The 57,671-nt window shown below is 41.2% G+C and carries 54 protein-coding genes and 1 pseudogene (1 of these 55 running past the window's edge); 22 read left to right on the top strand and 33 right to left on the bottom strand.

The window, feature by feature from the left end:
• The 8 genes from KJK34_RS14750 to KJK34_RS14715 all read left to right on the top strand — a co-directional run.
• Positions 1 to 678, top strand: the 3' portion of a protein-coding gene (locus tag KJK34_RS14750) for an HNH endonuclease family protein (protein ID WP_223054662.1). 135 nt of this gene lie to the left of the window's left edge; the window shows 678 of its 813 coding nt (coding positions 136–813); its start codon lies beyond the left edge, outside the window; it ends in the stop codon at positions 676 to 678.
• Between the two features lie 4 nt (positions 679 to 682).
• Positions 683 to 2,143 (top strand): class I SAM-dependent DNA methyltransferase, encoded by a 1,461-nt coding sequence (locus KJK34_RS14745; RefSeq protein WP_223054661.1) that lies wholly within the window; start codon positions 683 to 685, stop codon positions 2,141 to 2,143.
• Complete coding sequence (locus tag KJK34_RS14740; RefSeq protein ID WP_223054660.1) at positions 2,136 to 3,482, top strand: toll/interleukin-1 receptor domain-containing protein; 1,347 nt, start codon at positions 2,136 to 2,138, stop codon at positions 3,480 to 3,482. The genes KJK34_RS14745 and KJK34_RS14740 overlap by 8 nt, the downstream gene beginning before the upstream one ends.
• Positions 3,482 to 5,095 (top strand): RecQ family ATP-dependent DNA helicase, encoded by a 1,614-nt coding sequence (locus KJK34_RS14735; RefSeq protein WP_223054659.1) that lies wholly within the window; start codon positions 3,482 to 3,484, stop codon positions 5,093 to 5,095. The genes KJK34_RS14740 and KJK34_RS14735 overlap by 1 nt, the downstream gene beginning before the upstream one ends.
• A complete protein-coding gene (locus KJK34_RS14730) occupies positions 5,095 to 5,427 on the top strand; it encodes a hypothetical protein (protein ID WP_223054658.1) in 333 nt (110 codons plus the stop codon). Before KJK34_RS14735 ends, KJK34_RS14730 begins: the two co-directional genes overlap by 1 nt.
• A gap of 180 nt (positions 5,428 to 5,607) precedes the next feature.
• A complete protein-coding gene (locus KJK34_RS14725) occupies positions 5,608 to 6,984 on the top strand; it encodes a hypothetical protein (protein WP_223054657.1) in 1,377 nt (458 codons plus the stop codon).
• A 257-nt stretch (positions 6,985 to 7,241) separates the two neighbouring features.
• Positions 7,242 to 8,225 (top strand): acyl-CoA thioester hydrolase/BAAT C-terminal domain-containing protein, encoded by a 984-nt coding sequence (locus tag KJK34_RS14720; protein ID WP_223054656.1) that lies wholly within the window; start codon positions 7,242 to 7,244, stop codon positions 8,223 to 8,225.
• The gene (locus KJK34_RS14715) at positions 8,218 to 8,691 is read left to right on the top strand and encodes a hypothetical protein (RefSeq protein ID WP_223054655.1); all 474 of its coding nucleotides are present in this window, start codon (positions 8,218 to 8,220) and stop codon (positions 8,689 to 8,691) included. Before KJK34_RS14720 ends, KJK34_RS14715 begins: the two co-directional genes overlap by 8 nt.
• A 189-nt stretch (positions 8,692 to 8,880) precedes the next feature.
• On the opposite strand, the gene KJK34_RS14710 is transcribed toward KJK34_RS14715, so the two are convergent.
• On the bottom strand, positions 8,881 to 9,921 hold the full coding sequence (locus tag KJK34_RS14710) for a glycosyltransferase family 9 protein (RefSeq protein ID WP_236937666.1): 1,041 nt from the start codon (positions 9,919 to 9,921) through the stop codon (positions 8,881 to 8,883).
• 108 nt (positions 9,922 to 10,029) lie between these two features.
• Complete coding sequence (locus KJK34_RS14705) at positions 10,030 to 11,622, bottom strand: hypothetical protein (RefSeq protein WP_223054654.1); 1,593 nt, start codon at positions 11,620 to 11,622, stop codon at positions 10,030 to 10,032.
• Positions 11,623 to 11,688: 66 nt separating this feature from the next.
• Between KJK34_RS14705 and KJK34_RS14700 the strand changes: the two genes are divergently transcribed.
• Positions 11,689 to 11,904: a hypothetical protein gene (locus KJK34_RS14700; RefSeq protein ID WP_223054653.1), complete on the top strand. Its 216-nt coding sequence runs from the start codon at positions 11,689 to 11,691 to the stop codon at positions 11,902 to 11,904.
• Between the two features lie 225 nt (positions 11,905 to 12,129).
• On the opposite strand, the gene KJK34_RS14695 is transcribed toward KJK34_RS14700, so the two are convergent.
• From KJK34_RS14695 to KJK34_RS14680, 4 genes are all read right to left on the bottom strand, one after another.
• Positions 12,130 to 13,125, bottom strand: a complete 996-nt coding sequence (locus KJK34_RS14695) for an acyl-ACP desaturase (protein WP_223054652.1) — start codon at positions 13,123 to 13,125, stop codon at positions 12,130 to 12,132.
• A 2-nt stretch (positions 13,126 to 13,127) separates the two neighbouring features.
• Positions 13,128 to 13,865 (bottom strand): lysophospholipid acyltransferase family protein, encoded by a 738-nt coding sequence (locus KJK34_RS14690; RefSeq protein ID WP_223054651.1) that lies wholly within the window; start codon positions 13,863 to 13,865, stop codon positions 13,128 to 13,130.
• A 127-nt stretch (positions 13,866 to 13,992) separates the two neighbouring features.
• Complete coding sequence (locus KJK34_RS14685; RefSeq protein ID WP_223054650.1) at positions 13,993 to 14,403, bottom strand: BrxA/BrxB family bacilliredoxin; 411 nt, start codon at positions 14,401 to 14,403, stop codon at positions 13,993 to 13,995.
• A gap of 66 nt (positions 14,404 to 14,469) precedes the next feature.
• Complete coding sequence (locus KJK34_RS14680; RefSeq protein WP_223054649.1) at positions 14,470 to 15,609, bottom strand: lycopene cyclase family protein; 1,140 nt, start codon at positions 15,607 to 15,609, stop codon at positions 14,470 to 14,472.
• Positions 15,610 to 15,718: 109 nt separating this feature from the next.
• Here KJK34_RS14680 and KJK34_RS14675 point away from each other — a divergent pair.
• Both KJK34_RS14675 and KJK34_RS14670 read left to right on the top strand, forming a co-directional pair.
• A pseudogene (locus tag KJK34_RS14675) lies at positions 15,719 to 16,353 on the top strand (metal-dependent transcriptional regulator).
• 1 nt (position 16,354) lies between these two features.
• Complete coding sequence (locus KJK34_RS14670; protein ID WP_223054648.1) at positions 16,355 to 17,179, top strand: ZIP family metal transporter; 825 nt, start codon at positions 16,355 to 16,357, stop codon at positions 17,177 to 17,179.
• A 2-nt stretch (positions 17,180 to 17,181) separates the two neighbouring features.
• Here the strand turns inward: KJK34_RS14670 and KJK34_RS14665 are convergent, their stop codons facing one another.
• Genes KJK34_RS14665 through KJK34_RS14650 form a run of 4 tightly spaced genes read right to left on the bottom strand, consistent with a single transcriptional unit; the run spans position 17,182 to position 20,402 of the window.
• Complete coding sequence (locus KJK34_RS14665) at positions 17,182 to 17,307, bottom strand: FeoB-associated Cys-rich membrane protein (protein WP_223054647.1); 126 nt, start codon at positions 17,305 to 17,307, stop codon at positions 17,182 to 17,184.
• A gap of 8 nt (positions 17,308 to 17,315) precedes the next feature.
• Complete coding sequence (gene feoB, locus KJK34_RS14660; protein WP_223054646.1) at positions 17,316 to 19,415, bottom strand: ferrous iron transport protein B; 2,100 nt, start codon at positions 19,413 to 19,415, stop codon at positions 17,316 to 17,318.
• Positions 19,416 to 19,421: 6 nt separating this feature from the next.
• Entirely contained in the window at positions 19,422 to 19,655 is a 234-nt protein-coding gene (locus KJK34_RS14655; RefSeq protein ID WP_223054645.1) for a FeoA family protein, read from the bottom strand.
• Between the two features lie 54 nt (positions 19,656 to 19,709).
• On the bottom strand, positions 19,710 to 20,402 hold the full coding sequence (locus KJK34_RS14650) for an SCO family protein (RefSeq protein ID WP_223054689.1): 693 nt from the start codon (positions 20,400 to 20,402) through the stop codon (positions 19,710 to 19,712).
• Between the two features lie 164 nt (positions 20,403 to 20,566).
• On the opposite strand from KJK34_RS14650, the gene KJK34_RS14645 reads away from it, so the two are divergent.
• Both KJK34_RS14645 and KJK34_RS14640 read left to right on the top strand, forming a co-directional pair.
• The gene (locus tag KJK34_RS14645; protein WP_223054644.1) at positions 20,567 to 22,630 is read left to right on the top strand and encodes a M13 family metallopeptidase; all 2,064 of its coding nucleotides are present in this window, start codon (positions 20,567 to 20,569) and stop codon (positions 22,628 to 22,630) included.
• A 225-nt stretch (positions 22,631 to 22,855) separates the two neighbouring features.
• The gene (locus KJK34_RS14640) at positions 22,856 to 23,839 is read left to right on the top strand and encodes a fasciclin domain-containing protein (protein WP_223054643.1); all 984 of its coding nucleotides are present in this window, start codon (positions 22,856 to 22,858) and stop codon (positions 23,837 to 23,839) included.
• A gap of 58 nt (positions 23,840 to 23,897) precedes the next feature.
• On the opposite strand, the gene KJK34_RS14635 is transcribed toward KJK34_RS14640, so the two are convergent.
• On the bottom strand, positions 23,898 to 24,497 hold the full coding sequence (locus KJK34_RS14635) for a hypothetical protein (RefSeq protein WP_223054642.1): 600 nt from the start codon (positions 24,495 to 24,497) through the stop codon (positions 23,898 to 23,900).
• Positions 24,498 to 24,795: 298 nt separating this feature from the next.
• Here KJK34_RS14635 and KJK34_RS14630 point away from each other — a divergent pair, with 298 nt between their 5' ends.
• The gene (locus KJK34_RS14630) at positions 24,796 to 25,458 is read left to right on the top strand and encodes a response regulator (RefSeq protein WP_223054641.1); all 663 of its coding nucleotides are present in this window, start codon (positions 24,796 to 24,798) and stop codon (positions 25,456 to 25,458) included.
• Positions 25,459 to 25,752: 294 nt separating this feature from the next.
• Here KJK34_RS14630 and KJK34_RS14625 read toward each other — a convergent pair whose 3' ends face one another.
• The 6 genes from KJK34_RS14625 to KJK34_RS14600 all read right to left on the bottom strand — a co-directional run bounded on the left by KJK34_RS14625 (position 25,753) and on the right by KJK34_RS14600 (position 34,318).
• Entirely contained in the window at positions 25,753 to 26,265 is a 513-nt protein-coding gene (locus tag KJK34_RS14625) for a DinB family protein (RefSeq protein WP_223054640.1), read from the bottom strand.
• Between the two features lie 114 nt (positions 26,266 to 26,379).
• Entirely contained in the window at positions 26,380 to 27,774 is a 1,395-nt protein-coding gene (locus KJK34_RS14620; RefSeq protein WP_223054639.1) for a dicarboxylate/amino acid:cation symporter, read from the bottom strand.
• Between the two features lie 224 nt (positions 27,775 to 27,998).
• Positions 27,999 to 28,643 (bottom strand): ligase-associated DNA damage response endonuclease PdeM, encoded by a 645-nt coding sequence (pdeM, locus tag KJK34_RS14615; RefSeq protein WP_223054638.1) that lies wholly within the window; start codon positions 28,641 to 28,643, stop codon positions 27,999 to 28,001.
• Between the two features lie 220 nt (positions 28,644 to 28,863).
• Positions 28,864 to 31,323 carry a ligase-associated DNA damage response DEXH box helicase gene (locus KJK34_RS14610; RefSeq protein ID WP_223054637.1) on the bottom strand — a complete coding sequence of 820 codons (2,460 nt, stop codon included), beginning with the start codon at positions 31,321 to 31,323 and terminating at the stop codon, positions 28,864 to 28,866.
• Between the two features lie 359 nt (positions 31,324 to 31,682).
• Positions 31,683 to 33,287, bottom strand: a complete 1,605-nt coding sequence (locus KJK34_RS14605; protein WP_223054636.1) for an ATP-dependent DNA ligase — start codon at positions 33,285 to 33,287, stop codon at positions 31,683 to 31,685.
• The gene (locus KJK34_RS14600) at positions 33,284 to 34,318 is read right to left on the bottom strand and encodes a ligase-associated DNA damage response exonuclease (protein WP_223054635.1); all 1,035 of its coding nucleotides are present in this window, start codon (positions 34,316 to 34,318) and stop codon (positions 33,284 to 33,286) included. The genes KJK34_RS14605 and KJK34_RS14600 overlap by 4 nt, the downstream gene beginning before the upstream one ends.
• 174 nt (positions 34,319 to 34,492) lie before the next feature.
• Here KJK34_RS14600 and KJK34_RS14595 point away from each other — a divergent pair, with 174 nt between their 5' ends.
• The 3 genes from KJK34_RS14595 (at position 34,493) to KJK34_RS14585 (ending at position 36,655) form a co-directional block, all read left to right on the top strand.
• On the top strand, positions 34,493 to 34,687 hold the full coding sequence (locus KJK34_RS14595; RefSeq protein WP_223054634.1) for a hypothetical protein: 195 nt from the start codon (positions 34,493 to 34,495) through the stop codon (positions 34,685 to 34,687).
• A complete protein-coding gene (locus tag KJK34_RS14590) occupies positions 34,684 to 35,190 on the top strand; it encodes a hypothetical protein (RefSeq protein WP_223054633.1) in 507 nt (168 codons plus the stop codon). The genes KJK34_RS14595 and KJK34_RS14590 overlap by 4 nt, the downstream gene beginning before the upstream one ends.
• Positions 35,191 to 35,308: 118 nt before the next feature.
• Positions 35,309 to 36,655 (top strand): ammonium transporter, encoded by a 1,347-nt coding sequence (locus tag KJK34_RS14585; protein WP_223054632.1) that lies wholly within the window; start codon positions 35,309 to 35,311, stop codon positions 36,653 to 36,655.
• A 47-nt stretch (positions 36,656 to 36,702) separates the two neighbouring features.
• Here the strand turns inward: KJK34_RS14585 and KJK34_RS14580 are convergent, their stop codons facing one another.
• Both KJK34_RS14580 and KJK34_RS14575 read right to left on the bottom strand, forming a co-directional pair.
• Positions 36,703 to 37,947, bottom strand: coding sequence for a 3-coathanger stack domain-containing protein (locus KJK34_RS14580; protein WP_223054631.1), 1,245 nt, complete (start codon positions 37,945 to 37,947; stop codon positions 36,703 to 36,705).
• Positions 37,948 to 37,976: 29 nt separating this feature from the next.
• Positions 37,977 to 39,677 (bottom strand): hypothetical protein, encoded by a 1,701-nt coding sequence (locus tag KJK34_RS14575; protein WP_223054630.1) that lies wholly within the window; start codon positions 39,675 to 39,677, stop codon positions 37,977 to 37,979.
• Positions 39,678 to 39,807: 130 nt separating this feature from the next.
• Here KJK34_RS14575 and KJK34_RS14570 point away from each other — a divergent pair, with 130 nt between their 5' ends.
• A complete protein-coding gene (locus KJK34_RS14570; RefSeq protein WP_223054629.1) occupies positions 39,808 to 40,308 on the top strand; it encodes a nuclear transport factor 2 family protein in 501 nt (166 codons plus the stop codon).
• 324 nt (positions 40,309 to 40,632) lie between these two features.
• Here the strand turns inward: KJK34_RS14570 and KJK34_RS14565 are convergent, their stop codons facing one another.
• From KJK34_RS14565 to KJK34_RS14535, 7 genes are all read right to left on the bottom strand, one after another.
• Positions 40,633 to 42,531, bottom strand: a complete 1,899-nt coding sequence (locus tag KJK34_RS14565; RefSeq protein ID WP_223054628.1) for an amidophosphoribosyltransferase — start codon at positions 42,529 to 42,531, stop codon at positions 40,633 to 40,635.
• Between the two features lie 62 nt (positions 42,532 to 42,593).
• On the bottom strand, positions 42,594 to 43,526 hold the full coding sequence (locus KJK34_RS14560) for a PfkB family carbohydrate kinase (protein WP_223054627.1): 933 nt from the start codon (positions 43,524 to 43,526) through the stop codon (positions 42,594 to 42,596).
• Between the two features lie 443 nt (positions 43,527 to 43,969).
• The gene (gene pyk / locus KJK34_RS14555; RefSeq protein WP_223054626.1) at positions 43,970 to 45,403 is read right to left on the bottom strand and encodes a pyruvate kinase; all 1,434 of its coding nucleotides are present in this window, start codon (positions 45,401 to 45,403) and stop codon (positions 43,970 to 43,972) included.
• A gap of 4 nt (positions 45,404 to 45,407) precedes the next feature.
• The gene (locus KJK34_RS14550; RefSeq protein ID WP_223054625.1) at positions 45,408 to 45,893 is read right to left on the bottom strand and encodes an IPExxxVDY family protein; all 486 of its coding nucleotides are present in this window, start codon (positions 45,891 to 45,893) and stop codon (positions 45,408 to 45,410) included.
• A 112-nt stretch (positions 45,894 to 46,005) separates the two neighbouring features.
• A complete protein-coding gene (gene rnc, locus KJK34_RS14545; RefSeq protein WP_223054624.1) occupies positions 46,006 to 46,749 on the bottom strand; it encodes a ribonuclease III in 744 nt (247 codons plus the stop codon).
• A 14-nt stretch (positions 46,750 to 46,763) separates the two neighbouring features.
• Complete coding sequence (gene fabF / locus KJK34_RS14540; protein WP_223054623.1) at positions 46,764 to 48,017, bottom strand: beta-ketoacyl-ACP synthase II; 1,254 nt, start codon at positions 48,015 to 48,017, stop codon at positions 46,764 to 46,766.
• A 202-nt stretch (positions 48,018 to 48,219) separates the two neighbouring features.
• Positions 48,220 to 48,456 (bottom strand): acyl carrier protein, encoded by a 237-nt coding sequence (locus KJK34_RS14535; RefSeq protein ID WP_188621718.1) that lies wholly within the window; start codon positions 48,454 to 48,456, stop codon positions 48,220 to 48,222.
• 178 nt (positions 48,457 to 48,634) lie between these two features.
• Between KJK34_RS14535 and purN the strand changes: the two genes are divergently transcribed.
• The 3 genes from purN to thiL all read left to right on the top strand — a co-directional run bounded on the left by purN (position 48,635) and on the right by thiL (position 50,869).
• Positions 48,635 to 49,207, top strand: coding sequence for a phosphoribosylglycinamide formyltransferase (gene purN / locus KJK34_RS14530; protein ID WP_223054622.1), 573 nt, complete (start codon positions 48,635 to 48,637; stop codon positions 49,205 to 49,207).
• 63 nt (positions 49,208 to 49,270) lie between these two features.
• The gene (rnhA, locus tag KJK34_RS14525) at positions 49,271 to 49,750 is read left to right on the top strand and encodes a ribonuclease HI (RefSeq protein WP_223054621.1); all 480 of its coding nucleotides are present in this window, start codon (positions 49,271 to 49,273) and stop codon (positions 49,748 to 49,750) included.
• A gap of 66 nt (positions 49,751 to 49,816) precedes the next feature.
• Positions 49,817 to 50,869: a thiamine-phosphate kinase gene (gene thiL / locus KJK34_RS14520; RefSeq protein ID WP_223054620.1), complete on the top strand. Its 1,053-nt coding sequence runs from the start codon at positions 49,817 to 49,819 to the stop codon at positions 50,867 to 50,869.
• A gap of 53 nt (positions 50,870 to 50,922) precedes the next feature.
• Here thiL and accC read toward each other — a convergent pair whose 3' ends face one another.
• From accC to pdxA, 6 genes are all read right to left on the bottom strand, one after another.
• Entirely contained in the window at positions 50,923 to 52,269 is a 1,347-nt protein-coding gene (gene accC, locus KJK34_RS14515) for an acetyl-CoA carboxylase biotin carboxylase subunit (RefSeq protein WP_223054619.1), read from the bottom strand.
• Positions 52,270 to 52,360: 91 nt separating this feature from the next.
• The gene (accB, locus tag KJK34_RS14510; protein WP_223054618.1) at positions 52,361 to 52,852 is read right to left on the bottom strand and encodes an acetyl-CoA carboxylase biotin carboxyl carrier protein; all 492 of its coding nucleotides are present in this window, start codon (positions 52,850 to 52,852) and stop codon (positions 52,361 to 52,363) included.
• A gap of 25 nt (positions 52,853 to 52,877) precedes the next feature.
• Positions 52,878 to 53,876: a beta-ketoacyl-ACP synthase III gene (locus KJK34_RS14505; protein WP_223054617.1), complete on the bottom strand. Its 999-nt coding sequence runs from the start codon at positions 53,874 to 53,876 to the stop codon at positions 52,878 to 52,880.
• 165 nt (positions 53,877 to 54,041) lie between these two features.
• Positions 54,042 to 54,236, bottom strand: coding sequence for a 50S ribosomal protein L32 (gene rpmF, locus KJK34_RS14500; RefSeq protein ID WP_026993360.1), 195 nt, complete (start codon positions 54,234 to 54,236; stop codon positions 54,042 to 54,044).
• Positions 54,237 to 54,251: 15 nt separating this feature from the next.
• Entirely contained in the window at positions 54,252 to 54,791 is a 540-nt protein-coding gene (locus tag KJK34_RS14495; protein ID WP_223054616.1) for a YceD family protein, read from the bottom strand.
• A gap of 134 nt (positions 54,792 to 54,925) precedes the next feature.
• The gene (gene pdxA / locus KJK34_RS14490; protein WP_223054615.1) at positions 54,926 to 55,975 is read right to left on the bottom strand and encodes a 4-hydroxythreonine-4-phosphate dehydrogenase PdxA; all 1,050 of its coding nucleotides are present in this window, start codon (positions 55,973 to 55,975) and stop codon (positions 54,926 to 54,928) included.
• Positions 55,976 to 56,029: 54 nt separating this feature from the next.
• Between pdxA and KJK34_RS14485 the strand changes: the two genes are divergently transcribed.
• Positions 56,030 to 56,620 carry a riboflavin synthase gene (locus KJK34_RS14485; RefSeq protein WP_223054614.1) on the top strand — a complete coding sequence of 197 codons (591 nt, stop codon included), beginning with the start codon at positions 56,030 to 56,032 and terminating at the stop codon, positions 56,618 to 56,620.
• Positions 56,621 to 56,678: 58 nt separating this feature from the next.
• Here the strand turns inward: KJK34_RS14485 and KJK34_RS14480 are convergent.
• The coding region (locus KJK34_RS14480; RefSeq protein WP_223054613.1) for a T9SS type B sorting domain-containing protein at positions 56,679 to 57,671 on the bottom strand (993 nt) is incomplete at its 5' end.

Genomic DNA, 57,671 nt, shown 5'->3' with positions numbered 1-57,671 from the left:
ATATGGAAGCTTTTGAAAGATCGTTTAAAAGAACTGTCACATGGAAAATGCTGGTATTCGGAAACAAAAAATCCGTATTCCCACTTACATATTGACCACTTCAGACCTAAAAAAAGGACAGAAGACATCTTTGACAAACTTAATCCCATTAAGGACGGATACTGGTGGTTAACTTTTGATATTACAAATTATAGATTATGCGGCAGTGTGGGGAACGTAAAGAAAGGTGACCATTTTGCAGTGAAATATAATAGAGTTCTTCAGCCGGGACCTATTTCTGATGAAGTATATTACTTTTTAGATCCAGTAAATAAAGAAGATGTCAAGCTTTTAAATTTTGACAATAATGGAACCGTTAAGCCTTCAGCACCTGAAGAACTCGAAAAATGGGATCATGACAGGGCAAAATATACTATTGAATATTTAGATTTAAATTATCTTGATTTACAAGAAGCACGAAGGTTGAAATGGCAAGAAACTACACTTATTATAAAGGAAATAAATAGGTTAAATTCGATATACAATACTGAGCCAACTAACCAAAATAAAAATAACAGAGAATTAGAAAAAAATAAACTGAGAGTTATGCTTTCACCTGAAAAAGAATTAACCTCGACAGTTCGATCTTGTATAAGAGCATCAGGAGAAGATTGGGCTTACAAATTACTTGAAGAATAAAAACATGGCATCAACAAACATATTAGTAGCAAAAATCTGGTCATTCTGTGATACTCTTCGTGATGATGGATTAGGTTATGGGGATTATCTGGAACAGCTTACATACTTACTGTTTCTTAAAATGGCCGATGAAAACAAAAATCAATATCAAATTCCTGCTGGATGTGACTGGCAAGAATTGAAAGCTTCAAGTCAGCTAATAGAAACATATGAATTAATATTGAAAAAGCTTTCGAATTCAGGTGGAATGCTTAGTAAAATATTTGCCGGGGCATTAAATAAGATCCACGATTCAGTTAAGCTTAAGCGATTGATAAATTTAATTGATGAAGAAGATTGGACTTCCCAGGAAATAGACGTTAAAGGGGAAATATATGAATCTTTATTACAAAAAAATGCCGAAAATAGTGGAGCTGGACAATACTTTACACCTAGACCCGTGATTAATGCAATGGTGGAATGTATACAGCCTAAACCTAAAGAGACAGTTGCCGATCCTTCATGTGGGACAGGTGGTTTTTTCTTGGGTGTACTTAATCATTTAGCAAAAACTGAACTGACAAAATCGCAACAGGAGTTTTTAAAGTTCCATACATTTAAAGGTTGGGAAATTGAAAAAGCTACTGCACGACTGTGTTTAATGAATCTTTTTCTACATGGAGTAGGTGATTTAAAAGAAACTCCTGAAATAGAAGTTACAGATAGTTTGAAAAGAGCTGATGGAGCGGTTTCAGATTCAGAAAAAGTAGATATAGTACTTGCTAATCCTCCTTTTGGAATAAGTAGTAGCGATATACCAACTACAGATAAAAAACAGGCAGAAAAGGATGGCTACTTCTTAAGAAAGGACTTCTGGGTAACCACAAGCAATAAGCAGCTTTCTTTCTTACAACACATAGTTACAATGTTGAAAGAGCGTGGTCGGGCGGCAGTAGTTTTACCTGACAACGTGTTATTTGAAGGAGGGGCTGGTGAAACCATCCGGAAAAAACTTCTTGAAAACACAAATTTACATACAATACTTAGACTACCTACAGGTATTTTCTATGCTCAAGGTGTAAAATCAAATGTGTTATTTTTCCAAAAAGAATCAGAATCAAATACTCCAGCAACGAAAGAAGTTTGGTTTTATGATTATCGAACAAACATTAGGCATACTCCTAAAAAAAATCCATTAAAGTTTGAGCATTTAAAGGATTTTATAGAGTGTTACAATGCTTTTAACATTTCACAGAGAACAGCAACATGGAATCAAGATGATGAAATAGGTCGCTGGCGTAAATATTCCTATGAAGAGATTATCGAAAGGGATAAAACGAACTTGGATATCTTCTGGCTTAAAGATGACAACTTAATTGATCTGGATAACCTTCCTGATCCTGAAGTGCTGATTGATGATATTATCGAGAACATAGAAAGTGCTTTAGCCAATTTTAGAACGATAAAGGAATCGCTAAATGGATAAAATTGTGTCATCAAAACTAAACGTATTTATTTCATACTCTTGGGATAGTAAAGAGCATCAACAATGGGTCATTTCATTGGCAGATGTGATTAATATTCATGGAGGTAATGCCATTGTTGATAGAAAACATCTCAAATACGGTGGACATATTAAAACCTTTATGCTAAAGAGCATATTAGAAGCTGATATAGTATTAATCATTCTTACTCCAAACTATAAGCAAAAAGCTGATAGCTTAGAAGGAGGAGCCGGTTATGAGTACAATATTATAAATGATGAGCTATTTAAAATTATGAATTCAAATGAGAAGTTTATCCCAATTATAAGAGCTGGAACTTTTCAAACAAGTACGACGCATTTTCTACAAGGATTTAATTGTGTTGATTTGAGAGATGGCGATAGCTACGACCAATATTTGAAAGAATTGCTTGATCAAATCTTTAATACCAATGCTAATCAAACCATCAGTAAAGATATTAAAATTTCAACTATGGAAGAAGAGTATAAAGATATTCCTTCAATTATTAAGGAAGTCAAAGAAAGAACTTTTAGGTACTTTCAAAATCTTTTTGTAACAGAGGACAAACTTGCTACTAAAAAGAACTTGACTGCAATAGCTAAAGAGTGGGCAGATCAAATTGAAGAATACCACAGTTCATTTGTGAAGAAATTTAGTCCAAATAAAATGGAGATATATGAAGAACAATTAGAGGATTTCAAAAATAATGTCTTTGGTAAACAACTATGGACGGTAAAGGCAGCATTAAAGACTCCAGACCCTGATTTAGCAAGATATAAGAAAGATTTTAGAAATGCTGATCCTGTTGAAGTTTTTGATACAGTAAATGGCATTCTAAATGCCGCTCATTCTTATAATGAAAGTATAATCACAAATATTGATTACACAAACCTATCTGAAGTCAGTGAACTAAAGATGGAATTTCTCAATGAGGAAGATATGTTTATGAATAAGGTAATTGGATTCGGTATTAGATCTGAAATACTTCATCGTTATTTTCCGGCTTTGTTTCCTATAATGACACAACCCAGTTTGTGGGCAATGTATTTCATTTGTGAAAATAATTATGAGTTCATAACAATTGAAAAAAGAATGAGAGAATCAATAATGAGGGTATCACATAATTGGCAATATCCTTATGATCGCTTCTCTTTTATAATGAATGTTATCGCAAACGAACTCTTCAATTGGTTTGCAAACTATGATATAAAATTGAATCCTAGTTTAAGATTTGGCTATGTGAATATGTTACTTTCTTCAATAAGCGATTTTCATAAACAAGATACAAGACTGCTTCATGAATGGGTAGATGCTAGATAATGGAGGAGCTATTACAAAAATATCGTGAGAATTTTAATGATATTCCATCTCTTTATGAATATCAAAAGCAAGTTATACAAAAACTATATCAACGAAATAATACTCTTGCAATTATTCCTACTGGCGGTGGTAAATCGTTAATTTATCAATTGATGGCGATGGAATTAGAGGGAATAACCTTAGTAATATCTCCTTTATTAGCGTTGATGGAAGAACAGGTTAATGAATTGAATGAGAAAAGAAAAATTCCGTCATTAGCGTTAAATTCCAACATATCTTTCTTAGATCAAAGAGAGATTTTAAGAACTCTTGGCGATAGTTATAAATTATTATATCTATCGCCAGAACGATTACAAAACCCTTTCTTTAGAGCGTCTTTGATTGCCTCTGGTATAGAAGTTTCAATGATCGTGGTTGATGAAGCTCATTGTATTAGTCAGTGGGGGAGCAGTTTTAGACCAGATTACGGACAAATTAAGGGCTTTGTAGAATTTTTAAAAAGTAAAAATCAAAGTCCTTTTTTATTATGTCTTACAGCAACTTTATCAGAAGTCGCAAGAAAAGATATAGTAACAGAGTTCTATATTGAGAAGGAAAATATTGTGATCAAAGATATTATTCGAACAAATCTGAGTTTATATTTTCAGGAAGTAAATCACGAAGATGAAAAAGCAGAGTATTTAAAAGAGTTTTTAGCCAAGCATCAACCTCAAAAATCGATTGCCTACTTGTATAGTAAAAAAAAGTGTGAACAATATGCTTCTGATTTTTCTGATAATTATAAGGTCGGTTATTATCATTCGAGTATAGATGCGGAAGATAAACAACAAACTTATTCTCAATTTGTAAATGGTGAGCTAGATCTCTTGTTCGCAACAACAGCTTTTGGTATGGGTATTAATATACCAGATATAGATTGTGTAATCCACTTGCAGATTCCGAATTCTGTTGAAGAATACTATCAACAGGTCGGAAGGGGATGGCGTAGAAAAGATGTGGAAAAAGAATGTCAATGTTTGGCGTTATGGAGTGAGGTTAACTTTGACAGAAGGTTAAAAGAAATAGAAAACGAAAAATATACAGTAGAACACCTGAAAGAAGCATTTAATTTGCTAATTGGTAGTGCCAAAATCAAACGTATTGGACAAATTGTAAATAAAGATAAAGATGCATTAGCCAATTCAGACTACAATTTGCAACTCATAAGGTACAAACTTGAGAGATATGGTATCATTAGAACAATAGGTGAAACTAATGGTACACCGTTAACAATTGAATTTTATAACAATACCCCTTTATGGAATGAGATTGTGAAATCAGCTGATGATATGGACAGTTTTAACTATGTGAGTAAGGATTTAGGAGTATCTATAACGACTATTATTGAGCATCTTTATGAACAGGATTTAGCAGCGAACATTAAGAAACTTCCTGCCATGAAAAAAGATATTTATTTTGAGATATTGGTTTTACAATTAGAGCAAAGTTTAGCAGAAAAAATTGTAGCAGAAATTAATGTTGAAATTGATTTTAAAATAGAAAGACTGAACGAGCTCAAAGAACTTTTTATTTGTGATAACCCTACTCAACGTATTACTGAATTATTATCGTAATGAAGAAATACTATTTCCTAGATAAATACAAAAAATGGCAAGGGCCATATTTATACGCCCAAATTTTATTTTTCTGTCTAAAGGGAGATATAAAACCTACAACTCTTCTGTGGCATAATAAACTTGCAACAGACATAGGCACACACCCTTCACTATCAATATATGCCCGTAAAAAAGCATATGAATTCCGTTCATTACCAGCATGGATATTTAGTCATAATCTTAAAATTATCGCATTAAATACTATAAATAAAGGCAGAAAAATATTTCATAAAAAAAGTGATTGGGAAAAGATTGTTTCAACACCAATAGAAACTCCTAAAGTACTTTAGGACGCAACAAAAGTTTATTTAATACCTTCTATTACAGCAATACATGATTTTATTGTCCCAGGAGATTTTAAAGTTAAATTAATTTATATTGATAGAGATGCTGAAAAGACAGTAAAAACGACCGAATATCCTATCAAGCTAACGTCTGATCATAATCCGGGAATTAAATTTGAAATAACAATGGCTCAACCTCCATCTGTTGGAGGTGTTGAGCATAAAGAATCTTATGGTTTACATAGATCTTTAGTGTTAGTAGGAGAAAATGAAAACATAGCAATTGGTAGAAACAGTGCATTTGATTTCACAACAAAGTTTCCTTATCGCCCGCAACTATTAAAAGGACGATTTAAGCAGGCAAACCTTATTACAGATAGTAATTATAAAAATGAGTATAATAAACTGATAATAAAGGTTGAAGATGATAAATTTATTAGTCCCCAGTATATTATTTCTTCCACCGGAACACATCTTTATGATCATGACAAGTTTAATGTTCATTCGTCACTTATGGGGGTGTCATTTAAAACAGGTGGGAGTTATGTGGAAGTAAAAATTGGTGATGCAAAATATAATTTTTATAGCGTAGAAGGAGATCTTATTGTTATAGATGGCTTGAATAAAGAGAATCTGGATATTTTTAAACTGAAAGCTGAAATCATTAGGATAGCTCTCGCAATTATGAGTGGGAAGTTCTACGGAGGTTCTTGTAATTACGTTACCTCTGTAGATGAAAATTTTAAGCAAATAAACGGTATTTATTATGAATTAGAAAGAGGGTCTATAGTTTCAAATAGAAGAACAATTGATCTAATAACCTTTAGATCTACTTTTAATACAGAAAATGAAGATTATGAAAAAGAGATTAAGAGTATTGATAAAGGGATTTCTCCTGAAATATTTTCGGCTTTATGTAATGCCTTATGGGAAAACGAAAACTTACTGCATGCGGCTAATCTTATAGTAAGCGGCATGGGGAATACAGACCCTTTACAACAAGGCGCTTTATATTCTGTTGCGCTTGAAACGTTAACATCGACATTAGGAGATGCTAAATCGGACGAGTTAAAACCAATCCAAGAAAAAGCTATTTCAAAGCAATTTATAGCGGACTTAAAAGATGTGCTTTCAAAATACCAAGATAGCATTTCAGAAGGAGGAGCAACTATTATAAGAAAAAAGATCGATGCAATAAATACTCCAACTAATAGAGATAAGCTTGCCAAAACTTTTGAGCTATATGGAGTAATATTATCAGAAGAGGATAAAAGCACAATAGATAAAAGAAATGATTATCTGCACGGACGCAATCCTCTAACCTTTAAGCAGACTTTTGAATTAACTCAAATATCTTTAAGACTTCATACCTTACTTGTAGCATTATTAATGAAATCTATAGGTTATAATGGTCACATTATCAATCTAGATATTCAGAATTATCTAACTGATGAAGAAAAATTATTGGAGGTATTATCTAAAGAACAAAAACAGCAGGCAGAGCTTTCGAAATCTTTGGAGAAAGCCATTGATAATAGGGATTTAAAAATGCGAAAGAAATAATTGAACAGTTAAGTGAACATCTTAAAAACAATAAACTAGTTGGTATAATTAGAATTATATGAATTGCAATTGTCGAATAGATTAGATATTGTCTCCAAATCTTCCACCAAAAAGTTTGAATTTAGTTCAAAGGGGGCTACAAACCCGCTTTACAATTGTAAAGCGGGTTTTTCTATTTAATAGACTTAATAAATGTTAAAAATAATTACATTGCAGAATCTTTAGTATTATCTGTTTATGATTTACAAAAATATTAAATGAATAAGAGTTTAAAAATAATAATAGGAAGTATTGCAATTGTAGTTGTATTGATAGCAGGTTATTTAATACTCGACAGTATTTTATTTGATGGAGTACGGCCTAAACCAGTTAATGAAAGTGAAATTAAGGCTACTTTATTTGCAAAAAAAGACATTACAAACCAACCCGCAATTATTTTAGTTGGCGGCGGAGAATGGGGCGATTATTGGGGGCAGGAATTTGCAAAAGCGGGCTATGTTGATTTATCATTACCTTATTATAGATTAGAAAGCCTCCCTGACCTCATGGAAGAAATTCCTTTAGAGTATTTTGAAAAAGCAATACACTGGCTAAAGAGGCAACCTCAGGTTAACCCTGAAAAAATTGTAATTATGGGCGCTTCCAGAAATGCTGAACTCGCATTGCTTGTAGGTTCATATTTTCCAGAAAGTATTAATGGAGTTATTGCGTACAATCCTACTTCTGTCAGTTGGTCAAATACTGTGCTTCCATTTAATTCTGATTCATTAAAACCAAGCTGGACATTTAAGAATCAGCCTGTCCCTTTTATTGCCATGGAGAAGATAAAAGCACCTGATTCCGACACTATAGAAACGCTCACCTACTGGAAGAAAGGGCTGTCAGATAGTAGTGAAGTAAATAAGGCAATTATTCCAGTGGAAAGAATTAATAGTTCAATATTACTTTTATCTGGAGTAGATGATGAGGTATGGCCTTCAGCGATGATGAGTGACATGATAGCGCGTAGAATTGAAAATAGCCATTTTAATTTTGATTTTGAAAATGTTCAATATGAAAATGCAGGCCATTTAATATCCGGTAATCCCAACCATACTGCAACTATGAGGCAAGGGAAAATGGAAGTTGACGGGAAAAGTTATAATTTTAATTACGGAGGTACTGAAGAGGGCGATATTGCAGCACAAAAAGATGCTTCTACACGTGTTTTTAGGTATTTATCCAAACTGAAAAATGATTAAATCTGAACTGAAAATACGCAGATGGATTTATAGTATATTTACTATTGTAGCACTTATTATTGTAGCTGATTTTATAATACCCGGAACTGTATTTTTGGAAGAAATTGTTAATGTTAAAAAACAGACTCAGAAATATAATAATGCGGCAGGAAACTATCACTACTCCTATAAAGTATTTACTCGTAAGCACAACTTTTTTATCTCTGAAGATTTTGCTGAAACAATTAAGGAGAATCAAAAAATAAAATATTCTGTTTCAAGAATATTTAACGAAGTTAACAGCTATGCATCTTTTAACCCTGAGCATAAAGGCATATACTCTTTGAGAATTGTTTCGGGACTTATAATACCTTTAATAGTAATTCTTATGATGGGAATTACATCTAGATATGAAAAGAAGACAGTTGTTTTAGCATTTGTAATTAAAGCCGCACTAATAGCTGATTTAATATTTTTAATATTTTAAATTCATCTGTCGGTATTTGAAATCGTATACATCATTTCAAAATACACAATACATTTAGTTTAAATAATTTCTAATTAGATACTAAGTAATCGCTCTAAATCGTCTATAAAAAAGTTGGATTTAAATTCAGATGGGCTACAAAAAATGCTACACAAATGTGTAGCATTTTTTATTTCTCTGCATCTCTTTTTAACCGGCTCTACCTACTATCTTATCTAAAGCATCAAATAGGTCATTTTCACCGCATTTTGAGGTATCAATAGCAACGCTGCCATTACTGTAAGGTGTATAAATGGCACTGTTAGTAACTGCAAAAAGCCCTATAACCGGCGCTTTTGAGGCGCTCGCCAAATGCATCATACCGCTATCGGCACCAATAAATACTTTAGCGTTGGCAATAACCGCTGCTATTTCTCGTATATCTTTACTGTAAAAAGAGGGCGCCCTGAAGTTTATCTGCGATACATTTTCTACAGGCAGTATTTCTATTATATCATATTCAGGATATTTTTGTAGCAGCTTGTCATAAATAATGCCCCACCAGTCCTGCGCATAACACTTAGTACCCGTGGCATAAGTAAATATACATATTACAGGCTTTCCTTCGGGCGCAAGGTTATGCAACTTTTCCTTACCTGCGCGCAGCTCGGCTTCAGACAGCCTAAGGTCAAGCCCCGGCACGGCGCCCTCTTGTGGCTCACCGCCCATCATGCTTATATAATTACGCAAATTGTAAACGGGGTATTTAGCAATATGACGCATCTCGGTATTGGAAGCATCAACAGGAGCAATATCTCCAAATATTTTGAACCTGCCGCGTGCCGACTTTGTAGAAAGCCTGCCTGAAGACGACTTAGGGCTTATATTGATTACCAAGTCATACTTATTGGTTTTAAGTTTAAACCAGCCCCCAATATACTGCCCTAATTGCTTGAAGTGTTTTTTAGGCAGTTGTATGATATTGCGTACAGAGGCATAATTCTGAAAAATAACAGAAGCAGCGCCACCTTTAACAAACAAATCTATAGTTGCATCCGGGAAGGTTTTCTCCGCTTCCTGCACCAAAGGGGTAATAAGCAGCATATTACCCAAACGGTGGTTGGGCCTGCATATCAAAATCCGCTTAATTTCTTCCTGTTTAAAATCGACCTTATTGCCTGTGTTGCTGCCAACATTTTTAGTGAGCCCCTGCATGAGGCTCTTGCGAAACTTATTAATTTTTTTTAGCATTTTCCTTAATTTCCTGTTTCCCTTCAACTATAACATGGCAATATATTGAAAGCATTTTAACAATCAGGCTAAATAAACTTAAGATTTGCTTAAGGTAGGGCGTAATTACTATACCCTGCTTTTAAAAAGCGCAAGATGTTGTATTATGGTACGGCTTTCCAGTCCGCCTGCAAGCGCCCCTGTTGTAACACCAACAGTACTTATAAAGGTAGCAAGCCTTATCTTGTCGGCAAGGGTTATATCCGGCCTGTCCAGTGTTGGCCATGTTTGCATAAGCCCCGGCGGAAAAATATACAACTCTATAACCATCATAAGTCCGCCAAGCAGCAGGAACAAACCTATACAGGCCAAAAATATACTAAAGTATATAGTACTGTTTGCAACCGCCAGGTGCTCTGTTATGGTGCTTTTCTCTCTTCTTGGAAGGAAAAGCGACTGTACTCTTACCAAATAAAAACTGGCAAACATAATACTTACTGCCGCAAAAAAAGCGGCAGTACCGTTTGTCATTCCGAGCCCTACATCCCAAATTTCCGCAGTAAATACCAACAGTAGTGCAGGCGCTATGGCAGCAGTGGCAAGCCCCGGAAGCGAAAGCGGCAACAGCAATGCCTTATTGCTTAGCAGCGGACTAAAGAACGTCCTCAAGTGGCGAAAAGTCATCAGTATATGAAAAATGAGCCATTCAAATGCATTGCCGCCGTGCAACTCCCTGTCGGGTATTCTTTGGGCATTTTTCTGTAGAAAAGCTTTCTCTTTTGTACTGAAAGAAGGTACTTTATCAATGTACCCGGTAAAACCTGTAAATGAAGCACCCATGATTTTACTTTGTGCAGTAGTAGTGTCTTTAAGCCCGAGCAAATGCCCCGCAAGGTGCAGGTAAAGCAATGCTGCATTGCTGGTAATTGTATAGCTTTTATCCGACATAGCCGCTTGTTTGCGCGAAGTTGTATAGAGGCTCCTGACCGACATGACCGTAATACGTGCCACAGGCGAAGCAAGCCCAGGTTCTGCCTTGTTTTTTCGGGATATCAACGGAGTGTCTGTCAGTACCGTTACCATATCATAAGGGCCTTCAGCCATTTTAAAGCTTGCGGTATCTAAGAATTCCGAAGGCATTCGCGCTGTATCACTTCCCGTTGCTGCAGCAGCTGAAACATCAAAGTCCCAGCTTATGCCCGTTCCATCCTCAAGTATTGGCTTTACAATGGCAGTAATATCATTTGCAAGATTTACAAGTTTTTGCCCGTCAGCGGCCTGTAGAGGCACTACAATAATACACGCATGCATTTTAAGATCGGGCTGCGGGCCCTGCGCTTCTTTTAAATTGGCTAAAAAGCGGCTGCCGGATGTAAATGCCCTAATAACTTTTGTAGAATTAATAACCCTTACAGAACGCAAAACCCGAAAAGCATTGAAAATGCGCAACGCCCGGAAGGCAGGGATAACAAGCGCTATAATGGTTATCCAGTTCTGTTTTATAAACCTGAGCCTTCGCGGTGCGAGGAGAAGTTTAAGCGCAAATTCTACAATAAACAGGATCCAGATAATTATAATAAGGGTTTCCTGAAAAGGGCTAAGTCCACTTATAAGCTCAACGACAAAAAGGTACAGCCAAACCATAGAGAGGATAAACATAGGAACCTCCATGTGCTGCTCAAGCTTATAGAAAATGCGATACTGCTTCCGCTTTGCCTGCATAAATAACCTTACTATATTAATTCTGTTTAAGTTACTGCGTTTGCCTTAGCCTGCAAAGCCGTAAATATGAAAGTTTTCTTAAATAAAAAACACCTGTATGAACTGCCCAAAAAAGTTAGACACTATTTTGGGGCATTTATGGAAAGAAAATCTAAATACAGTTATTGTTCTATACTCAACTATGTCAGGGAGGTTTTAGAGAAGAACAGGACAAATAAATCTGTTGCTAAAGGGTTGGAGTTAAAAAGTATGAGTCTTATAAAGGTGAACATTGCAAAATAAATAGTGCGTAATATACTGTCATGTGATTTTAAAGCCTAACATACACATGAAAAGCGGGCAAGATAACGAACTGGAAACGGATATAAAAAGATATATATCACCTGCTATAACCATTATAGTATTAAAAGAAATGAGCCCGGTTAAATACCGAGCTCATTGTTTTCAAACATGATTATAAATTTCTCTAAACTTTAGGGTGCCGCATTTGTTGCGGCTTTTGTAGTATTATTTTATCAGGGCAGGTTGTACCCATTTAAACACATGTGGTTCTTCGGGTATTACTATCCTTTCACTTATCCTTGCCATCCTGTCCGGGAGCTTCATCAGGAAATCCCTTGCTTTTTCAGCTTCGGCAGTAAGCCCGGTTATTTTGTCTATCTGCCATTTTTCTATCAGCTTGCGCAGTATATCTACATAATCCTGTGCGGTATAAACGCCTATGCGCTGTGCCGAATCAGAGAACTGTTCAAATGCACCACTTATCTTTTGCCCTGATTCCCTTAAAAAGTGGGCCGGCATGGTTATTTTCAGCTTCATCATGTGTTGAAAGGCCAGCATCATTTCGCTTGGGTCAACTTTAAAAATACGATCAACAAATTCACTGTACGCCAAGTGGTGGCGCATCTCGTCACCTGCAATAAGCCTGCACATTTTAGACAGCTTGTTATCGCCGAATTTTTTGGCTATCTGCGACACACGGTTGTGCGATACATAAGTTGCCAGCTCCTGAAAGCTGGTATAAACAAAGTTTTTATACGGGTCGCGGTCGGTACCAATATCAAAACCATCGTTTATAAGGTGGTGGGTAGTCATTTCAACTTCACGCATGTTTACGCGCCCGCTAAGGTAAAGGTACTTGTTAAGTGTATCACCGTGGCGGTTCTCTTCGCCTGTCCAGTGGCGCACCCATTTGCTCCAGCCGTTTCCTCCGCTTTCTACCTGGTTAATACCTTCTACATCCATTAGCCACGACTCATAGGTTGGCAGGGCTTCTTCGGTAATGGTGTCACCCACCAGCACCACCCAGAAATCATAGGGCAGGTCTTTAGCAATTTCCCTCAGTTCCTTAAGGTCTTCAGGAAAGTTTTCATTCTGGCTGTCGGGCAATAAATCGCTCGGCTGCCATATTTTTTCTACCGGTACAAGGTAATTGTCGACGAAGGTGTCGATGTTCTTTTCCAGAAACTGCATTACCTCTATCCGGATATTCTTTATTGACATAATTATTTAATTTTTACTCCTTGTGTTACTTCTCTCTCAGTACGTTCCATCAGCTCAGCAAAAGGAATACTCTTTACGGCAAAAGGCTCATGCACATTAAAACTAATGCTGCTGCCAAGCCCAAGCGGATACTGCCCGAATTTAAACAGTTTCCATGAGTTGTTGATGCTCACCGGAACAATGTAGGCAGAAGGTGCGTATTTGCAAAGGATTTTAAGACCGTTTTCAGAAAATCGTTTCGGCACGCCTGTTTTGCTGCGGGTACCCTCGGGGAAAATTACTGCCGAGCGTTTGTGCTTTTCAATATATTCCGCAAGCTCTTTTATGGCAGGCAGTGCCTGTTTGGGGTCTTTCCTGTCTATAAGTGCCGAGCCGCCGTGCCTGAGGTTATAAGATACGCTTGGTATACCCTTGCCCAGTTCTTTTTTACTGATGAACTTTGGATGAAACTTCCTCATGAACCAAATGATCGGTGGTATATCATACATGCTTTGGTGGTTCGATACAATAATAAGCGGAACGCCCTGCGGTATTTTCTCTATACCATGAAATTTATACGTTGTCCCCAGTATGTTAGTGCAGTGCATAAGGAGCCAGTTAAGGATATCAACGCTTTTCTTATGGGCATCATATCCTAAAACGTTAAAGCAGAACCACTGTACAGGATGAAAAATAACCAATATCAGCAGGAATACAATATAAAACACCGCTGATAGCGGGTATGAAAGCACCTTCTCCATTTAGCTTATAGAAATTCGCGTAAAAGTACTACCTTTTATTAAAATACTAAAAACTTTTAGTATGCCTGCATATATAAATGCAACAACCGCGCCAATTGGCACGGTTGTAATATTAATTAGCTGATAATTAGCAGAATTCGTTATAAGCGTCTTTTAGGTTTTCTGCAATCATTTCGGCAGGGCGTCCTTCAATATGGTGGCGCTCCAGCATGTGTACCAGCTCGCCATCCTTAAACAGCGCCATAGCCGGCGATGACGGCGGGAACGGGAACATCAGTTCGCGGGCTGCATCTACAGCATCTTTATCTACCCCGGCGAATACCGTTATCAGGCTGCTTGGCGTTTTGCCATTGTCAAGGCTCATCCTTGCCCCGGGGCGGGCGTTACGCGCCGCACATCCGCACACAGAGTTTACTACTACCAGCGTAGTGCCTTGCTTAGAAATTGCATTTTTTACCGCGTCGGCTGTATATAATTCTTCAAAACCTGCTTCTGAAAGCTCAGCGCGCATTGGTTTTACCAGTTCTTCAGGATACATATCTTTTATAATTAAAGTTTTAGGCTGTAAAGTTACAAAGAAATACTGTTCTAAAAAATACTACATTTAAAACAGGTTGCGCAAAAGCGCTTTTATAAAAGGCATTTTAGGGCAGGCCCATATTACCTTTAGCTCTTCGGCAAATGTTGTTTCTTCATCAAGGAATTTAAATATGAGCTGCGGGCGCACCTTGCGGAACATGGCACTAAAAATAGTACTCCCTATTTCGTTGGTTTTATACAATATATCCAACAGGAGCAGGTCATAAAACCAAAAGCGGTTTCTGCTTCCCAGCTTCCTGAAATCATTATGCTTTTGCATAAAACTGATAAGCTCCCTGCTTTTTTTTGTGGTATTTTTAAAAGTATATCCGGTGCTTGCCTTTGTCCACCCCCCGGCAGAGCCTATATTTATTATATTTTTTGTGTTCTCTTCCCAAAATGGGTAGCAGGTCATGGGTATGTTGCCTTTCTCGGTTTCGGTTATAGTATAATGGCTAACCATGTTAGTAAGATAATCTTTAATCGCATCTTCATATTCTGCTATCGGCAGCAGGTCTTTAGAGAATAGCGTATATTCTATCAGCGCTTCCGTTTCACTTAGCGGCAGCACATACATAAAGCGGGTGTTGCCGCGTTGCGGTATGCTAAAATCCATAAAGGTAACGCAGCCGCTGTCAAAAACAGGTTTATCCGTTTTAACGAACCATCCTATAAAGTGCTGCTGCAATAGCGGGTATTTGCTTTTTTGAACCATTTCAGGCTTATATATGCTATTGAAGAGTTTGTTGCAGGTGTAGGTGCTTAAAGCTGTTGTAACTGTTACAATACTGCCATTATCAGTAAATGCTGTAACGCTATCTTTTACAATGGTTACGTCACTATTTTGTTTGATTAGGCCACGAACACTACCGTAAAAATCAGCACTTCGCAGCATTTTATAGCGGTAGGGTGCAAGCTGCATCCTGTTGCTGAAACCGGCATCGGCAAACAGCGCATAATCCCATTGTTTGCTTAGTAAGCCATCCCATTCGCCGCTGCCTGGCTCCCAAAAGCACCAGGTACGGTCGTTACCTTTGTTGCTGTCAGGCTCTATAACCAAAATGCTTTTGCCTGTAAAGCTGCCCGATTGCACCATGCGCTGCAACGTCATTAAAGTAGCAAGCCCACCACCTGCAAAAATAAAATCGAAATGCTGTTGTGTCATAAGCACCAAATTTAGTTAAAAAAATAAAAGCAGAATATTTAGACTTATCTAAAAATGTTTTTAAATAAATCAAATTATAGTTATATTTGTTAGGATAATTAAGTGCTGTATGACTTATTCAGAAGAAAATTACCTTAAAATTATATACCATCTTTCTACCGGCGCCAATAAAGGCGTTACCACAAATGCCATTGCAAGCGAAATGGAAAGTAAACCCTCATCTGTTACCGATATGGTGCAGAAGCTTGCCGAAAAAGGGCTTGTGGAATATAAGAAATACCAAGGCGTTTCCTTAACTAAGGAAGGTCGCTGCGCAAACACCGCCTGTGGGAAGTGTTTTTGCTGGAAAAACTTGATTTTTCATGGGATGAGGTACACGATGTGGCGGAGCAGCTTGAGCATATAAAATCGGAAAAGCTAACCAACAAACTGGAAGAGTTCCTGGATTTCCCTACTGAAGACCCGCATGGCGACCCGATACCTGACCGTGACGGCAACATTAAAAAAGTGGATAAAAAACTGCTCTCTGAAGTGCCTGCCGGTAAACGGGTAATATGTGTTGGTGTGAAAGACAGCTCTTCGGCCTTTTTGCAGTACCTCGATAAACAGCAGATTGCGCTTGGTTCAGGTATAGAAGTGGTGTCGCGCGAAGATTTCGACCAGTCGCTTACACTGCTTGTTAAAGACAGGCAGCTTTTGGTATCCAATAAAATAGCATCTAACCTTTTTGTAAAAGTCGTATAATATGTTTAGCAGTATAGTTGCTTATTTTGAAAGCATACCGCCCGTGCTGGCGGCGCTTTATGCCACGCTGTTCACGTGGTTTTTAACGGCTTTCGGTGCGTCTTTCGTATTCTTCTTCAAGAATATGAACCGCGTAGTACTCGATGGTATGCTGGGTTTTACGGGTGGCGTAATGATAGCGGCAAGCTACTGGAGCCTGCTCTCGCCCGCAATAGATATGAGCACCGGCGAAGGCTTTGCCAAAGTAATGCCTGCTGCTGTGGGTTTTATAATGGGTGCAATCTTCCTCTTCGGGTTAGATAAGGCACTGCCGCACCTGCACATCAATTTTAAGGAAAGCGAAAAAGAAGGTATAAAGACACCATGGCAGCGCACCACATTGTTAGTGCTTGCCATAACCCTGCATAACATACCCGAGGGGCTTGCCGTTGGAGTGCTTTTTGGCGGCGTGGCCGCAGGCATACCCGAAGCTTCTATAGCCGGGGCGTTAACGCTTGCCATTGGTATTGGCATACAAAACTTTCCTGAAGGGATAGCAGTATCTATGCCGTTACGACGAATGGGCATGACGCGCACCCGTAGTTTTATGTACGGGCAGGCATCGGCACTGGTAGAGCCTGTTGCCGGGGTTTTGGGTGCTGTTGCCGTTACTTTTTTTACCCCCATACTGCCTTACGCCCTTGCCTTTGCGGCAGGTGCCATGATATTTGTGGTGGTAGAAGAGGTAATCCCCGAAACCCAACGCGATAAAAATACTGATATTGCCACGCTTGGCCTTATTGCAGGTTTTGTTGTGATGATGGTGCTTGATGTGGCTTTGGGATAGACTTAATGGCAGCCGCAGTCGTCATCGGCACAGTTGCCTTTTTTTTTCTTTTTAAAGAAATACTTCTTAATAAGGTAAGCTACTGCAACAGCCACCAGCGCATAGGTTATAATTTCCTGTAGGGTCATGGTAATGTTTACTTTAGCAGTTGGTAGGCTATTAAAGAAACAAGGTACGCAAAAATACTCATACTAAAAAGCTGAATGGCAGGCCATTTCCAGCTGTTGGTTTCTTTTTTGGTTACGGCAAGCGTACTCATGCACTGCATGGCAAAGGCATAAAAGAGCAGCAGCGATATACCCGTAGCGAAATTGAATACCTTTTGCCCGGTTTCAGGGTTTGTTTCCTGTTTCATGCGTTCTTTTATGGTTGCTTCGTCATCGGCACCACTACCTATGGTATATATGGTTGCCAGCGTACCCACAAATACTTCACGCGCCGCGAAGGATGTAACAATTGCAATGCCTATCTTCCAGTCGTAGCCTAAAGGCCGTATGGCAGGCTCTATGCTTTTACCGATATGCCCTATGTATGAGTTCTCAAGCTTATAGGATGCTATTGCATCTTTCAATTTATCTTCTCCAAGGCTGTTTCCGTACTGCTCTGTAATAATCTGTTCTGCGCGCTCCATTTTATCACCCGGCCCATGCGAACCCAAAAACCAGATGATAATAGATATGGCAAGAATGATTTTACCAGCACCATATACAAACGCTTTTGTTTTTTCTACTACGGTAATGCCCACGTTTTTAGCTAACGGCATTTTATAGTTAGGCATTTCGGCAACAAAGAAGCTCTTGAATTTGGTTTTAAGTATTTTATTCAGGATTATGGCCGCACCTATTGCCCCTAAAAACCCTAACAGGTACAACAGCATAAGCGTAAGCCCCTGCAGGTTAAAAATACCCCACACTGTGCGCTGCGGTATAATTAGTGATATTAATATAGCATAAACAGGTAGCCTGGCAGAACAGGTAGTAAAGGGTGTTACCAGTATGGTTATAAGCCTCTCGCGCCAGTTCTCTATATTACGCGCTGCCATAATAGCCGGTATGGCACAGGCCGTACCCGATATTAACGGCACAACACTTTTGCCGCTAAGCCCGAAGCGTTTCATGATCCTGTCCATAAGGAAAACCACACGGCTCATATAGCCGCTTTCTTCCAGTATGGAGATAAAAAAGAACAGGAAAGCTATCTGGGGTATGAAGATTACCACGCCGCCAATACCCGGAATAATACCTTCGGCTATAAGCTCTGTAAGCTTCCCGGGGGGCAGGTTATTGGAAGTATAAGAACTAAGCCATGTAAAGCCTTCGTCTATAAGATCCATTGGTACGCTGCTCCAGGCAAAGATAGACTGGAATATTACCAGCAGTATGGCAAAGAATATAAGGTAACCAAAAATTTTATGCGTTAAAATACGGTCCAGTTTTGCGCGGAGGTCTTTCGCCTTTGCGGTGTCAACCGTCATGCCTTGCTTCAGTGTATCATTTATAAACTGGTAGCGTTTGATGGTTTCCTTTTGCTGCAGGCGCTTCAGTTCTGATTTTGATTTGGTAAACGAGTCCTCAATCTCATTACGCTCAAGCTGCCCGAAGTTTACATCCTGCGTAATAACCAGCCAAAGCTTGTATAGCAACTGGTTGGGGAATGCATTTCGAAGCCTGCCGAAATATTCAGGGTCTATAGATGAAGCGTTAAGGCAAGGCTCTGTAGAGAGTGAAGCATATTCTGTAATAAGCTCTTTCAGTTTAGTGATACCTGTACCTTTGCGCGAGCTTACCAGCGCTATTTTGGTTTTCAGCCGCTCTTCAAGCAGTGGTATATTAAGCGATATGCCTTTCCTCTCCATCCTGTCGGCCATGTTTATAACAAGTATGGCAGGTATTTCAAGGTCTTTTATCTGGGTAAAAAGCAGCAGGTTTCGTTTCAGGTTTTCTACATCGGTAACTACTACCGCCACATCAGGAAAATCTTTGTCGTTCCGGTTCAGCAGCAGCTCTATAACTACGTTCTCATCCATAGAGCTGGCATTAAGGCTGTAGGTGCCCGGCAGGTCTAAAATAACGCCTTTAGTATTTCCGGGCAGCCGCACCGATCCCTGTTTACGCTCTACCGTAATGCCCGGGTAGTTGCCTACCTGTTGGTTAAGCCCGGTTAGCTGGTTAAAAACAGAAGTTTTCCCGGTATTTGGGTTGCCTATAAGGGAAATTTTTATTGTGCGGGTTGCCATTTAATGTCAGTCTCTTATGATTTCAACGTCAATTTCGGCGGCAGTTTCCATTCGTATGGCAACGTGGCTGTCGTTAACGTTGATGTAAATTGGGTCGCCCAGGGGCGCAACTTGCAATAATTCCACGGTATTGCCGGGCAGGCATCCCATTTCAAGCAGCTTGAGCGGGATAGCGTCGATATTAAATTCGGTGATAATGGCTTTCTGGCCTTTTTTCAGCCCTGCAAGAGTGGTTTTCAAAGCTTATTTAGAATAATTAAGAATACAAATTTACAAAAAATTAACTTTCAGGGGCTAATTTTCGTGCTTACTTAACCAATTGATATCTTCTAAAAGCTGCTTAACGTTCTTTTCGCCCTCTACCTCTTTATCAAGGTTGGTGCCGTTATAAAAACCGCGTATCCTGCCCTGGGTGTCAACCAGCACAAAGTTTTCGGTATGCACCATATCATACAGCTCGCCAACAGTGTTGGTTTTAACCGCTAAATATGATTTACGCGCTATATAGTAAATGTCTTTCTTATCACCTGTTACCATATTCCATTTGCCGTCTATAGCGCCCATTTTAGTAGCGTATGCCCTTAGTACGGGCACGCTGTCAATTTCCGGTGTAACTGTGTGCGACAGCAGCATAACTTTTGGATTATCTTTTATTTTATCCTGAAGCCATACCATGTTTTTTGTCATTATAGGGCAAATAGTGGGGCAGGTGGTAAAAAAGAAATCAGCAACATAAATTTTGCCTTTGTAATCTTCTTGGGTAATGGTGTCGCCGTTTTGGTTTACAAAAGAAAAATCGGCAATTTTATGGTGGCGGCTAATGTATTGCACAGTGGTATCCACCAGCTCGGGGTTCACATCACTCGGGTTGTATATTTTTAAACTTTTTTCCGGCTTTAGTGCGTCATAAAACAGTGCCAGTATAATAGCCGAAAGCACCAACATTACAATAAAGAAGATTTTATATTTTTTGAAGAAGGAGAGCATATGCATTTATTTTTTGCAAAATTACGAAAGCATCATGCATATAACAGAAGATAATGCAGGTTTTAAAACGTTAAAAATGATTGGTTAAGCTACTTTTTGCCCTTTTGGCATGGCTTTTTCGGTTAACTTTATATTTTTGTAGAACTTGGTTTAAAACACAAAATATGAAACTCAACAAGAAAGCAACACTTGCAGCGGCTGCACTTATTATAGGCGCAACGGCTGTAACTACTGCACAAAACAAGAATGTAGCACAAAAGCCGGGCATTAACCTTGGGTATATGGACACTAAGGTTAAGCCTGCTGACGATTTTTTCAGGTATGTAAACGGTACCTGGGTAGATAAGACCGATATACCCGGAAATAAAACCCGCTGGGGCAGTTTTGACGAGCTGCGTGAGCAGACCAATAACGATGCGCTTGCCATACTTAAGGAAGCCGCCGCAAACAAAAAGCTTGACCCTAAATCTGATCAGGGTAAAGCGGCAAGCCTTTATAAGAGCATAATGGATACTGTAGCCCGCAACAAGCAGGGCATAGCACCATTAAAGCCATACCTTGCCAAAATAGATAAGGTTAAAAACGTGAAAGACCTGCAGGCGCTTCTAACAGGAATGGAACCCGAAGGCGGGCTTGGCTTTTTTGGGGCCGGTGTAGGTACCGATGCCAAGAACAGTAACCGCAATGTGGTATATATAAGCCCGGGTTCTTTAGGATTGCCGGACAGGGACTATTATGTTTCTGATGATGAAGACTCTAAAGATAAACGTAAGAAATACATTCAACATGTGGCACGTATGCTTACTTATTTAGGGTATGACAACAAACGCGCACTTAAATCGGCAGAAAATATACTTGCGCTTGAAACAGCGATGGCAGAGCCGAGGCTTGACAGGGTAGAGCGCCGCGACCGCCGCAAAACTTACAACCCAATGACTGTAAAGCAGCTTCAGGCAGAAGCGCCTTCTATTAAATGGGATGCATACCTTAAAGGTATCGGTATTGCCAAAGTAGATACGGTTATAGTATCTCAGCCAAAATATATGGCGGCACTTGACCAGCTTTTAAAAGAAAATAAAGTTGAGGACTGGAAAGATTACATGAGGTGGACGCTAATAAATAAATCGTCTGATTATCTTACTACCGATATTGAAACAGCAAACTGGGAGTTTTACAGCAAAACCCTGCGTGGCGCACTTAAAGAAGAGAAGCGCGATATTAACGCCCTGCACACTATAAACGGTACTGTTGGCGAAGCACTTGGTAAGCTTTATGTAGAAAAGAAATTTCCTGCAGAGGCTAAAGAAAAGGCACAAGACATGATTAAAAATGTGATGCTGGCTTTTGAAAACCGAATTAACCGCCTGCCATGGATGGCAAAATCTACCCGTGAGAATGCTATAGAGAAACTACGCAAGCTGCGTGTTAAGATTGGTTACCCGGATAAATGGAAAGATTATTCGGCACTTACTATTACCAGCCCAGAAGCCGGAGGCGCCCTGTTTACTAACATGAAAAACATTGCGAAGTTTAACTTCAATGAAAATATAGCAGAGCTTAACAAGCCGGTAGATAAAGATGAGTGGCACATGGCACCACAAATTGTAAATGCTTATTTTAACCCGAGCAATAACGAAATTGTGTTTCCTGCAGGAATATTACAGCCGCCTTTTTATGACTACAGGGCAGATGAAGCGGTTAACTATGGTGGTATAGGGGCAGTAATTGGCCATGAAATATCACATGGTTTTGATGATTCGGGGTCGCGTTATAATGCAGATGGTAACCTTGTTAACTGGTGGAGCGATGAAGACCTTGAGAAGTTTACAGGGCTTGGAGGCGCACTTGCAGACCAGTACAGCGCTTTACAGCCGCTACCGGGTACTTATGTTGACGGTAAGTTTACACTTGGTGAAAATATTGGCGACCTTGGCGGGGTTAATGCCGCTTATGACGGGCTTCAGCTATATCTTAAAGAGCATGGCAACCCGGGGCTTATAGATGGCTATACGCCTGAACAGCGTTTCTTTATAAGCTGGGCTACTATATGGAGAACCAAGATGAGGGATGAGGCCATTAAGAACCAGGTAAAGACAGACCCGCACTCACCGGGAATGTACAGGGCTTATGTGCCATTACAAAACGTAGATGCTTTTTATGAAGCTTTTAATATTGAAGAGGGTGACGGAATGTATATAGCGCCTGATAAGCGTGTAAAGATATGGTAAATAAAGGTCCCGCCTTCAAGGCGGGATTTTTGTTTAATGTTATCAGATTTGATTTCAGTGCATTAGCCTATCTACATGCTTGATTTATAGGATATATCTTATAATTTGTGTTGTGCTAAGAGTATAACAATATTCAACTTTGTTTAAAGTTTTTATAAAAAAAATTAACAATAGTTAACTTTACATAAATTTGTGATAATCATAACCAAATAAATATGTAAAGCTATGAAAATCAATTTCTTAACAAAAACAGCCGCTATTATGGCTTTTGCCGTTGCACAGTTTGTAACTTCGTGCAGCAGCGATGATGACAACAACAATAACAATCAGCCGGACAACACTATTGTTGATATAGCTGCGGCTGACCAGAATTTCTCAATTCTGGTGCAGGCGCTTGACCGAGCCGGCCTTGTAGCAACACTTGACGGTGATACCGAATTCACGGTGTTTGCACCAACCGATGCTGCTTTTGATGCATTTCTTGATGCCAAAGGTTTTGAAACAGTAAACGATGTACCTGTAGCTGTACTTAGGGAAATACTGCTCAACCATGTGGTTTCGGGTACTGTAATGTCATCTTCACTGCAAACAGGATATGTAAAAACGCTCGCTAAAGGCAGTGCTTCTTCTACCAATACTTTAAGTATGTTCATTAACACTGCAAGCGGTGTAGTTATTAACGGTGGTGCTGCAAATGGTGGTGCAACTGTTACTTCTGCCGATATTGAGGCCAGCAATGGTGTTATACACGTTGTTAATAGCGTAATTGATTTACCTACCGTTGTAAACCACGCTATTGCCAACCCTGCGTTCTCTATACTTGTACAGGCGCTTACAAGAGATGATCAACCTGATTTTGTTGGTACACTTTCCGGTACTGCAAACTCTCCTTTCACTGTTTTCGCTCCTACAGATGCTGCATTTGTGGCTCTTCTTGATGAGTTAAGCCTTGAAACATTGAACGATGTGCCTCAGGCTACACTTCAAAATGCGTTATCATACCACGTTGTAACAGAAGCTAACGTACTTGCTGCTACTTTAACTGACAATATGAGCGTTACTACTTTTCAGGGAGGTTCATTTACAGTAAACCTTGAAGGGGGCGCTTCTATTACAGATGCTAATGACAGGGTATCTAACATTATTGTTACAGATGTACAGGCATCAAACGGTGTGGTACATGCTATAGATAAGGTTCTGCTTCCGTAATTAATAATTATAAAAGTTAGAATGCTAAAAGCCCGGTTATTCCAGCCGGGCTTTATGTTTAGTTGCAGTTATTATACATTTCAGCAATTTCTATAGATTCTCTTGCGTCATACTCCTCACTCGCTATTTTTTCTATCAGGGCAGGGCAATCTGCAAAAAATTCCATTGCAAATTCTTTAAATTCATATCTTTTATAATTTGGTTTAATAATAGAGCCGCGTTGTATTGAACTGTACATCACGGGTGTTTGCGAGCCGGTTTTAAGCAGGTACAAATAAGTAAGTTCTGTCATTGTAAGTAATCCAACTGTAGGCCGATATTCCAGTACTGTAACTTTTGGCCCTTCAGATAGTATTTGCATCATCCGAAATTTTAGGTTTGTTTGTTTACTAAAGTTGAAGGTGGAAAAATATGATTCAAGGTAAACATATCGCTGAACTTCACCATCAACGTTTATTTCGGCTAATTTTATATTTTCAGCCGGAATCTCTTCGATTATTTCATTTTTCGAATTCACAAGATTGATTCCTGTATCATAATTCATTTCAACGATTCCGGTAATTATATTGCCGTCATCAAGCGTTATTTTGCCTTCGTAAGTTTGCGAGTAGAGGCTAAAAGAAAAGAGCAGGCTGAGAATAAAGTAAAGTTTTTTCATTTTGGTTTAGTTAAAGAGGTTAAATATAGAATATTATTTAATTAAGCGCATTTACAAAATGATTATTTTCCGATTTTTTTATATTGTTAAATAAATTGTTTTATTACCATAATTTAACTATTTTCATCAGCAGCAGCAGCATCTGCTCCAATATTAATTATGAGCAATAATAGGGCTCGGAGGAAGAAGTATTTTAAATTAAAAATATCAGTTTGTATTTGTTAATTGCGGAAAAACCGCAATTCAGTATTATATTTAAAATATAACTTTGCCTACCCAAAATGTAAATACATCCAACTTGAAAAAGGTATTACGGGTTCTTGCGATTGACGACCACGTGGTTGTACTTGAAGGGTACCATGCAATATTTAAGACCCTTAACGGAACGCATGGCAATCTTGAATTTATTAAAGCCGGAGACTGCAGGTCGGCATATAATACTATTGAGCAGCATCTCGAAAACCCTTTTGATGTAGCGGTAGTTGATTACAGCATACCTGATTATGCCGAGAAAGATCTCTATTCAGGTGGCGATGTTGCGCTCATGCTGAGGAAAAAAATGCCGCACTGCCGTATACTAATGATGACCATGCACAAAGAGGTTGATATTATGAGCCGCATTTTAGAACATGTAGAGCCTGAAGGTTTTATTAATAAAAGCGACTGTACTACCGACGAACTTTTTGAAGGTTTTAAAACCGTGCTTGACGGCGGTACTTTTTACTCTAAAACCGTGTCTAATTTCCTGAAAAGGCTTGAAACAGGTATTATATTGGATGAAACTGATATCAGAATAATTAAGTTACTGGCAAAGGGGATAAAAAATAAAAATCTAGACAAATATATACCGCTCACGGTTAGTGGTATAGAAAAACGAAAATACAGGATAAAAAGGCTGCTTGATATTGAAGGCGGCGATGAAGAGCTTATACTCGAGGCGCGCAAACAGGGCTATATATAATTGCATTATATATACAAAAACCACCCGTATGAACTACCCCATAAAGGTTTGACTCTATTTGAGGCATTTTTACGTAAAGAAAATCAAATACAGTTATGAGTTAAGTTCAACTGTGTCCGAGAAGTTTTTAGAGAAGAACAGGACAAATGAATCTGTTGCTAAAGAGTATGGTTTTGAGGATCAAACTGAATTTAAAGGAAATGAACCCAGTTAAATACCGAGCTCATTATTGTCAAACATAATTATAAATTTGTCTCAACTTTTGGGTGTATCTTATAAAAGATTGATTTTTTATTATGGCCTGTCCCAAAAAGGGGGTGGCGTTATGCCAAGTGCCCTCAGGTAAACATATCCCTGCGCCCTGTGGTGTATTTCGTTATCAATAAAATATAAAATGGTTTTGTAAACTGTGTTTTCATACTGCCCGAATGCCACTACTGTCTCTGCAAAACGACCTGCTGTAATTTCAGGCCACAAGCTGTTCAGCACATCGGTTATTTCATCCCATAAGGCGAGTAGTTCTGCTTTGGTTTGCGGCATGCCTTCGCCCGTAGCGTGGGGCAGCTCATCTACATTATCCCATTCGTTCGTTACAATGCCCTGTATGCCGGGGCCGGTAAGGTCTATAATCTCCATTGCCATTTGTGCAAAGGTGCGCATACCGCCAACAGAGTAATTAAAAAGGTCTTTTTCAGGAAATGCCTCTATAACCCTGCGTGTAAGGCTCCTGTGCCCCTGCCAGTGATGTAATACCGTTTCGGGGGTAAATACTGTAGCTGGTGCTACTGTTGCTGCATTGTTTTCCATATTGTAAATAATTTAAGTGTTATTATCTGCACCAAAATTATTTACAGGTAGTGACAGCCCTTTGTCAGCAGGATTTTAAAAATATATTTTTTTTTTGAAATTTGTATATTGATGCTACTTCTGTGGCTCGGCTTCAAAAACCTCATCGCCGCCTTCACGGTTCGGGTCGAATTCACCCTCCCATTTTGCAATGAATGCCGAGGCAAGGCAGTTACCTACCACATTTATAGAGGTACGTGCCATATCCATAAGCTCATCTATACCTAATATTGCCATTATAGGCCATACCGGCAGGTTAAATGATGCGGCAGTACCCATAAGTATTACCAATGATGCCCGCGGAATACCCGCCACACCCTTGCTTGTTACCATGAGCGTGAATACCATGATAAGCTGTTCGCCAAAGCTCATATTTATGCCTGCTGCCTGCGCCACAAACACACTGGCGAGTGACAGGTACAGCGTAGTGCCGTCAAGGTTAAAACTGTAGCCCATTGGCATTACAAACGATACCACCTTACGCGGAACGCCTATGCTCTCCATGGCTTCCATAGCACGCGGAAGTGCAGCCTCGCTACTGGTGGTTGCAAATGCAATAGAAACCGGTTGCTTGATAGCCCGCAGGAAAGAGCCTATAGGTATCCGTGCCATTAGTGCCACCGGCAGCAGTACAAGCAACACAAATGCTGCAAGCGCACCATAAAGCAACAACAAAAGCCCGAACAGGTTACCCAAAATGCTAAGGCCCATATGGCCCACGGTATAAGCCATTGCAGCGCCCACACCTATAGGGGCAAAGTACATTACTATGTTCGTAAATTTAAACATGACTTCCGAAAGGCTATGGGTAAAATCAACCATGGGCTGGCGGTGCTTTTGCGGCACCATAATGAGCCCGAGACCAAACAGCACGCTAAATACAACTATCTGCAGCACTTCGCCATCTGCCATAGACCTTGCTATATTTTCAGGAAAAATATGCAGTATGATATCCTGCCATGTTTGAGGCTCAGCAGCTGCTACATCATCATGCATGGCGGCAGGGGCTTCTATGCCCTCGCCTACCGGAAAAAGGTTTATGGCCGCAATACCTATAAACAGAGCAATAGTTGTTACTACTTCAAAATACAGTAATGATTTCCAACCCATGCGCCCCACCTGCTTAATATCGCTGTGCCCGGCAATACCATATACCAGCGTACCGAAAATTAGTGGGCCTACAATAGTTTTAATCAGCTTAAGGAATATCTTACTCAGTACCCGCAGGTTTACGGCTTCATCAGGAAACTCATACCCCACACAGGCGCCGATAACAAGGCATACCAATATCCAGGTAGTAAGGCTTTTTTTCTTAATTCCGTATAAAATTAGCCCGAAAACTGATGCCCACCTGAAAAATGTGGTAACACCGCCAGGCACGGTTTCAAATATGTAATCAAAAAGATATACTATTGCGGTAAGGGTAATAATTATAAGCGTGAAAAAATCTATATAGCGGGACTTAAACATAAATTTGCCTGTTATTTTTAATACGTTTTTACAGAAAATGCATTACTGCGCGGTAAAAATAAAGGAAAAATAGTTTTTAGGCTAAAAATGCGAAAGAAAACGAACTATTATAGCATCTCAAAACTTGAATATCTCATATTTATTCGCTTAGAGAGCACAACTTTGCAGTCAGATAAATAATTTCATATGAATCATATTCCAATATTAGTCCGACACCGCAAAAATTAAACTTTTGCCTCTACCTGTATCACATCTTCTTTTGTTATGCCATAAATAATATCACCCTCGGCAGGCTCCATTATATAAGTACCCGTAAACTCGCCAAAGGCGGGAAGTATCATTTGCTTCGTGCCACGAAAAAAGCACGGCAGCTTTACAAACTGCCTGCCCATACCCTCAAGCAATACTGCGGGGTGTATATGTCCGCAAAGGGTAAACAGCCCCTCCCGCTGTTCAGGGTGGTGCGATAATAAAAAGCCGTTTAGCTGCCATTCGCTGCAAACGGTTACACCTAATGATTCATATTTATGCGGGCTGATTATATCGTGGTTGCCTGCCACCAAAATTACCGGAATCCGGGTGCGGTTAATCCAGTCGGCAAACAAATCCCACTCGTTATTGAGCGTGCTGTGGAAGAGGTCGCCTAAAAAGCAAATCCGCTCCGGGCTGAAAAAAGACACTACACTATCCAGCTTCAGGAAATTCTTGTACTTGGCCTGCCCGGGTATGGCAGCACCATATTTGCGGAAGTGCGACACCTTGCCCAAATGCACATCGCTGATGAGGAGCATGCACTTTTCTACCCAGTACACTGACCCAGTGCAGTGCAGCACAAATGTGTTATTATTAATGGTAATTTCTAGTGTCATTGCAGTGTGGCAAAGATACTGATTAGCAGTAACGGGCAAAAGTTAAAGTTGAAGATGGATGCGGGGTGTAAGGTGACTGAAGCCCCGATGCTATAGAGATTCCTCCGCTGCGGTCGGAATGGAAAACCTAATATTGCTTCCATTTCGAACGAAGCAAAGTGTAGCTGAGAAATCTCAAAATCTTCAAACATCTGACATCCGACAACAGGCATCCGACATCCTACTTCATATAACTTGCCGTCATACGCCTTATCCTGTCGGCGAGGCTTTCACTTGATAAACGCTCGCGCAGCCTGTCGGTAATAATCGGGAAGCTGAATGGCGTAGGCTTTTCGCACTGCTTCCATACTATTTCCTGCCGTTGTATGCGCTCTAATGCCAGGAGCAGACGGCCTTCTTCAAGCTGGTGCTCAAAAGTTTCGCGATACGCCTGCTGGAACAGAAGGTTATCCGGCTCATAATCACGAAAAACCTCAAAAATGAGCTGGCTGCTGCTTTGCAGGTGCTTCGTTTTAACCACCTTGCCGGGGTAGCCTGTAAACACAAGCCCGGCAATTACAGCTATATCGCGAAACTTGCGCCGTGCCATTTCTGTGGCATTAAGGCTGCGCTGCAAATCACTGTGCAGGTGAAGCGGCGTAAACAAGTCGTTATCCAAAACCTGCTGCATATCTATCTCTTGGTCGGATAAAAGCTCAAAACCATAATCGTTATAGGCAAGTGAGAATGTAATGGGTGACAAAAGGCTAATGCGAAACGCCATAAGGCTTGCCAGTGCCTCATGCACATAACGTCCTTCAAACGGGTAAAAGATAGCATGGTAGCCCTCGCGGGTCTTAAAGGTTTCGATGAGGAACTGGTTTTCATCCGGCACAATCGATTCTTTTCGCTGCCGTTCGAATACCGGAGAAAGCGCTTTTAATTCCTGCGACATCGAATTGGTATTAGCAGCATAAAGCTCCTCACGCAATAGCTCACTCATTTGCGCCGAAAGGGTAAGCCTCCCGCCCATCCAACTGGCATGTTTTGCCTTTGCACCGGGGTCGGCTTTCCTCACCAGTACTTCCATATTTTTAATGCGGTGCAACTCGAGCTTGCGCCCTGCAAAAATGAATACATCCCCGGGACTTAGCTTGGATATAAACCATTCCTCTACACTGCCAATATAGCCACCACCTAAAAATTTTACATTAATGCTTGCATCGCCCACAATAGTACCTATCTGCATGCGGTGGCGCAGGGCTACAGCTTTGCTGTTTACTTTAAACCTGCCGTCTGCCTCAATCTCAACCTTTTTAAATTCGTCATACGCCTTCAGGCTCTGGCTGCCCCGCGTAATAAAATTAAGGCAAAACTGCCAGTCATCGTCCGTAATGGCCTGATAGCAAAAAGTGCTTTTAACTTCCTTAAATATTTCATCAGGATAAAATCCGTCCGACACTGCAAGCGTGACTAAATATTGCACCAGCACATCCCAGCTATTAAGATAGGGAACGCGGTCTTCTACAACAGTTTCTTCCACAGCTCTTTTAAGCGCCGAAGCTTCCACCAGTTCTATGGCGTGTGTGGCAAGGAAGTAAATATTACTTTCCTGCCCCGGCCTGTGCCCGCTACGCCCGGCACGCTGTAAAAAGCGCGCTACACCCTTAGGCCCGCCCACCTGCACTACAGTTTCTACAGGGGCAAAATCTACGCCCAAGTCAAGGCTGGAGGTGCATACCACCGCCCTTAGCTGTTCATCGCGTATGGCCTGTTCTACCCATTGCCGCATCTCGCGGCTGATGCTGCCGTGGTGCATGGCCATATCGCCTGCAAATTCAGGATATTTATCTAAAAGCGCCTGATACCATATTTCGCAAGCACTGCGCACATTAGTAAAAATCAGGGTTGTCCTGCTTTTTTTTATGATGGCAGCTACCTCATCTACCAAATGAAGCCCCATGTGCCCGCGCCAGGGGTAGGCATCCATTTTTTCGGGCAGTACCGAGAGCACATTTATTTTTTTATTGATGTGCGCTTTTATCATCACGGCATTATTTAGTGCTTCCGACTCAGGGCCGAGCAGCACTTCCATAGCCTGTTGCAGGTTGCCAATAGTAGCCGATATACCCCATATGCGCATTTTTGGCGCAACGGTTTTTAAGCGGGAAAGGGCAAGCTCTGTCTGCACACCGCGCTTGGTGCCTAAGAGTTCGTGCCACTCATCTATTATTATAGCGGTACAGCCTTTAAAGATTTTTGGGTAATCTTTGCTTGCCAGCATAAGCTGCATGCTTTCCGGGGTAGTAACCAGCAAGTCAGGCATTTTGTTTTTTTGCCTACTGCGCTCGGCAGAGGTAGTGTCGCCGGTACGTATGCCGACGGTTAATTGTGTGCCCAAATCATCCGCCACGCGCTCGGCAGCCTGTTTTATTTCTACCGAAAGTGCACGTAATGGTGTGATCCATATTGCCTTTAGCCCGGGCTTATATTTAGTTTTGTAATCGGGGTTTTTCTTGATATAGTTTAATACGACAGGTATCCATAGCGCGTACGTCTTGCCGCTGCCTGTGGGTGCGTTCAATAGTCCGTTCTTGCCCTGGAGGAAAGCGGTCCAGGTTTGCGTCTGGAACGGAAAAGGTTTCCATCCCTTGCTGTCAAACCATCCGGTGGCAATATCGAAAAGCTGTTCGCGGTTCAAAATAAATTTGTTTGAGGTTGATTTTGTCGGAAGACGGGTGTCCGAAGTCCGATGTGTTTTATTAATATTGTTTTACTTATGCCTTAATATATTAGATTCCTCGACTTCGCTCGGAATGGAAATCACGCTTCCATGTCGAATGAAGCAAAGCGGAATTGAGACATCTCAAATAAAGACTCCTCCACTACGCTCGGAATGGAAATTCAGATAACTAAATATAGCGTTCCATTTCGAACGGAGCATCGCGGAGTTGAGAAATCTCAAAGCTCCTCCTGCAAGATTCCTCGACTGCGCTCGGAATGGAAAACAATCTACCCCGGACTTCGGACACCCGACATCCAACATAACTCATTTCCAAATTAATGAGGTATCAGCGCTTTCAAATCGTCAATGGTATTAGCTTCCTCAATTGTTTTATCCGTCCTCCAGCGCAATATCCGCGGAAAACGCGTTGCTACACCACTTTTGTGCCTGCCGCTGAGTGCTATTCCCTCAAAACCAATCTCAAACACCAGCTTGGGCGTAACACTGCGTACAGGGCCAAATCGCTCTAACGTATTCTTTTTTATAAAATCATCCACCATGCGGAATTCCTTATCCGTAAGCCCGGAATATGCCTTTGCAAAGGTAACCAGTTCCTTTTCGCCGTTTTCGTTATCCTGCCAAAGCGCAAAGGTATAATCGGTAAACAGGTTGGCGCGCCGCCCGCTGCCGCGCATGGCATAGGTAAGCACCGCATCTATACTATACGGGTCGAGCTTCCATTTCCACCAGTCGCCTTTTTTGCGCCCAACCAGATAAGGCGAGTCCTTCCGCTTAAACATCAGCCCCTCGCTACGGACTTCCCTTGCGCGTTCTTTTTCGCGTAAGGCATCCTCCCAAGTTTTAAAACTGATGCGTTCGCTAAGCTGTAACGGCAGGTTAAAATCTTTTACCCCATCTATCATCTCTTCCAATAACTCTCTGCGTTTTTCATATGGCAACTCGCGTATATCTTCGCCTTTCCACTCTAAAAGGTCGTAAGCTTTTATAATTACAGGCACTTTTTTAAGTAAGGCAGGCGAAACGGTTTTACGTCCTATTCGGGTCTGCAAATCATTAAAGCTGCCCACGCTGTTCTCTACCCAGGGGAGTATCTCCCCGTCTATAACCGTACCGTCGGGTATCACGTTCAGAAAGCTCTGGAACTCCGGGTATTTATCCGTTACCAATTCTTCGCCGCGGCTCCATACATACATTTGCCCGTTACGCAGAATGGTTTGCGAACGGATGCCGTCCCACTTGTGTTCGGCGCTCCACTCGTTGGGGTTTCCTAAATCCTGCACTTCGCCCTCGAGGGCATACGCCAGGTAAAACGGGTAGGGTTTCGAAAGCATATCGGCAGGCTTCTCATCCAGCACCAGTTTTTGAAAAGTAATGCGCTGCGGATCCCAATCGCCCATCAGCTTATGTGCCAGTATATCTTCATCCATTTCGGTAACGCGGGCAAGGGCGCGCGTCATGAGCTTTTGGCTCACGCCTATTCGGAAACTGCCTGTTATCAGCTTGGTAAACACAAAACGCTCATAGTAATTCAGCGAAAGCCAGTTGTGATGCAGGTACTCGCGTTTTTCCTGTTCGGTTTTGGTTTTAAGCACTATCATTTCCTCTACATATTCCGAAAGGCTTTTATCACTCTGGTTTTCGGTAGTGGGGATTACCAGTGCGATTGTCTCGGCAAGGTCGCCCACAATATGGTAGCTGTCCTCAAACAACCATAGCGGAATGTTTGCCAGTTCGCTTGCCCACTGGCGCAACAGTGTGGTATTTACGGGACGCGGCGGGCGGCGGTGCGACAGTATCGCTATCGTCCACACTTTATCCTTATCACTCGCATGTCGAAAATATTCGGTAAGCGCCTCTACTTTTACATTGGTTTTATTAGAGGTATCAAGTGTTTTTATAAGCTGTGCAAAATTCTTCATGCCTCCTCCTCTTCTTTTTCTGCCGGGGTTTTGCTTTCGCCCTCATCGGTCTCACCTTCATATTGGGTATGTTCGGTACGGGCATCATAACCCAGATCGCGCAGGTAGGCCGAAAAAATATCGCTGTACCCGTGTGTGGAAATCACCTTTTCGCAGCCTGTGGCACGGATGCTTTCCAGCAACCCCTGCCAGTCGCAGTGGTCACTCAGTACAAATCCCCGGTCTATTGCGCGCCTTCGGCGCGCGCCTCGAAAAGCCATCCATCCACTTGCCGAACCGGTTACATAGGGCGCCATCCTTCTTATCCACGGTGTGCCGTGGGCGCTTGGCGGTGCAACTACTATATTGCCTGCAATTTCTTCTTTTTTGGTTTCGCGGGTTATAAGGGTGGTATGCGGAAGGTCGGCGATTGGGCGTACCACCTCCGTCATGTTCTCTACCGCGCCGTGAGTATATATTTTGCCGATGCTGGTGTCCAAATATTTTATGAGCCTTTGTGCCTTGCCAAGCGTATAGCCGAACAATACCGATGTTTTGCCCTCTGCTTTGTTTTGCGCCCACCATGCGTTGATATCCTTAAAAACCTCATCCTGCGGAAGCCACTTAAACGCCGGAAGCCCAAAGGTACATTCGGTTATAAATGTGTGGCACTTAACCACTTCATAGGGTGTGGCTATGCCGTCGTCTTCCGTTTTATAGTCGCCTGTAAAAACCCATACTTCGCCTTTGTACTCTACGCGTACCTGGCTGCTGCCGATAATGTGCCCGGCAGGGTGCAGCGAAAAAGTAACGCCATTTACACTGAAGGTTTCGCCCCACTCTTTACCTGTAACGCTGATGTCGCCCAGGCGGTGTTTTATAATGGGTACGTTCTGGTGATGGGTAATGTAGTTTTTGTGCCCCCAGCGGGCGTGATCGCTATGGCCGTGGGTAATAATAGCATTGGTTACAGGCCGCCACGGGTCCAGGTACACGTTGGCACGGGCGCAGTAAATGCCTTTGTCGTTAAATGCCAGCAGGGGCTGCCTCATGGTTACAGGGTTTTTAACCAAATAAAGTTACAAACTGTAAGTATTTTACGAAAATTGATTGAGGGAAGTTTAACGTTTGTTGGAAATTGAATTGATTAGATTTTTATATTTGTTATTAAGTAAAACTATATTACTATGATAACATTCGACGATAAAAGTTATAAAACAAGGATTGTGGAAACCGAAGAATTTGGAGAAGTTTTAATTTCTGTGGAAGAGCTAAATGACATACTATTGGACGATGAAGGTGGATATGTATCAAAAGAAGCAGAATTTGTCGACCAGCAAATTTTCTATTTTGTTTCGAACATCGAAATCGATTTGCCGATACCAGAATTGACAGAATTAATTAACACACAAGTCCAATGATACGGTATCAATTTTTTCCACGCTCTCAAGGAATTACTCCAAAAATCAAACTTGTTATTGACTGTTTTGAAAAAAATCATGATGAAATTACTTCATCGGCGCATAATTTGAATTCAAATGAGGTTTTAGAGGTATTACGAGATGATTTACAAAAAGCTTATTATACTGTTGAAACAGGTAAGACTCGTGACCAAAAAATTCATGTTCCCGTCTTATTTGGATATAATAATAATATTGATAAATCATTTAATGCTGACGCATTGAGTGAAGATGGAAAAATTGTTATTGAAGTTGAAGCCGGAAGGGCTGTTGACAATAACCAATTTTTAAAAGATATTTTCCAAGCCTGTATGATGTTTGAAGTCGAATATCTTATAATAGCTGTTAGAAATACTTACAGAGGTGCTGATGATTTTATTAAAGTATATACTTTTCTTGAAACCTTATATATCTCAAACAGGTTAATTTTACCATTAAAAGGAATTTTATTAATAGGTTATTGACAAATTTCATAAATCATCAATATTAAATACAAAATTCAACATACCCCCTTAATTTTTAAACACAGTTCCCTTTAAAAGAATAATTTTTATATTTTTACCCCTGTTGAAATGGGGTATTATGGATAAAATAATAGAAAAGCGCTGGATAGCCGCATTTATAGTTACGGCAGCAGTGTGTGTAACAGGACTTTTTTGGGAACATGCCTCCGTTAGTGTATCGGAACGTTTTAATAGTACCGACACCATTGTGCCCGCCGATGTGGCATGGTTGTTAACCGCTTCGTGCCTCGTGCTGCTGATGACGCCCGGCCTGTCGTTTTTTTACGGGGGCATGGTAGGCAAAAAAAATGTTATCTCTACCATGCTGAAAAGTTTTATCTGCCTCGGAGTTATCAGTATGCTGTGGGTGGCGGTAGGTTTCAGCCTTTCATTTGGAGACCCTATCGGTATTACAATAAACGGCACTTATTATGGCATTATAGGCAATCCTTCAGACTTTGCCTTTTTTGATTATGTAGATGAGCATCCGCATTCGGCTATGGCAAGCACCATACCGTTTATATTGTTTGCCCTGTTCCAGATGAAATTTGCCGTGATTACTCCCGCCATTATTACCGGGGCGCTGGCAGAGCGCATCAGGTTCATATCATTCCTATTGTTTATATGCCTTTTTTCTTTAGTAATATATGCGCCCCTATGTCACATGGTATGGCACCCCAGCGGACTTTTGGGCGCTTACTTTGGCGTTAAGGATTTTGCGGGGGGGACGGTGGTACACATGAGTGCCGGCTTCGCGGCAATAGCCGGGGTGTTGGTGTTAGGCAAACGCAAAAATGCAGAATATATACCAACTAATATTCCGTTTGTGTTGTTGGGTACGGGTATGCTATGGTTTGGGTGGTTCGGTTTCAATGCCGGTTCGGCACTTGCTGCCAACCATACCAGCGCTATGGCCTTTGCTACTACCACCATTGCGTCGGCTGCCGCTATGCTTACCTGGGCTTTTTTCGACAGGCTCAACGGACGTAAGGTTTCGGCTCTGGGGTGTTGCATTGGTGCCGTTGTGGGCCTTGTTGCCATAACACCTGCCGCGGGGTTTGTATCTATACCCAAGAGCATGTTTTTTGGTTTTTCGGCTGCTATTGTAAGCAATGTTATGGTACACTGGAAAGCCCTTAAACGTATTGACGACACACTCGACGTTTTTGCCTGCCACGGTGTCGGCGGCATTATGGGTATGATTCTTACCGCCATTTTTGCCGAGGGTGAAAATGCCAGCCTGCTGCATGGCGGCTGGGGCGTTTTCGGCCATCATATGACGGCGCTTGTGCTCGTGGCTGCTTTTTCGTTTTTTGGTGCTATGCTGCTGTATAAGTCTACCAACCTGTTCATTCCGCTGCGCGTTAGCGAGGAGTCAGAACAAATGGGGCTAGACATGAGCCAGCACAACGAAAGTTTGGGGTAAATAAAAAGGCTGCCGTGTGGCAGCCTTTCAGGTTAGAGATTAGTTTGTTAGTTTTTGATGAGTTTTTGGGTTTGTATCTCACCCGTATCCATAACCAGAGTCAGGTTATAAATACCTTTGGTAAAATTGCTGATATTAATATCATACTCTTTTACTTCTTTAGCGATATCCCTGCTAAATATAATCTTACCATCCATAGCTGTTATTATAATGCTTTTAATAAGCGTATCTGATGTAATGGTTACTTTATCATTAGCGGGGTTAGGGTTTAAAGAAAATACATATTGCTTATCTGCAAAAACAGGTATCTCTTCCTCTTCAGCTACCGCATTAGCCGGCCGCCCTACATAACCGCTGTTACATTCATCAATATATGCCCTGAAACGTGAGCTGTTGCGCGCATGGAAGCCATCAGTTAAAACGATTGTGTTTTCTGCATGGTACACCCCAACCGCAAAAGCATATATATCATTTGATGCCGTGAGCGTATTTGACACCTGTCTGTTATCCTGACCCGAAGTAACATCGTTAGCAGATGAAACCAATGTTAGGTTAGGCAGGCATTCAGGCTCTGTAACAGAGCACAGGTAGTCGGTAATAATCTCTATCTCTAAAGGTGTAAGCAAAAATGAAGAATTTAAAAAGAACCTTGGCACCACGCCTGCACCATCAGGATCGGCGGAGTAACTTTCTACAGCGCCTGTATAAGCACCGCCGACACTTGCCACACCGGCAGACGCTGCTATTGTCGCCGCAACAGTTTCTGTATTTGTTACAACAAAAGTGGCATCATGGGTATTTTTAAAATTGGTATAGCTTGCAAATCCTAAATTACTGCCGATTGCAGTAAAACCTGTTAACAGGTCGTTATCACGCGGTGCATCTGTAAAAAGGTAAACCGCCAGCCCATTACCCGAAAGTGTATTTAAAGTCGGGGTACCCAATATGTTTGCCGAAGTAGTACCATTCAAAGCACTCGAAATCAAATCTACAGCCGCAGGCACACCGCCTATTCCGTTATTGAACCTTCGGGGAAAAGTATAGCCATTTAAGCTAAAATCAGATTCAATATAAATTTGCCCGTTGCTGTACTGCACAACCGTTATCCTGTTATCAGGGTTACACTCCAGCACTGCAGCCATAATGGCTGCCACCGATGTCTGGAGGTTGGCATATTCGGTAGCATTTATAGAACCGCTGTTATCTATAAGGAATATAACATCCGTTCCTTGTCCGAAGCTTTTTACGCATCCTATCATAAAAAGCAAAATATACATATATACGTTTTTCATATTTTTCAGTTTTTAATGATTAACGTATATTACTGTTTGTTTTCTGCTAAAGCTTTTACTGCCGCCTTTAGTTCATCTATTTGTTTCTGCTGTTCTTCAAGCATTTTTTGCTGAGCGTCTATCTGCTTGTCCTGTGCAATGGCATAAAGTGTGAGTTCTTCTATCTTCTCCTGCTGAATTTTTGTCATTTCGCCCACTTCTATACCATCTTCCATAACTTGTTTTGCAGAAGGAACATTTGGCAAATGTCCGTTCTCTGCTATATACTGTTCTACTTCTTTAAGAGAAGAAAGTTTGTAGTCTTCTGCAAAAACATAATCTGCCCAGCCAGATTGCAGGTTAACCCTTACTTCTTCGGTTAATATACCTCCTTTTACAAACAGCGAATAGTTAGCAACGCTTACACTGCCTGCTGTAGCAGGAAAACTTGAAAAGCCGCCGATACCAACTTTCTTATTTGTAAAATCTCCAAAGACCAAAGGCGTAACAGTATCAGAATTATCAATATACAGCAATCCGCTTCTTGTCTCGTTTTTACCGGTATTACTACCAACAAAAACGTTGTTGCTTCCTGTAGCATTTTGGCCTGAAACATGGCCTAAATAGGTATTACCCCATCCGCTGCCAGAATTTTTACCTGCCTCGGTTCCAAGAAATACGTTACTTCCCCACTCGGCACTGTTGTTTTGCCCCGCATATATACCCAATGCCACGTTATAAGAACTTGTAGTAACATTAGACCCCGCATAAGTACCCAAAAACACATTACCACGGGCAGTAGTATTGTCATCACCTGCAAAATAACCTATAAATGTATTGTGGTCGCCTGTGGTATTAGCACGGCCCGCCTGCATACCCATAAAAACATTGTAAAGCCCCGTAGTATTAAACCTTCCTGAAAAATATCCAATGAATGTATTGCCTGATACACTATTTGCATATCCTGCATAATGGCCTAACATTGTATTATTACTACCCGAAGTATTTGAATATCCGGAATAGCCCCCTGTATAGATGTTATTTTGCCCTGTGGCATTATTACGGCCTGACATGTAGCCATAAAAATTATTGAAGCTCCCCGTGTTTGACGGTGATGCACCGGTATAGTACCCCGTAAAGTTGTTATAGCTGCCTGTAGCAAACATACCAGAACCATAACCAGCATAAACATTGCTCCTGCCTGATACGTTACTCAAACCTGCCTGGTATCCTAAAAATAAGTTACCGGAACCGGATGTATTGGAAAAACCTGACTGGTAACCATAAAAGCTGTTGCCGGAACTAAGGTTACTGTATCCTGACCTCCAACCGGAGAACGTATTATTAGAACCGTTGATATTGTGCTTACCTGACTGGAAACCAACAAACACATTGGCACTGCCAATATCATTCTTTTCGCCTGCAGTAGCTCCTAAAAACACGTTTTCATATCCATCTTTATTTGCAAAACCGGATTTGAAACCTAAAAATGAATTTGAATACCCCAGGTAATTAGTATATCCTGAAAGGTGACCGATAAAAGTGTTATTATGCCCCTGGTCTTTAGACCTGGTAAAATAACCTGCCCTGTATCCTACAAATGCACAACTGTCTGCATCTGCACCTGTAACCATTGCCGCACCATTTTCGATACCTATACCTGTTTCTGCAGTAGATTGTACAACCTGAGCACTAAGGCCGCATCCAAAAAGCAGGGTAATACCTGCCAAAACAAATTGACTTGTTTTCATAATAAATAATTTTTTAGTTAGATTTATCAAATATTGTATTTATTATTAACACTTCATTACGTAATGTTGGTTAATTTTTTGTTAAAGTATTAATACAAATAATATTTAATTAAATAAAGAATTATTATTTATGAAAAAGATTGTGTTTTCCTTAATTGGTATTTTATTTTTTGCTGCACAGTTAGCTGTTCATAAACATGAAGCTCCTGACAAAAAGCAACTGAATGCTTTTTTAACCCAATGGCATAAGGATGCTGCTAATGCAGATTACAACAGCTATTTTGATAAGATAGCAGATGACGGACATTACATTGGTACCGATGCTACCGAGAACTGGGATAAAAAAGCTTTTGCCGCTTTTTCTAAACCTTATTTTGATAAGGGCAAAGCGTGGGATTTTAAAGCTGTAAAGCGGAACATTTACTTTAGTAAAGACGGTAACACAGCATGGTTTGATGAACTGCTTGACACTTGGATGAAAGGTTGCCGTGGTTCGGGAGTTTTAGAAAAAGATGTAAACGGCGAATGGAAGATAAAGCACTATGTATTGAGCATGACAATACCTAACGATGTTACTAAAGATGTATTGCCGCTAAAAGCCAAATATGAAGATGACATCTTAAAGCCATAAAAAAACGGAAGCAAATTGCTTCCGTTTTCTATCCCCAAAATATCGTAAAAAATTATTTTTTACTTGCTGTGCAAATATATACCAAATATTTAACTTTTATATAATATCTAAAAAAATATTTTACTGTTTAATATGTTATTTTACAGCAACATATACCTATATAAAAAGGAAAAGCGGAAACGTTCTGTTTCCGCTTTTCCGCCCCCAAAAATACCGTAAAATTACTTTTACTAATGCTATTTGAAGTAAATTTACAATTGTTTAAGGTTTAGCAACAACAGTATTAGACCAACTGCACAAATAAACGTTGAAATGCAGCATTTGCTAATAAGCCCTTGCATCATTACCTTCATAAAAGTTTATGAAGGCTCTGTTAACCACCCTGTTACCACCCGGTGTTGGGTAATCTCCAGTAAAATACCAGTCGCCTAAATTCTTAGGGCAGGCCTTATGAAGGTTATCTACCGTCTGGAAAATTATCTTCACTTCTGCATTTATTTCACGGGTAACCAACAGGTCGGCTATTTTGTCGCTTATCTCTTCATCGGTAAACGGTTCATAAAAATCTTTTACATAATTTACTACTTCGGCATCCGGCAGGTTTTCCTGCGCTTTGCTTTTTCGGTAAATCTCATCTACAACATCTTCCGTACCACGTTCTTTGTGCAGTGCGAGTGCCGCCTGAAATGCTACAAGCCCCTCCAATTTGGCCATATCTATACCGTAACAATCCGGATAGCGTATTTGAGGCGCTGACGAAACCACTACAATACGCTTAGGCTTTAGCCTGTCCATCATTTTTATGATGCTCTTTTTAAGTGTTGTACCGCGCACAATACTGTCATCTATTATAACGAGGTTGTCTTCATGCTTAATAACGCCATAGGTTACATCATATACGTGTGCTACCAAATCGTCCCGGCTGCTGTCTTCTGTTATAAATGTGCGCAGCTTAGCGTCTTTAATCGCTATTTTCTCAGTACGTATTTTAACCGACAATAGGTCTTTCAGCGTCTCCTCGGTAAGCGTGTGCCTGTTTTGTAATATTTCGTTATTCTTTCTTTGGTTAAGAAAATCCTGTGCTGCCTCAACCATACCAAAAAATGATGTTTCGGCAGTATTTGGGATATATGAAAATACAGCATTATCCGTATCATTATCTATCGCCTTAAGCACCTGAGGCAGTATCAGCCTGCCCAGTTCCTTACGCTCCCTGTAAATCTCTGCATCGCTTCCACGTGAAAAGTAAATACGCTCAAACGAACAGGCCTTTTTACCCGCTGAAGGAATTATTTCCGTTACAGAAATATTTCCGTTCTTTTTAATAATTATGGCATGCCCCGGCTCGAGTTCCTTAACATCGTCAAAAGCTACGTTAAAAGTAGTTTGGATAACCGGCCTTTCGCTTGCCACAACAGCAATTTCATCATCCTGGTAATAATATGCCGGACGAATACCCGCCGGGTCGCGGAAAACAAAGCTATCGCCATGCCCAAAGAGGCCTGCCATAGCATAACCGCCATCCCACTGCTTGCTGGCACGCTTAAGGATACGCGCCACGTTAAGCCTTTCTGATATTACCGATGTTGCTTCCTGCTTGGTAAAACCTTCATTTTTACAATCCTGGTACAAATCTGCAACCTCATCGTCAAGAAAATGCCCTATCTTTTCCATTACAGTCACAGTATCGGCAAGTTCTTTAGGGTGTTGCCCAAGCTCTACAAGGCTGGCAAAAAGTTCTTTAACGTTAGTCATGTTAAAGTTACCTGCCACAATAAGGTTACGGTGCATCCAGTTGTTCTGGCGCAGGAATGGGTGAACGCTTTCTATACTGTTCTTACCGAATGTGCCATAACGCACGTGTCCTAAAAATAACTCTCCCACATAAGGCACCTGGCTTTTCATGAGGGCAGTATCATTTGCATATTCAGGGTGCGCTTTTATCTCTTCGCTGATGCGCTCGTTTATCTGGGTAAAAATATCCTGTATTGGCTGCTGCTGGTTAGAGCGGATACGGCTTATGTAACGCTGACCCGGTTCTACATCCATTTTAATACTTGCAAAACCCGCACCATCCTGTCCGCGGTTGTGCTGCTTCTCCATAAGCAGGTACATTTTTTGTATGCCATAAAAAGCAGAACCATATTTTTCTTTATAGTAATCTAATGGCTTTAAAAGCCTTAAAAGCGCAATACCGCATTCGTGTTTAATAGCGTCGCTCATAAAAATCCTCCTGTTGTTGTGTTGTTGTTTATTAAAAAAAGCCCCATACTGAGGCCTTAGTTTTATTCTTCTTCAAGTGATATATCAAACTGGGTGAGCGCCTTAAACTCATGAAGGCGTTCCAGCACCTCTTCTTTAGTCAGGTTCACCATCCGTTCGGTACCGAATTTCTCTACACAAAATGAAGCCATGTTAGAGCCATATATAATGGCATTCTTCATGTTCTCGAAAGAAATGTTTTCACTCTGGGTTATATATCCCGCAAAACCTCCCGCAAAAGTATCGCCTGCACCTGTTGGGTCAAATACTTCTTCCAGCGGAAGCGCCGGGGCAAAGAACGCATGTTTACCGTGGAAAAGCAGAGCACCATGCTCGCCCTTTTTAATTACCACATATTTTGGCCCCATCTGCTGTATCATGGCTGCTGCTTTAACTAACGAATATTCACCTGTTAGCTGGCGTGCCTCTTCATCATTAACAGTAATTACATCTACCCTTTTTATTACTTCTTTCAGTTCCGCCAAAGCACAGTTCATCCAGAAATTCATAGTGTCGAGCACTACCAGTTTGGGCTGCTTTTCCATTTGGTCAAGCACACTGCTTTGCGTGAGCGGGTGAAGGTTGCCTAAAAGTACCACATCGGCATCTTTAAAATGCTCAGGCACCACCGGGTTAAAGTCCGCAAGTACATTTAGCTGGGTATCCAGTGTATCGCGTGAGTTAAGGTCGTTATGGTAGCGGCCGCTCCAAAAGAAGGTTTTTCCGCCTTTTACCACCTCAAGCCCTGTAATATCAATATTCCTTTCGGTTAGCAGGTCTATATACTCCTGCGGAAAATCTTCACCCACTACAGATACAATTGCCTGCTGCAGCTTAAAGAATGATGCCGAAAGCCCTATATAGGTGCCTGCGCCACCAAGTATTTTATCGGTTTTGCCGAATGGTGTTTCTATTGCATCAAAAGCTACCGTGCCTACAATCAGTAATTTGTTCATAATGTGGGTTGAAAATTAAAGGCGCAAAGATACTTTATAAGTTGCAGAAGAGCAAATATGAAAAGCTAAATACGCACGGACATAAATTGTCATTACGATAAGTGAGAAATTTTCACATTCAAGAATTCTTAATACTTTTCGTTTTGAGTAAACGAAGTGTATTCACAAAAATCCGGATTTAGAAGAATCCTTCTAATTATTCATTATCTTTTTTATCAGAAAGTAAGCAAGTGCTGCAAGACCTATTATGATGGCTACCATAAAGAATTGCCAAATGAATAACCCAAAGTTAAAATCTGATAATGTCTCCATAACTCCTTAGTTTTTGATGTGTAAATATAGTAATTTTTAAAAAAAGATTTCTCCGTTGCAGTCGAAATAGAAATTTATCATACTAAAAAAGCCACTCAATGAGCGGCTTTTTTAGTATACATGTAAAGTGATTAATCTTCTATTTCGGTAACGCGAAGGGTGTTTACCATACCCTTTTCTATAACCGGCATTGCGGCAAGGTTTATCAGCATATCGCCTTTCTCTACATAACCTTTTTGTTTGGCTATGGCATTTACATCTTCAACGGTTTCATCGGTGCTAAGCATTTTGTCGTAATAAAATGCGTTAACACCCCATAGAAGGCTTAATTGCGCCAGTATATGCTTGTTACTTGTAAATACAAGTATATGCGCCTGTGGCCTCCATGCCGAGATTTGAAATGCAGTGTAACCGCTATTGGTTAATGTACTAATAGCTTTTGCTTTTATTACGTTAGCCATTTGCGCTGCGTGGTAGCATATAGATTTTGTTATAAAACGCTTGGTACGCACCTGTGGCGTATTTTGCGGCACATGGATAAGCGGGCTGTCTTCAACTGCTTCAATTATCTGTGTCATTTTTTCGATAACCTGTACCGGATAGTTTCCTACAGATGTTTCACCTGAAAGCATTACCGCATCGGCCCCATCCAGCACCGAGTTGGCTACGTCGTTAACCTCTGCCCTTGTAGGGGTAAGGCTGGTAATCATGGTTTCCATCATTTGCGTGGCGATAATAACCGGTATGCGGGCCGTTTTAGCACGGTTAACCAGCTTCTTTTGTATAAGCGGAACTTCCTGCGCCGGCACTTCAACACCCAAGTCACCACGGGCAACCATAAGTCCGTCGCAAAAGGCAACAATCTTATCTATATTCTCTACCGCTTCCGGCTTTTCAATTTTAGCAACAATAGGAATTTTATGGTTGCTGTGTTCTTTTATAAGATCCTGAAGCTCTTCGAGGTCTTTTGGCGTACGCACAAACGAAAGTGCTATCCAGTCCACATCTTCCTTAACGGCAAAAATAGCATCCTTAACATCTTTCTTGGTAAGTGCAGGCAATGATACTTTTGTATTAGGCAGGTTTACCCCTTTTTTAGATTTTAAAGGCCCGCCCTGTACTACAACAGCTTTAACCTCACTAACCCTGTCTGTTTCCAGTACTTCAAAAATCAGCTTACCGTCATCAAGCAATATCCTTTCGCCTGGGTTAACATCGTTAGGAAACTCTTTATAGTTCATGTAAACCCTTTCTTTCGTACCTGGTATATCTTCGGCAGTGGTAAAGGTTATTATATCTCCGGGAGCTACTACTACATCTTCTTTCATTACGCCTACACGCAGCTTAGGCCCCTGCAGGTCGGCCAGTATTGCCGTATTGTAGCCAAACTCTTCATTCAGTCCCCTTATGATGCGTATACGTTCGCTTACATCGGTATAATCAGCATGCGAAAAGTTAATCCTGAATACGTTTACACCGGCATCTATCATATCCTTAATCACCTCTCTGGTGCTGCAGGCAGGGCCAAGTGTAGCTACAATTTTGGTTTTCTTTCTTGTCGGCATTCTATTAAAATATTAAATTATTTTTAGACTTCAGTTTCTCATGGCCTATGATATAGGCAGTGGTAATGTGCTTTATGCCCAGCAGTGCTGCTGTAAGAACCGACGGGGCAAAAAAAGAAGGTGTATTTTCTACTTTAAGTATATAATCCACCTTTTTTAATTCCGGCAACAGGTAAATGCCCGATGCCATATCCGGTAATGTATCTGCAAATAGTGGGGCGGCGCTTACATTGGCCACAACCCTGCTGTTGCGGTTTTTAATCAGGTTATAAACAGCGCCAGTGTCGTGGTCTTCAAAAATAAACCGGGAAAAACAGCCTTCGCCCTCTTTGGTTTTAATGCTGACATCTTTGGGGCACTTTTCCAGCAACAGACGGAGGTTTTGGTTTATGAAATAGGCAAGCCTGTAATCTTCGAGTGAAGAATGTATGGCAAACAATTCATAATCAATTGTTACAAAGTCGTCTAATTGGAGTTTGTGAACAGCCATTTATACCCAAATAAGCCGTAAATATAGCCATTAAAAATCAGAATAAACAGCCAGCCGGTTAAGTTTACGATAAATTAATCACGAAAACGTTTTAGCTGATTATTATATTCATTTACTTTTTGTTAATTTTTTCCTGAAATGCGAAATAAGCACGTTGGGCGGCTTTTTCTTCGGCTTTCTTTTTAGAAGTTGCCCTTGCCTTGGCAATAATTTTGCCGTCTATTTTAAGCCTTACGCCAAAATACTTCTGGCCTTCCACCCCGTTATCTTCATATATCTCAAAATTGAATTTCTTCTTTTCCTTCTGGCACCACTCTATCAAAAGGCTCTTGTAGCTTATTACCTTGCCTTCAAGCCTTGGTATATCAACATAAGGCGTAATAACTTTTTTATAGATAAATTTTTCGCAATAGGTAAAGCCCTTATCCAGATAAATAGCCCCGATAAAAGCCTCAAAGAGGTTACCGTGAATGTTTTCCCCAAAATGCTGCGATGACACCTTGCTTTCTACCCACTTGATAAGGTTAAGGTCGCGGCCCAATTCATTAAGGTGTTCGCGGCTTACAATTTTAGAACGCATTTTGGTAAGGTAACCTTCATCACCCGCAGGAGCTTCTGTAAAAAGGTGTGCAGCTATAACAGAGCCAAGCATAGCATCACCCAAAAACTCCAACCTTTCATAGTTAAGGGGATTTCCGTGCTCATCTGTCTTGTTGCTTGAACGGTGTGTAAACGCCCTGCGGTAGTGCGCCAGGTTAACGGGATTGAAGCCAAGCAGTTTCTTCATTTCATCAAAAAAAATCCCGTCTTCCTCAGAAAGACGGGATGGTTTAAATATTTTTTTGATTATACCCATGCCGGCACAAGTAATTACATTTCAAGTTTTTTAACCAGAACGCAAGCGTTGTGGCCACCAAAGCCAAAGGTATTGCTCATTACCACTTTCATATCCCTTTTCTGTGCCTTGTTAAAGGTAAAGTTAAGCTTAGGGTCTATGTTCTCATCATCAGTAAAATGATTGATGGTAGGCGGTACTATACCATGTTTAATAGAAAGTATAGATGCAATAGCCTCTATAGCCCCGGCAGCACCCAAAAGGTGTCCCGTCATACTCTTGGTAGAGTTAAGGTTAAGGTTGTAGGCATGTTCGCCAAATACCTCTATGATGGCTTTACTTTCGGCAATGTCGCCAAGCGGGGTAGATGTACCGTGCATGTTTACACCATCTACATCTTCCGGCTTAAGGCCTGCATCACGAAGGCAGTTAATCATTACATTTCTTGCCCCAAGCCCTTCCGGGTGCGGCGCAGTTATATGGTGTGCATCGGCGCTCATTCCGCCTCCGCCTATTTCGCAGTATATAGTGGCTCCCCTTGCAACAGCGTGCTCATATTCTTCCAGTATAAGCGCTCCTGCACCTTCGCCAAGTACAAAGCCTTCACGGTCTTTATCCATAGGCCTGCTGGCTGTTTGCGGGTCGTCATTTCTTGTAGAAAGGGCATGCATGGCATTAAAGCCACCCATACCGGCTATGGTTACCGCTGCCTCGCTACCGCCGGTTACCATTACATCTGCATGGCCCAGGCGTATGTAGTTAAAAGCATCTATAAGTGCATTTGTAGAAGATGCACAGGCCGAAACCGTAGTAAAGTTTGGCCCCCTGAAACCGTATTTAATAGAAATATGGCCACCTGCAATATCGGCAATCATCTTCGGTATAAAGAAAGGATTGAATTTTGGCGTGCCGTTTCCGTTGGCAAAATTCATTACCTCTTCCTGAAAGGTTTCCAACCCCCCTATACCTGAGCCCCATATTACGCCAACCCTGTCCTTATCCAGCTTGTCAAAATCAAAAGCGGCATCTTTAACAGCTTCATCTGTGGCAACAAGGGCATACTGAGCATAGCGGTCCATCTTCCTTGCCTCTTTTCTGTCTATAAAATCTTCAGCATTGAAATTCTTTACTTCGCAGGCAAACTTTGTTTTGAAGTTAGTCGTATCAAAGTATGTAATAGGGGCTGCGCCGCTCTTACCGTTAATCAGGCCATCCCAGTACTCCTGCACCGTGTTACCTATAGGGGTAAGCGCTCCCAGGCCTGTTACTACAACTCTTCTTAATGTCATAAAGATATTTTTATAGTTTCTGTTTATAGAACAATACCCATGCATTCTTTTCGTGTATGTTAAGAAACATGGGCATTGATAATATTTTCAAAGACTGTTTTTTTATGTAAAAGCCGTCCGTCTGTTTAAAAAGCGATTGCCAGAACCAATAAAACAATAACATCCATGCAACGTAATGGTTTACATGGATGCTACGTATTTATTACTTTTTTGCTTCTTCTATGTAAGAAATAGCCTGACCAACAGTAGAGATATTCTCAGCCTGATCGTCCGGAATCTGAATATCGAATTCCTTCTCAAATTCCATGATAAGCTCAACAGTGTCCAGTGAATCTGCTCCTAAATCGTTTGTGAAGCTTGCCTCTGCAACCACTTCGTTTTCGTCAACACCTAATTTGTCTACGATAATCGCTTTTACTCTTGATGCAATGTCTGACATAATCTTTAATTTTAGAATTTAAATTGAATGGCAAAAATAAAAAACTTTATTTTAAAACCGCGTTTTCCCAAAAAAATGTGAGCACTAAAATAGAAAATTAATTTTATAAATACGCGAAAAGGGTGTTATTTTGCAGGATAAAATTTGTGGCAACGCCCTTATAAAACCACCTCTCTGAATGAAAAATATTATAGTTTTTGCGTCCGGCGGCGGCAGTAATGCCCAAAAGATAATGGAGTATGCCCGGCAGGAGAAAGCTTATAATATAGCTGCGATATTTAGCAATAACAGCAACGCGGGCGTACTGCAAAAAGCATTAGAGTATAATGTGCCAACGGTTGTATTTACAAGGGAAGACATGGAAAACGGCAGCTTGCTGAGTAAGGTGCAACAGCACAACCCCGACCTTATAGTGCTTGCCGGTTTTTTATGGAAATTTCCCGCAGATATTATTGAAGCCTACCCTAACAGGGTTATAAATATACACCCTGCCCTGCTGCCTGCCTATGGCGGCAAAGGTATGTATGGCATGCATGTGCACCGTGCAGTGCATACTAATAAAGAGAGAGAAAGCGGCATAACCGTGCATTTTGTAAACAATAATTATGATGAGGGCAACATAATACTACAGGAAAAAGTAGTGATTGAAGAGTGCCTTTCTCCCGAAGAAGTAGCAGTAAAGGTACTGGAGCTGGAGCACGAGCATCTGCCAAGGGTTATAGAAAAGCTGCTAAACAATTTGAAAATTTGAAAATGTAGCAATTTGAAAATGCCTGCCAATCTTCAATCTTTAAATCTTTAAATCATAAATAAAATGCCCCATACCGTTCACCTTTATACTGATGGCGCTGCCAAAGGAAATCCCGGGCCTGGTGGCTATGGGGTAGTACTCGAACAGGTGGGCACCGGTTACCGTAAAGAATTTTATGAAGGCTTCAGGCTTACCACTAATAACCGTATGGAACTGCTTGCCGTAATTGTCGGGCTTGAAAAGCTGAAGAATCCCGGCACCGAGGTACTCGTGGTGAGCGACAGCAAGTATGTGGTAGATGCCGTTAGTAAAGGCTGGGTTTTCGGATGGGAGAAAAAAGGCTTTAAAGACAAAAAGAACCCCGACCTGTGGCAGCGTTTCCTTAAAATTTACCGAAAGCATAAGGTAGATTTTAAATGGGTTAAAGGCCACAACAACCATCCGCAAAACGAGCGCTGCGACCAGCTTGCCGTATTTGCCTCCTCACAGCCTAACCTTAACGTAGATGCATGGTATGAGCAGCAGGGCGACAAGCTGCTGTAAAACCCCTTTTAATACTCCGCAAACTAATTGTACCTTTGCTGTTTTATAACACACTATACTACAGCTATGCTTGAAGATAAAAACCAGCAACGCACCAGCCTTGCCAGCCTTGGCGAGTTCGGTCTTATAGAGCACCTTACAAAGAACATTAAAACAAAGCAGCCCTCTACCGCAAAAGGTATTGGCGATGATGCTGCCGTACTCGATTTTAAAGGTAAAAAAACAGTGGTTTCTACTGATATGCTGGTAGAAGGCGTGCATTTCGACCTTTCGTATATGCCGTTGAAACACTTGGGCTATAAAGCCGTAGTGGTTAACATAAGTGACATTTGTGCCATGAACGCAATCCCTACACAAATAACCATATCTATTGCGGTATCTAACCGTTTTCCGCTTGAGGCTTTAGAGGAGCTGTATGAAGGGATGCGTCTTGCCGCACAAGTGTATGATGTGGATATTATTGGCGGTGACACCACCTCTTCGCAAAAAGGGATGATAATAAGCATAACAGCCATAGGCCAGGCAGACGAGGAAGAGCTTACTTACCGCAACGGGGCAGGCAATACCGACCTGCTGGTGGTAACCGGAGATGTTGGTGCCGCTTATATGGGCCTGCAGGTACTGGAGCGTGAAAGAGAGGTTTTTAAAGTAAACCCGCAAAACCAGCCCGACCTTGATGCCTACACCTATCTTATAGAGAGGCAACTTAAGCCTGAGGCGCGTAAGGATATAAAAGAGATACTGAAAGGACTTGAGATAAAGCCTACGGCAATGATAGATGTATCTGACGGGTTATCGTCAGAGATTCTACACCTGTGCAAACAAAGCGGTGTGGGGTGTAACCTGTATGAAGAGAAAATTCCGGTTGACCCTCAGCTGATAAGCAGTTGCGAAGAATTTAATATAGATATTACTACCGTAGCTATTAACGGCGGGGAAGATTATGAGCTGCTGTTTACCGTTAAGATTGAAGATTATGATAAGCTGAAGCACAACCCTAACTTTACCGTTATAGGGCACATGACACAGGAAAGCGAAGGCATGCACCTTGTAACCCGTGCCAACACTAAAATACCTTTAAAGGCCAGGGGCTGGAATGCCATGCAGGAAGAAGAGTAAAAACACCTATACAGATAATAAAAAATGCCGTGCAACAGCACGGCATTTTTTATTTATTGCGGATCTTTCATCTTAAAAGTTTCCATAAACTTAGTGGTATAGTTACCGGCAATATAATCCGGCTCATCCATAAGCTGGCGGTGGAAAGGTATAGTGGTTTTAATACCCTCTATAACAAATTCATCAAGCGCACGCCTCATTTTGCTTATAGCCTCTTCCCTTGTCTGTGCAGTGGTAATAAGCTTTGCAATCATAGAGTCGTAGTTTGGCGGTATGGTATAGCCGCTGTAAACATGCGTATCAAGCCTTACACCGTGCCCGCCCGGCATGTGCAGGGTAGTAATTTTACCCGGAGAAGGGCGGAAATCATTATACGGGTCTTCCGCATTAATACGGCACTCTATAGAGTGTAACTGCGGCAGGTAATTTTTACCCGAAATAGGCACACCGGCAGCTACTAAAATCTGCTCGCGTATCAGGTCATAATCTATTACCTGCTCGGTAATAGGGTGCTCTACCTGGATACGGGTGTTCATCTCCATAAAGTAAAAATTCCTGTGCTTGTCAACCAAAAACTCTACTGTACCTGCGCCTTCATATTGAATAAACTCGGCAGCTTTAACGGCGGCCTCACCCATTTTTTCACGCAGCTCATCCGTCATAAACGGAGAAGGTGTTTCTTCTGTAAGCTTCTGGTGGCGGCGCTGTACAGAGCAGTCGCGCTCACTAAGGTGGCATGCCTTACCAAATGAGTCGCCTACAACCTGAATTTCGATATGGCGTGGCTCTTCAATAAGTTTTTCCATATACATCCCGTCGTTACCAAACGAAGCCGCAGCTTCCTGCTTAGCACTCTCCCATGCTTTTTTAAGGTCTTCCTGCTTCCAAACGGCACGCATACCCTTACCACCACCACCGGCAGTAGCTTTAAGCATTACAGGGTAGCCAAACTCTTTGGCAAGCTTTTCGGCATGCTCGTACGAATCTAAAAGCCCGTCAGAACCCGGTACACAAGGTACTCCGGCAGCCTTCATGGTAGCTTTGGCAGTAGCCTTGTCACCCATTTTCTCAATCATTTCAGGAGAGGCACCAATAAACTTGATACCGTGCTCACCGCATATTTTAGAGAACTTGGCGTTTTCCGAAAGGAAACCGTAACCCGGGTGTATGGCATCGGCATTAGTAATTTCTGCCGCTGCTATAATATTACTCATTTTCAGGTAAGAAAGGTTGCTGGCAGGCGGGCCTATACATACGGCCTCGTCAGCAAAGCGCACGTGAAGGCTCTCTGCATCGGCAGTAGAGTAAACCGCAACGGTTTTAATACCCATCTCCCTGCAGGTCCTTATTACACGCAGGGCTATCTCACCCCTGTTTGCTATCAGTATTTTTTTAAACATCGCTTTTAAATTTTAAATGATGAATTTTAAATTTTAAATCATTTTAAAGGCTTAAATAAGCATCTAAAATTTAACATTTAAAACAATTAGCTTAAGATGGATCTACAAGGAATAATGGCTGATCGAACTCTACAGGAGAGGCGTCATCTACCAGTACCTTAACTATTTTGCCCGATACCTCAGATTCTATTTCGTTGAATAACTTCATAGCTTCTATAACACACACTACATCTCCTTTAGATATTGTGCTGCCTACCTCTACAAACGGAGCTTTATCCGGAGAAGGCTTTCTGTATAGTGTACCAATTATAGGCGACTTAATAGTTACATATTTAGAAGATTCATCGGCGGCAGGGGCCTGTGCAGGAGCTGATGCCGGGGCAGTTGGCGCTGCAGGCTGCGGTGCTGCCGCCTGTGGCAATGCCTGGCTTACCGGAATATGCTGAACATAGGTAGCTTCTGGTGTACCGCTATCTGTAACCGTTTTTATGGTGATCTTAAAATCATCCATTTCTAACTTTACTTCTGTAGCACCGGACTTCGCTACAAACTTGATTAGGTTTTGAATTTCTCTGATATCCATAATTTCCGAATTTTGTTTAGTTTGTTTATTTTTTATCGTACGCCCATTTCAGGTAAATAGAACCCCAAGTAAAGCCGCCGCCAAAGGAAGCAAATATAAGGTTATCGCCCTTTTTAAACAGGTTTTCGAAATCGTTAAGTAACAATGGAAGTGTGGCAGAAGTAGTGTTGCCATACTTTTCTATATTTACCAGCACTTTGTTCTCGTCTAAGTTCATGCGAGACGAAGTGGCATCTATAATCCTTTTGTTTGCCTGGTGCGAAATAAGCCAGTTTACATCATCCGATGTAAGGTTGTTGCGCTGCATTATTTTTTCGCTTATATCGGCCATATTGCTTACAGCATACTTAAATACTGTTTTGCCATCCTGAAAAACATAATGCTGTTTGTTGTCAACCGTTTCATGAGAAGCAGGCAGTAAAGAACCTCCCGCTTCAATTTTAAGGAACTCGCGGCCAATACCGTCGCTCCTTAATATCTCATCCTGAAGCCCAAATCCTTCTTCATTAGGCTCAAAAAGGACAGCGCCTGCGCCATCCCCAAAAATAATACAGGTTGCCCTGTCGGTATAATCTATAATAGACGACATTTTATCTGCACCTATTACTACTACTTTTTTGTAGCGCCCGCTCTGTATATAAGCCGCCGCAGTACTCATGCCATATAAAAAGCTTGAGCATGCAGCCTGCAGGTCATAACCAAATGCGTTAACAGCTCCAATCTGGGTGGCCACATATACGGCTGTTGAAGCAACAGGCATATCGGGTGTGGCGGTTGCCAGTATTACCATGTCAATTTCCTCAGGTTTAGTACCCGATTTTTCAAGCAGGTTTTCAGCCGCTTTTATGGCAAGGTAAGATGTACCCTTATCTTTATCTTTTAAAATCCGCCTTTCTTTTATACCGGTACGAGATGTTATCCACTCGTCGTTTGTGTCTACCATAGTTTCCAGCACCTGGTTAGAAAGCACAAAATCAGGCACGTATGCCCCAACGGCTGTAATTGCGGCTGTTATTTTACTCATATGATAAATAATTTCTGTTCAAACCGCACAGGTTTGAAAAGTGGTGGAAATTACAAAAAAATTTATAAAAGGGTTGCACACGGCAGCTTTAAAAATAAAGCAAATATCCCTTTAACAAAAAAACCCTCACTGTAGTGAGAGTTTTTCCTCAATTTTTTATACTGATTAGGCTACAGCTTCTGCCTTGTCTATAACAACCTGGCCCCTGTAGTACATTTTGCCTTCATGCCAGTAAGCCCTATGGTAAAGGTGAGCTTCTCCTGTTACAGGACAAGTAGCTATCTGAGGTACAGATGCTTTGTAGTGAGTCCTTCTCTTATCTCTTCTCGTTTTCGACGTTTTTCTCTTAGGATGTGCCATTTTACTATACTTATTTTATCCGTTTAAAAGTTTTTTTAATTCGTCCCAGCGGGGATCTGTATCATTATTTTTTTCTTCTTCCTCTTGTTTTGCCTTCGGGGCAAGCTCATTAAGCTTTTCTATAATCCCGGTATCAAGCGTACCGTCTTTAATTCCCGGATGCACACGTTTAGAAGGAACAGAAAGCACTATCATTTCATATACATACTGCGATACATCCACCTGGTATTCGCCATGCGGCAGTATCAGTATTTCATCATTCTCATCGTTAAACTCCTCGCCAAACTTAACCACTATATCCATCTTGCCTTTTATAGGCAGGTCAAAATTTTCGTTGCTAAGGTCGCACGGAACATTAACGGTGCCCTTGTGCTTAAAATGAAGCTCGAGCATGGTGCTTTGTTTCTCTAAAACCATGTTTACTTTGACATTGACATCGTTAAACTCATCAAAATCAAAGGCATCAAAGAACGTTTTATTTATATCAAACTCAAACTGGTGCTTACCCTGTTTTAATCCTGAAAAAGGGATTAAAAATTCTTTAGTCACTTTCATTTCGCCAGTTCTTTATGTGTTATCAATCCTGTTTTTTAACCTAATCAGCCGAAACTCATTTCGTTACAACAGTTTTGAGCGTGCAAAGATAAAAAATTATTGCAATTACAAACCTGTTATCAACATTTTTTTGTTTACAACTGTTTTTCTTTAATCTTTAGCGGGTTACTGCTGATTTCGCTGTACTGCTGCCTGTTATTAAAAATATCCAGCGCAAGGTAAAGCGCCTCCTGAAAAGAGGTATTGTCAGCCTGCCCCTTCCCTGCTATCTCATACGCCGTGCCATGATCGGGTGAGGTGCGTATGCCCGAAAGTCCTGCCGTATAATTTACACCTTTGCCAAAAGCCAGCGTTTTAAATGGTATAAGCCCCTGGTCGTGGTAGCCCGCAATAACGGCATCATACTTTTCATACTGTCCGCTGCCAAAAAAACTGTCGGCAGAAAACGGCCCGAAAACCAGTACACCCTCTTCAAACAGCCTGCCTAAAGCCGGTTTTATTATATCATCATCTTCCCTGCCAATAACCCCGTTATCGCCACTATGCGGGTTAAAGCCCAACACTGCGATTTTTGGCCTGTTAATGCAAAAATCCTGTGTAAGGGTTTTGTTGATGGTAAGTATCTTTTTACGGATGAGCTCTTCCGTTAGGTGAGAAGCCACTTCATTTACCGGGATATGGTCGGTGAGCAGCCCTACCCTTAAATTATCCTGAACCATCAGCATTAGCGCATCGCCTTCAAGTTCCTGGTCAAGGTAATCTGTATGGCCGGGGAATTTAAATTCTTCCGATTGTATGTTGTACTTGTTTATAGGTGCCGTAACCAGTACATCTATATGTTTTTCTTTTAGTGCGGTAACAGCCGTAGTGAAAGACAGTATGGCATATTTGCCCACTGTTTCATCATTCTTCCCAAATTCTATATTAACGCCTTCGCGCCAGATGTTAATCACATTAACCTTGCCCGGCACAACCTGGTCTATACTGTCTATACCGTGCAGGTTGCAGTTAATATTAAGTGCTTTTTTTATGAACGAAAGTATTTTTACGTTACCAAAAATTACAGGAGTGCAAAGCTCCAGCATCCGTGTGTCCTCAAATGTTTTCAGTATAACTTCGGCGCCAATCCCGTTAAGGTCGCCTATAGATATTCCTACAATTGCATTACCGTCTTTTCTTGTCATGATGCTGTTTAATTGCTACTTTTGAAGTTACAAATTTAATAAAAATAATCCGGCATGTTTACAGGAATAATAGAAACCTCTGGAACTATACAACAGATAGCGCGCGAGGGCGGCAATGTACATTTTACATTAAACTCTGCCATAACCCACGAACTGAAGATAGACCAGAGTGTGGCACACAATGGCGTTTGCCTTACTGTGGTTGCCATAAACAACAACAGCTACACCGTGACTGCAATACAGGAAACCTTAGATAAAACCAACCTTGGGCAATGGAAGGAAGGCGACATTGTTAACCTTGAACGTGCCATGAAACTGGGCGACAGGCTGGACGGGCATATAGTACAGGGGCATGTAGACCAAACCGGAGTGTGCAAAAGCGTAGAAGAGGCCAACGGAAGCTGGTATTTTACTTTTGAGTATGATACCAATGCCAATAACATTACTATTGAAAAAGGTTCTGTAACAGTTAATGGGGTTAGCCTGACAGTAGTGAACAGCAAAGATGGCGAGTTTAGCGTAGCCATTATACCTTATACTTATGAGCACACCAATTTTAAACACATACAACCCGGCAGCATAGTAAACCTTGAATTTGATGTAGTGGGTAAATATGTGGCAAGGCTGCACAACCTGCGTAAATAATTGTAATTATACATATAAAAAAGGCTGCCGTATGGCAGCCTTTTTTGCTTATTAGGGTTTATCGTTTTAACGAGAAGTGCGACTTGAACTCGAACTGTCGTACATTAATATCCTCTTCCATCTCAGGTTCATTAGTGTCAGGATCTATAACTATCTGGTCGTTTTCATCTAAAACAGGTACCATAGTGATTACAGTCTCTTCATAGGTTACACTGAACCAGTAGTCATCCGCAGGCAGCGGGCTTCCATTGAAGGTACCGTCCCATCCCCTGCTCTGCGAGCTGATCTGCTTGATGAGCTTGCCGTAGCGGTCAAAGATATAGATAAGCGCATCGCCTTGTCCGCTCAGTCCGTAAATGTTCCAGTAGTCGTGATAACCATCTCCGTTAGGTGTAAAATACCTCGGGTAGTCTATTACGTTTACATCCGGTATTTCAAGAACAAATTGAGAACATGCGTTTTTATCCCTTACGCGCACCACATAAGGCTCGCTTCTTAGTATCACATTCGTGAATATGTTACTGTCCTGCCAAGGGCCATCGCCAAGCTGGTACTCATAGTCTCCGAAACCGTCAACTGTAATAGTTATAGTCTGGTTGTCGCTGAAAGCATTGCTTACTGCAAAACCGGTTCCTATAACAGTTGCAGGTCCGCTTTGTTCTACGGTTACCGGTGTTATAGGATCGCTGATACAGCCGAAGGCGTTGATGGCTTCTACAGTATAATTACCTGCTTCTGTTACTACATAGGTTGGCTCTGTGGCACCATCTATTACTACTCCGTCTTTATACCAGATAAAGGTATGGGTGGCATCAAGTCCGGTATCTAATGTTATGGTAGACAAAACCTCTCCTGTAACAAAATCCACACATATGGTACCACCTTCCAGTTGTGGCTCGGGCAGCTGCTCTACGTTCAGCTCTACGGTGGTGATGTCATAGCAACGGGTTATCGTTGTGGTGTTGGTCACCCTGATGTAGATGGTCTGCCCGTTTTCTACAGTGTTGGTGTAGGCGGTCGGGTCGGCTATCGGGTTGGTCTCGGTTGCGGC

Origin of the sequence: Flavobacterium coralii (assembly GCF_019891545.1) — a bacterium.
Taxonomy (GTDB): Bacteria; Bacteroidota; Bacteroidia; order Flavobacteriales; family Flavobacteriaceae; genus Flavobacterium; species Flavobacterium coralii.
This window is presented reverse-complemented; position numbering and strand designations above follow the sequence as displayed.

What these genes read in the sequence shown, in the direction of transcription:
- KJK34_RS14705 (WP_223054654.1), bottom strand. Translation starts at nt 11,622, where the DNA reads ATGCAGGCAAAGCGGAAGCAGTATCGCATTTTCTATAAGCTTGAGCAG.
- KJK34_RS14625 (WP_223054640.1), bottom strand. Translation starts at nt 26,265, where the DNA reads ATGGAAAACAATGCAGCAACAGTAGCACCAGCTACAGTATTTACCCCC.
- KJK34_RS14485 (WP_223054614.1), top strand. Translation starts at nt 56,030, where the DNA reads ATGTTTACAGGAATAATAGAAACCTCTGGAACTATACAACAGATAGCG.
- KJK34_RS14535 (WP_188621718.1), bottom strand. Translation starts at nt 48,456, where the DNA reads ATGTCAGACATTGCATCAAGAGTAAAAGCGATTATCGTAGACAAATTA.
- pdxA (WP_223054615.1), bottom strand. Translation starts at nt 55,975, where the DNA reads ATGACAAGAAAAGACGGTAATGCAATTGTAGGAATATCTATAGGCGAC.
- KJK34_RS14600 (WP_223054635.1), bottom strand. Translation starts at nt 34,318, where the DNA reads ATGAGGCAGCCCCTGCTGGCATTTAACGACAAAGGCATTTACTGCGCC.
- KJK34_RS14495 (WP_223054616.1), bottom strand. Translation starts at nt 54,791, where the DNA reads ATGAAAGTGACTAAAGAATTTTTAATCCCTTTTTCAGGATTAAAACAG.
- KJK34_RS14725 (WP_223054657.1), top strand. Translation starts at nt 5,608, where the DNA reads ATGGCTCAACCTCCATCTGTTGGAGGTGTTGAGCATAAAGAATCTTAT.
- KJK34_RS14580 (WP_223054631.1), bottom strand. Translation starts at nt 37,947, where the DNA reads ATGAAAAACGTATATATGTATATTTTGCTTTTTATGATAGGATGCGTA.
- KJK34_RS14640 (WP_223054643.1), top strand. Translation starts at nt 22,856, where the DNA reads ATGAAAATCAATTTCTTAACAAAAACAGCCGCTATTATGGCTTTTGCC.
- KJK34_RS14585 (WP_223054632.1), top strand. Translation starts at nt 35,309, where the DNA reads ATGGATAAAATAATAGAAAAGCGCTGGATAGCCGCATTTATAGTTACG.
- pyk (WP_223054626.1), bottom strand. Translation starts at nt 45,403, where the DNA reads ATGCCGACAAGAAAGAAAACCAAAATTGTAGCTACACTTGGCCCTGCC.
- KJK34_RS14560 (WP_223054627.1), bottom strand. Translation starts at nt 43,526, where the DNA reads ATGAACAAATTACTGATTGTAGGCACGGTAGCTTTTGATGCAATAGAA.
- KJK34_RS14665 (WP_223054647.1), bottom strand. Translation starts at nt 17,307, where the DNA reads ATGACCCTACAGGAAATTATAACCTATGCGCTGGTGGCTGTTGCAGTA.
- accB (WP_223054618.1), bottom strand. Translation starts at nt 52,852, where the DNA reads ATGGATATCAGAGAAATTCAAAACCTAATCAAGTTTGTAGCGAAGTCC.
- KJK34_RS14710 (WP_236937666.1), bottom strand. Translation starts at nt 9,921, where the DNA reads ATGCTAAAAAAAATTAATAAGTTTCGCAAGAGCCTCATGCAGGGGCTC.
- accC (WP_223054619.1), bottom strand. Translation starts at nt 52,269, where the DNA reads ATGTTTAAAAAAATACTGATAGCAAACAGGGGTGAGATAGCCCTGCGT.
- KJK34_RS14745 (WP_223054661.1), top strand. Translation starts at nt 683, where the DNA reads ATGGCATCAACAAACATATTAGTAGCAAAAATCTGGTCATTCTGTGAT.
- KJK34_RS14590 (WP_223054633.1), top strand. Translation starts at nt 34,684, where the DNA reads ATGATACGGTATCAATTTTTTCCACGCTCTCAAGGAATTACTCCAAAA.
- KJK34_RS14575 (WP_223054630.1), bottom strand. Translation starts at nt 39,677, where the DNA reads ATGAAAACAAGTCAATTTGTTTTGGCAGGTATTACCCTGCTTTTTGGA.
- KJK34_RS14570 (WP_223054629.1), top strand. Translation starts at nt 39,808, where the DNA reads ATGAAAAAGATTGTGTTTTCCTTAATTGGTATTTTATTTTTTGCTGCA.
- KJK34_RS14735 (WP_223054659.1), top strand. Translation starts at nt 3,482, where the DNA reads ATGGAGGAGCTATTACAAAAATATCGTGAGAATTTTAATGATATTCCA.
- KJK34_RS14670 (WP_223054648.1), top strand. Translation starts at nt 16,355, where the DNA reads ATGTTTAGCAGTATAGTTGCTTATTTTGAAAGCATACCGCCCGTGCTG.
- KJK34_RS14605 (WP_223054636.1), bottom strand. Translation starts at nt 33,287, where the DNA reads ATGAAGAATTTTGCACAGCTTATAAAAACACTTGATACCTCTAATAAA.
- rnhA (WP_223054621.1), top strand. Translation starts at nt 49,271, where the DNA reads ATGCCCCATACCGTTCACCTTTATACTGATGGCGCTGCCAAAGGAAAT.
- rpmF (WP_026993360.1), bottom strand. Translation starts at nt 54,236, where the DNA reads ATGGCACATCCTAAGAGAAAAACGTCGAAAACGAGAAGAGATAAGAGA.
- KJK34_RS14620 (WP_223054639.1), bottom strand. Translation starts at nt 27,774, where the DNA reads ATGTTTAAGTCCCGCTATATAGATTTTTTCACGCTTATAATTATTACC.
- KJK34_RS14650 (WP_223054689.1), bottom strand. Translation starts at nt 20,402, where the DNA reads ATGCTCTCCTTCTTCAAAAAATATAAAATCTTCTTTATTGTAATGTTG.
- pdeM (WP_223054638.1), bottom strand. Translation starts at nt 28,643, where the DNA reads ATGACACTAGAAATTACCATTAATAATAACACATTTGTGCTGCACTGC.
- KJK34_RS14720 (WP_223054656.1), top strand. Translation starts at nt 7,242, where the DNA reads ATGAATAAGAGTTTAAAAATAATAATAGGAAGTATTGCAATTGTAGTT.
- fabF (WP_223054623.1), bottom strand. Translation starts at nt 48,017, where the DNA reads ATGACATTAAGAAGAGTTGTAGTAACAGGCCTGGGAGCGCTTACCCCT.
- KJK34_RS14740 (WP_223054660.1), top strand. Translation starts at nt 2,136, where the DNA reads ATGGATAAAATTGTGTCATCAAAACTAAACGTATTTATTTCATACTCT.
- KJK34_RS14680 (WP_223054649.1), bottom strand. Translation starts at nt 15,609, where the DNA reads ATGACACAACAGCATTTCGATTTTATTTTTGCAGGTGGTGGGCTTGCT.
- KJK34_RS14645 (WP_223054644.1), top strand. Translation starts at nt 20,567, where the DNA reads ATGAAACTCAACAAGAAAGCAACACTTGCAGCGGCTGCACTTATTATA.
- feoB (WP_223054646.1), bottom strand. Translation starts at nt 19,415, where the DNA reads ATGGCAACCCGCACAATAAAAATTTCCCTTATAGGCAACCCAAATACC.
- KJK34_RS14700 (WP_223054653.1), top strand. Translation starts at nt 11,689, where the DNA reads ATGAAAGTTTTCTTAAATAAAAAACACCTGTATGAACTGCCCAAAAAA.
- KJK34_RS14685 (WP_223054650.1), bottom strand. Translation starts at nt 14,403, where the DNA reads ATGTATCCTGAAGAACTGGTAAAACCAATGCGCGCTGAGCTTTCAGAA.
- KJK34_RS14695 (WP_223054652.1), bottom strand. Translation starts at nt 13,125, where the DNA reads ATGTCAATAAAGAATATCCGGATAGAGGTAATGCAGTTTCTGGAAAAG.
- KJK34_RS14505 (WP_223054617.1), bottom strand. Translation starts at nt 53,876, where the DNA reads ATGAGTAAAATAACAGCCGCAATTACAGCCGTTGGGGCATACGTGCCT.
- purN (WP_223054622.1), top strand. Translation starts at nt 48,635, where the DNA reads ATGAAAAATATTATAGTTTTTGCGTCCGGCGGCGGCAGTAATGCCCAA.
- KJK34_RS14690 (WP_223054651.1), bottom strand. Translation starts at nt 13,865, where the DNA reads ATGGAGAAGGTGCTTTCATACCCGCTATCAGCGGTGTTTTATATTGTA.
- KJK34_RS14730 (WP_223054658.1), top strand. Translation starts at nt 5,095, where the DNA reads ATGAAGAAATACTATTTCCTAGATAAATACAAAAAATGGCAAGGGCCA.
- KJK34_RS14635 (WP_223054642.1), bottom strand. Translation starts at nt 24,497, where the DNA reads ATGAAAAAACTTTACTTTATTCTCAGCCTGCTCTTTTCTTTTAGCCTC.
- KJK34_RS14715 (WP_223054655.1), top strand. Translation starts at nt 8,218, where the DNA reads ATGATTAAATCTGAACTGAAAATACGCAGATGGATTTATAGTATATTT.
- thiL (WP_223054620.1), top strand. Translation starts at nt 49,817, where the DNA reads ATGCTTGAAGATAAAAACCAGCAACGCACCAGCCTTGCCAGCCTTGGC.
- KJK34_RS14550 (WP_223054625.1), bottom strand. Translation starts at nt 45,893, where the DNA reads ATGGCTGTTCACAAACTCCAATTAGACGACTTTGTAACAATTGATTAT.
- KJK34_RS14565 (WP_223054628.1), bottom strand. Translation starts at nt 42,531, where the DNA reads ATGAGCGACGCTATTAAACACGAATGCGGTATTGCGCTTTTAAGGCTT.
- rnc (WP_223054624.1), bottom strand. Translation starts at nt 46,749, where the DNA reads ATGGGTATAATCAAAAAAATATTTAAACCATCCCGTCTTTCTGAGGAA.